Origin of the sequence: Caulobacter segnis (assembly GCF_019931575.1) — a bacterium.
GTDB classification, from domain to species: domain Bacteria; phylum Pseudomonadota; class Alphaproteobacteria; order Caulobacterales; family Caulobacteraceae; genus Caulobacter; species Caulobacter segnis_C.
The window spans coordinates 4,468,599-4,526,269 of the sequence record NZ_CP082923.1; the positions used below are offsets into that span (position 1 = coordinate 4,468,599).

General features: G+C 66.3%; 45 protein-coding genes and 1 tRNA gene (1 of these 46 only partly in view). 18 read left to right on the forward strand and 28 right to left on the reverse strand.

What is annotated here, in order from left to right:
* Nucleotides 1-51 precede the first annotated feature (51 nt).
* The 5 genes from K8940_RS20410 (at nucleotide 52) to K8940_RS20430 (ending at nucleotide 6,749) form a co-directional block, all read left to right on the forward strand.
* Nucleotides 52-420: a hypothetical protein gene (locus K8940_RS20410; RefSeq protein WP_223391876.1), complete on the forward strand. Its 369-nt coding sequence runs from the start codon at nucleotides 52-54 to the stop codon at nucleotides 418-420.
* Between the two features lie 136 nt (nucleotides 421-556).
* Nucleotides 557-814, forward strand: coding sequence for a hypothetical protein (locus K8940_RS20415; protein ID WP_223391877.1), 258 nt, complete (start codon nucleotides 557-559; stop codon nucleotides 812-814).
* A gap of 84 nt (nucleotides 815-898) precedes the next feature.
* Complete coding sequence (locus K8940_RS20420; RefSeq protein ID WP_223391878.1) at nucleotides 899-2,122, forward strand: TolC family protein; 1,224 nt, start codon at nucleotides 899-901, stop codon at nucleotides 2,120-2,122.
* Complete coding sequence (locus K8940_RS20425; RefSeq protein WP_223391879.1) at nucleotides 2,119-3,633, forward strand: efflux RND transporter periplasmic adaptor subunit; 1,515 nt, start codon at nucleotides 2,119-2,121, stop codon at nucleotides 3,631-3,633. The genes K8940_RS20420 and K8940_RS20425 overlap by 4 nt, the downstream gene beginning before the upstream one ends.
* Nucleotides 3,630-6,749 (forward strand): efflux RND transporter permease subunit, encoded by a 3,120-nt coding sequence (locus K8940_RS20430; RefSeq protein WP_223391880.1) that lies wholly within the window; start codon nucleotides 3,630-3,632, stop codon nucleotides 6,747-6,749. The genes K8940_RS20425 and K8940_RS20430 overlap by 4 nt, the downstream gene beginning before the upstream one ends.
* A gap of 236 nt (nucleotides 6,750-6,985) precedes the next feature.
* Here K8940_RS20430 and K8940_RS20435 read toward each other — a convergent pair whose 3' ends face one another.
* From K8940_RS20435 to K8940_RS20445, 3 genes are all read right to left on the reverse strand, one after another.
* Nucleotides 6,986-9,220, reverse strand: coding sequence for a CocE/NonD family hydrolase (locus K8940_RS20435; protein ID WP_223391881.1), 2,235 nt, complete (start codon nucleotides 9,218-9,220; stop codon nucleotides 6,986-6,988).
* Between the two features lie 100 nt (nucleotides 9,221-9,320).
* Nucleotides 9,321-10,118, reverse strand: a complete 798-nt coding sequence (locus K8940_RS20440; RefSeq protein WP_223391882.1) for a LytTR family DNA-binding domain-containing protein — start codon at nucleotides 10,116-10,118, stop codon at nucleotides 9,321-9,323.
* 319 nt (nucleotides 10,119-10,437) lie between these two features.
* The gene (locus tag K8940_RS20445) at nucleotides 10,438-11,373 is read right to left on the reverse strand and encodes a TraB/GumN family protein (protein ID WP_223391883.1); all 936 of its coding nucleotides are present in this window, start codon (nucleotides 11,371-11,373) and stop codon (nucleotides 10,438-10,440) included.
* Between the two features lie 480 nt (nucleotides 11,374-11,853).
* Between K8940_RS20445 and K8940_RS20450 the strand changes: the two genes are divergently transcribed.
* Nucleotides 11,854-12,618: a histidine phosphatase family protein gene (locus K8940_RS20450; protein WP_223391884.1), complete on the forward strand. Its 765-nt coding sequence runs from the start codon at nucleotides 11,854-11,856 to the stop codon at nucleotides 12,616-12,618.
* Nucleotides 12,615-13,499 (forward strand): NAD(P)H-hydrate dehydratase, encoded by an 885-nt coding sequence (locus tag K8940_RS20455; protein ID WP_223391885.1) that lies wholly within the window; start codon nucleotides 12,615-12,617, stop codon nucleotides 13,497-13,499. Before K8940_RS20450 ends, K8940_RS20455 begins: the two co-directional genes overlap by 4 nt.
* 34 nt (nucleotides 13,500-13,533) lie before the next feature.
* Here the strand turns inward: K8940_RS20455 and K8940_RS20460 are convergent, their stop codons facing one another.
* Complete coding sequence (locus K8940_RS20460; RefSeq protein ID WP_223391886.1) at nucleotides 13,534-13,956, reverse strand: hypothetical protein; 423 nt, start codon at nucleotides 13,954-13,956, stop codon at nucleotides 13,534-13,536.
* Nucleotides 13,957-14,227: 271 nt separating this feature from the next.
* Here K8940_RS20460 and K8940_RS20465 point away from each other — a divergent pair, with 271 nt between their 5' ends.
* Nucleotides 14,228-15,403 (forward strand): alpha/beta fold hydrolase, encoded by a 1,176-nt coding sequence (locus tag K8940_RS20465; RefSeq protein WP_223391887.1) that lies wholly within the window; start codon nucleotides 14,228-14,230, stop codon nucleotides 15,401-15,403.
* 22 nt (nucleotides 15,404-15,425) lie between these two features.
* Nucleotides 15,426-17,489 (forward strand): glycoside hydrolase family 65 protein, encoded by a 2,064-nt coding sequence (locus K8940_RS20470; RefSeq protein ID WP_223391888.1) that lies wholly within the window; start codon nucleotides 15,426-15,428, stop codon nucleotides 17,487-17,489.
* Nucleotides 17,490-17,535: 46 nt separating this feature from the next.
* Here the strand turns inward: K8940_RS20470 and K8940_RS20475 are convergent, their stop codons facing one another.
* The gene (locus K8940_RS20475) at nucleotides 17,536-18,726 is read right to left on the reverse strand and encodes a zinc-dependent alcohol dehydrogenase (RefSeq protein WP_223391889.1); all 1,191 of its coding nucleotides are present in this window, start codon (nucleotides 18,724-18,726) and stop codon (nucleotides 17,536-17,538) included.
* 41 nt (nucleotides 18,727-18,767) lie between these two features.
* Nucleotides 18,768-19,355, reverse strand: coding sequence for an SRPBCC family protein (locus tag K8940_RS20480; RefSeq protein WP_223391890.1), 588 nt, complete (start codon nucleotides 19,353-19,355; stop codon nucleotides 18,768-18,770).
* A 304-nt stretch (nucleotides 19,356-19,659) separates the two neighbouring features.
* Between K8940_RS20480 and K8940_RS20485 the strand changes: the two genes are divergently transcribed.
* From K8940_RS20485 to K8940_RS20500, 4 genes are read left to right on the forward strand one after another with little or no spacing between them, the layout of a single operon-like run.
* Nucleotides 19,660-20,592: an iron-containing redox enzyme family protein gene (locus tag K8940_RS20485; RefSeq protein WP_223391891.1), complete on the forward strand. Its 933-nt coding sequence runs from the start codon at nucleotides 19,660-19,662 to the stop codon at nucleotides 20,590-20,592.
* A gap of 9 nt (nucleotides 20,593-20,601) precedes the next feature.
* The gene (locus K8940_RS20490; protein WP_223391892.1) at nucleotides 20,602-20,844 is read left to right on the forward strand and encodes a hypothetical protein; all 243 of its coding nucleotides are present in this window, start codon (nucleotides 20,602-20,604) and stop codon (nucleotides 20,842-20,844) included.
* A 35-nt stretch (nucleotides 20,845-20,879) separates the two neighbouring features.
* Entirely contained in the window at nucleotides 20,880-21,092 is a 213-nt protein-coding gene (locus tag K8940_RS20495) for a hypothetical protein (protein WP_223391893.1), read from the forward strand.
* Nucleotides 21,093-21,758: a cyanophycin synthetase family protein gene (locus K8940_RS20500; protein WP_223391894.1), complete on the forward strand. Its 666-nt coding sequence runs from the start codon at nucleotides 21,093-21,095 to the stop codon at nucleotides 21,756-21,758. It abuts the gene before it with no gap.
* A 92-nt stretch (nucleotides 21,759-21,850) separates the two neighbouring features.
* Here the strand turns inward: K8940_RS20500 and K8940_RS20505 are convergent, their stop codons facing one another.
* From K8940_RS20505 to K8940_RS20520, 4 genes are read right to left on the reverse strand one after another with little or no spacing between them, the layout of a single operon-like run.
* Nucleotides 21,851-23,761 (reverse strand): hypothetical protein, encoded by a 1,911-nt coding sequence (locus K8940_RS20505; RefSeq protein WP_223391895.1) that lies wholly within the window; start codon nucleotides 23,759-23,761, stop codon nucleotides 21,851-21,853.
* A gap of 2 nt (nucleotides 23,762-23,763) precedes the next feature.
* Nucleotides 23,764-24,726 carry a TniB family NTP-binding protein gene (locus K8940_RS20510; protein WP_223391896.1) on the reverse strand — a complete coding sequence of 321 codons (963 nt, stop codon included), beginning with the start codon at nucleotides 24,724-24,726 and terminating at the stop codon, nucleotides 23,764-23,766.
* Entirely contained in the window at nucleotides 24,726-26,906 is a 2,181-nt protein-coding gene (locus tag K8940_RS20515) for a Mu transposase C-terminal domain-containing protein (protein ID WP_223391897.1), read from the reverse strand. The genes K8940_RS20510 and K8940_RS20515 overlap by 1 nt, the downstream gene beginning before the upstream one ends.
* The gene (locus K8940_RS20520) at nucleotides 26,903-27,472 is read right to left on the reverse strand and encodes a TnsA endonuclease N-terminal domain-containing protein (RefSeq protein WP_223391898.1); all 570 of its coding nucleotides are present in this window, start codon (nucleotides 27,470-27,472) and stop codon (nucleotides 26,903-26,905) included. The genes K8940_RS20515 and K8940_RS20520 overlap by 4 nt, the downstream gene beginning before the upstream one ends.
* 1,062 nt (nucleotides 27,473-28,534) lie before the next feature.
* Here K8940_RS20520 and K8940_RS20525 point away from each other — a divergent pair.
* Nucleotides 28,535-32,929 (forward strand): hypothetical protein, encoded by a 4,395-nt coding sequence (locus K8940_RS20525; protein ID WP_223391899.1) that lies wholly within the window; start codon nucleotides 28,535-28,537, stop codon nucleotides 32,927-32,929.
* A gap of 28 nt (nucleotides 32,930-32,957) precedes the next feature.
* Here the strand turns inward: K8940_RS20525 and K8940_RS20530 are convergent, their stop codons facing one another.
* From K8940_RS20530 to K8940_RS20545, 4 genes are all read right to left on the reverse strand, one after another.
* Nucleotides 32,958-34,250: a hypothetical protein gene (locus K8940_RS20530; protein ID WP_223391900.1), complete on the reverse strand. Its 1,293-nt coding sequence runs from the start codon at nucleotides 34,248-34,250 to the stop codon at nucleotides 32,958-32,960.
* Between the two features lie 62 nt (nucleotides 34,251-34,312).
* Complete coding sequence (locus K8940_RS20535) at nucleotides 34,313-35,155, reverse strand: hypothetical protein (protein ID WP_223391901.1); 843 nt, start codon at nucleotides 35,153-35,155, stop codon at nucleotides 34,313-34,315.
* Nucleotides 35,156-35,549: 394 nt separating this feature from the next.
* Nucleotides 35,550-36,092 carry a hypothetical protein gene (locus K8940_RS20540; protein ID WP_223391902.1) on the reverse strand — a complete coding sequence of 181 codons (543 nt, stop codon included), beginning with the start codon at nucleotides 36,090-36,092 and terminating at the stop codon, nucleotides 35,550-35,552.
* 88 nt (nucleotides 36,093-36,180) lie between these two features.
* Nucleotides 36,181-36,257, reverse strand: a tRNA-Arg gene (locus K8940_RS20545).
* Nucleotides 36,258-36,392: 135 nt separating this feature from the next.
* Here K8940_RS20545 and K8940_RS20550 point away from each other — a divergent pair.
* The 3 genes from K8940_RS20550 (at nucleotide 36,393) to K8940_RS20560 (ending at nucleotide 39,376) form a co-directional block, all read left to right on the forward strand.
* A complete protein-coding gene (locus tag K8940_RS20550) occupies nucleotides 36,393-37,661 on the forward strand; it encodes a dicarboxylate/amino acid:cation symporter (protein WP_223395929.1) in 1,269 nt (422 codons plus the stop codon).
* A gap of 264 nt (nucleotides 37,662-37,925) precedes the next feature.
* A complete protein-coding gene (locus K8940_RS20555; RefSeq protein WP_317847010.1) occupies nucleotides 37,926-39,020 on the forward strand; it encodes a sensor histidine kinase in 1,095 nt (364 codons plus the stop codon).
* A complete protein-coding gene (locus K8940_RS20560) occupies nucleotides 39,017-39,376 on the forward strand; it encodes a response regulator (protein ID WP_223391904.1) in 360 nt (119 codons plus the stop codon). Before K8940_RS20555 ends, K8940_RS20560 begins: the two co-directional genes overlap by 4 nt.
* 7 nt (nucleotides 39,377-39,383) lie before the next feature.
* Here K8940_RS20560 and K8940_RS20565 read toward each other — a convergent pair whose 3' ends face one another.
* Nucleotides 39,384-40,274: a LysR family transcriptional regulator gene (locus tag K8940_RS20565; protein ID WP_223391905.1), complete on the reverse strand. Its 891-nt coding sequence runs from the start codon at nucleotides 40,272-40,274 to the stop codon at nucleotides 39,384-39,386.
* A 122-nt stretch (nucleotides 40,275-40,396) separates the two neighbouring features.
* On the opposite strand from K8940_RS20565, the gene K8940_RS20570 reads away from it, so the two are divergent.
* On the forward strand, nucleotides 40,397-41,239 hold the full coding sequence (locus tag K8940_RS20570) for an oxidoreductase (protein ID WP_223391906.1): 843 nt from the start codon (nucleotides 40,397-40,399) through the stop codon (nucleotides 41,237-41,239).
* A 4-nt stretch (nucleotides 41,240-41,243) separates the two neighbouring features.
* Here the strand turns inward: K8940_RS20570 and K8940_RS20575 are convergent, their stop codons facing one another.
* The 13 genes from K8940_RS20575 to K8940_RS20635 all read right to left on the reverse strand — a co-directional run.
* A complete protein-coding gene (locus K8940_RS20575; protein ID WP_223391907.1) occupies nucleotides 41,244-42,326 on the reverse strand; it encodes an esterase-like activity of phytase family protein in 1,083 nt (360 codons plus the stop codon).
* Nucleotides 42,323-43,498, reverse strand: a complete 1,176-nt coding sequence (locus tag K8940_RS20580) for a glycosyltransferase family 61 protein (RefSeq protein ID WP_223391908.1) — start codon at nucleotides 43,496-43,498, stop codon at nucleotides 42,323-42,325. Before K8940_RS20580 ends, K8940_RS20575 begins: the two co-directional genes overlap by 4 nt.
* 10 nt (nucleotides 43,499-43,508) lie before the next feature.
* Entirely contained in the window at nucleotides 43,509-44,765 is a 1,257-nt protein-coding gene (locus tag K8940_RS20585) for a glycosyltransferase family 61 protein (RefSeq protein WP_223391909.1), read from the reverse strand.
* A complete protein-coding gene (locus K8940_RS20590; protein WP_223391910.1) occupies nucleotides 44,762-47,218 on the reverse strand; it encodes a glycoside hydrolase family 99-like domain-containing protein in 2,457 nt (818 codons plus the stop codon). The genes K8940_RS20585 and K8940_RS20590 overlap by 4 nt, the downstream gene beginning before the upstream one ends.
* The gene (locus K8940_RS20595; protein ID WP_223391911.1) at nucleotides 47,215-48,135 is read right to left on the reverse strand and encodes a class I SAM-dependent methyltransferase; all 921 of its coding nucleotides are present in this window, start codon (nucleotides 48,133-48,135) and stop codon (nucleotides 47,215-47,217) included. Before K8940_RS20595 ends, K8940_RS20590 begins: the two co-directional genes overlap by 4 nt.
* Nucleotides 48,132-48,884 (reverse strand): ABC transporter ATP-binding protein, encoded by a 753-nt coding sequence (locus K8940_RS20600; RefSeq protein WP_223391912.1) that lies wholly within the window; start codon nucleotides 48,882-48,884, stop codon nucleotides 48,132-48,134. The genes K8940_RS20595 and K8940_RS20600 overlap by 4 nt, the downstream gene beginning before the upstream one ends.
* Before the next feature lie 9 nt (nucleotides 48,885-48,893).
* The gene (locus tag K8940_RS20605) at nucleotides 48,894-49,685 is read right to left on the reverse strand and encodes an ABC transporter permease (protein ID WP_223391913.1); all 792 of its coding nucleotides are present in this window, start codon (nucleotides 49,683-49,685) and stop codon (nucleotides 48,894-48,896) included.
* Between the two features lie 148 nt (nucleotides 49,686-49,833).
* On the reverse strand, nucleotides 49,834-51,867 hold the full coding sequence (locus tag K8940_RS20610; protein ID WP_223391914.1) for a glycoside hydrolase family 97 protein: 2,034 nt from the start codon (nucleotides 51,865-51,867) through the stop codon (nucleotides 49,834-49,836).
* Between the two features lie 179 nt (nucleotides 51,868-52,046).
* Nucleotides 52,047-52,760, reverse strand: coding sequence for a DUF6445 family protein (locus tag K8940_RS20615; protein ID WP_223391915.1), 714 nt, complete (start codon nucleotides 52,758-52,760; stop codon nucleotides 52,047-52,049).
* A gap of 2 nt (nucleotides 52,761-52,762) precedes the next feature.
* Complete coding sequence (locus tag K8940_RS20620; protein WP_223391916.1) at nucleotides 52,763-53,803, reverse strand: cupin-like domain-containing protein; 1,041 nt, start codon at nucleotides 53,801-53,803, stop codon at nucleotides 52,763-52,765.
* Complete coding sequence (locus tag K8940_RS20625) at nucleotides 53,796-55,283, reverse strand: tryptophan 7-halogenase (protein ID WP_223391917.1); 1,488 nt, start codon at nucleotides 55,281-55,283, stop codon at nucleotides 53,796-53,798. The genes K8940_RS20620 and K8940_RS20625 overlap by 8 nt, the downstream gene beginning before the upstream one ends.
* Nucleotides 55,280-56,836, reverse strand: coding sequence for a tryptophan halogenase family protein (locus tag K8940_RS20630; RefSeq protein ID WP_223391918.1), 1,557 nt, complete (start codon nucleotides 56,834-56,836; stop codon nucleotides 55,280-55,282). The genes K8940_RS20625 and K8940_RS20630 overlap by 4 nt, the downstream gene beginning before the upstream one ends.
* Nucleotides 56,837-56,891: 55 nt before the next feature.
* Nucleotides 56,892-57,671, reverse strand: the 3' end of a protein-coding gene (locus K8940_RS20635; RefSeq protein ID WP_223391919.1) for a TonB-dependent receptor. The gene runs 2,589 nt beyond the window's last position; 780 of the gene's 3,369 nt are visible here — the last part of the coding sequence; its start codon lies off the right edge, out of view — the gene reads right to left on this strand; the stop codon is at nucleotides 56,892-56,894.

Here is a 57,671-nt window from a genome sequence, read left to right on the forward strand (position 1 = left end):
GCCGTCCTGGGGATCGACAAGGTCGGCCTCTCGACCTAACTACTAAGGCGCATGCGACACCTGTTCGCCCTTCTGGCCGTTCTGGCCCTGCTGATCAGCCCGATGAGTGTCGCGGCTGCGCAGGTCGAGTGCGCCAAGGCCGGACCGGAGGCCATGGCCAGCATGGATGCGCCGACGGCTAAGTCGATGGACGCCAAGGCCACCCATGACCCGTGCTGCGACGAAAACCAAAAGGCTCCGCATGACGGCAAGTCCTGCGCCCAGGTTTGCGCGGCCATGTGCGCGACTATCGCCCCGCTGCCGGTCTCGGACATCCAGCTGCCGGCCATCGAACCGATGCGCCTGACGGCGGCAGCCTCAAACCCGCTGCGCGCCCACGCGCCGCCGCGGGACGAACGACCACCCAAACTGATCGCCTGAACCTGACCTGCGTCTGACGCGGGTCTCTCCCGCGCCGTGTCGGCGCGGGCGCGCCTGCGCGCGTCCGCCTGTCGCCGCGTCCGGGACCCGAGCGCCGCCTTCGCGCGGCTCTTCGAACCCTTTCTGGACGATCAAAATGCAAATCTCCAAGACCCTGGCCGCCGCCTTCGCCGTGGCCGCTCTCACCACGATCGCCGGTTCGCCGGCCCTGGCCTCTGCGTCGGACGACGCGGGCTTTACCTATCGGGCCTCGGCGCCGCCGGCCAACCCGAAGGACGTCTTCCGTCACAACATCAAGGTCCCAGCCCCCGAGGCGAAGACCGACATGGCGATGAAGGACTGCGGTTACCCGATGAAGATGGCGCCCGCGTCCAAGTCGGGTCACGGCGGCTAAGGCGGCCGGAGCCTGGTGGGAACACCGCCCGCCAGGCTCCACGCCTGCCGTCCGCCCTCACTTTTCCTCGTGATCGGAACTCCGATGCGTATCGCCATCACCCTGGCCGCGACCCTGCTCGCCGGCGCGGCCCATGCCGCGCCCCTCACCTACGCCCAGGCCCTCGACACGGCCGCCGCCAACGCGCCGTCCTTGCGTGCCGCCGCCCTGCAGGTCGAAGCCGCCAAGGCCTCGGCCAAAGCCGCCGGCGCCCTGCCGGATCCCAAGCTCGCCCTCGGCCTCGACAACTTCCCGGTCTCGGGTCCGCCAGCCGGCCGGTTCGGAGCCGACGAGATGACCATGGGCCGGGTCGGCTTCAGCCAGGACGTGCCCAGCGCCGCCAAGCGCCAGGCGCGGATCGGCCGGGCCGAGGCCGACATCGTCACGGCCGGCGCCGAGGGCGCGGTCGAGGCCCGCCAGGTCCGTGTCGCCACGGCGCTCGCCTGGATCCAGTTGCTCTACGCCCAGCGCAAAGTCGCCGCCCTGGACGGGGTGGTCGCCCAGCTTGCTCCACTGTGGAGCGCCGCGCCGTCCGGCGTCGCTTCCGGACGCTCAAGACCCGCCCAGGCGCTGGAGGCAGCGCAGATGCGCGCCGCCCTGGAGGACCGCCGCAGCGAGGCGGTCTCCGAACTGGGCCGCGCCCGCGCCATGCTCGTTCGCTGGACGGGCGACGCTGATCCCCAGGCGGTCGGCGAGGCGCCTGACCTCGATCTCGCGCCCGCCAATCTCAGGGCGGCGATCGACCGCAATCCCGTCGTGCTGGCCAAGGACGCCGCCGCCCGCCAAGCCCAGGCCGACGTCGCCCTGGCCAAGGCCGACAAACGTCCCGACTGGAGTTGGGAGGTGGCCTATCAGCGCCGCGACCCGATGTTCGGCGACATGGTCTCGGCCGGGGTCAGCGTCAGCCTGCCGCTGTGGGGCAAGAGCCGCCAGGACCCGATGATCGCCGCCCGCGCCGCCAGCGCCGGCCGCGCCGACGCCCAGCGCGAGGACGCCCGCCGGGCGCTGGCCGCCCAGCTCGAAGCCGACCTCGCCGACCACGTCATGCACCACGACCAATGGCTGCGGGCGCGAGACACCCTGCTGCCGCTGGCCAAGCAAAGGGCCCAGCTGGAGACCGCCGCCTACGGCGCGGGGACCGCCGGCCTGCCCGATGTGCTGACCGCCTTCTCGGGCCTCGCCGACGCCCAGCTCACCACCCTCGATCGCGAGGCCGCCGTCGCCGTCGACGCCGCCCGCCTGACCCTGACCTACGGAAACGACCAATGACCCCGTCCTCCTCGATGAAGGCGCTGCTCGCGGGCGGCGCCGCCCTGGTCGTCCTGGCCGGAGCCGGCGGCTATGGCCTGGCCCGCTTGACCGCCAAGCCGGCGATGCCGGCGACCTCGGCCGACGACCGCAAGGTGCTCTACTGGTACGACCCGATGGTCCCGGCCCAGCATTTCGACAAGCCGGGCAAATCGCCGTTCATGGACATGCAGCTGGTCCCCAAATACGCCGGCGACGCCGAGACCGTCGGTTCGGGGGCGGGCGTCCGCATCGACCCGTCGGCCGCCCAGAACCTCGGCTTCCGGCTGGCGACCGTGGAGGAAGGCGCGCTCTCCGGCGGCCTGACCGCCACCGGGATCGTCGACTTCAACCAGCGTGACATCGCCGTGGTCCAGGCCCGTAGCGGCGGGTTCGTGCAGCGGGTCTACGGCCGCGCGCCGGGCGACGTGATCGCCGTCGGCGCGCCGCTGGCCGACTTGCTGGTTCCCGAGTGGGGTGGCGCCCAGGCCGAATATCTCGCCGTCCGGCGGACCGGCGACGTGGCCCTGACCGCCGCCGCCCGCCAGCGCCTGCGCCTGTTGGGCATCCCCGACGGCGTGGTCGCCAGCCTCGACCGCGACGGCCGGCCACGCACGACGATCACCGTCACCGCGCCGTCGGGCGGGGTGATCTCCAAGCTCGACGTGCGGGCCGGCATGACCGTGGCCATGGGCCAGACCCTGGCAGAGATCAACGGCCTCTCGAAGGTCTGGGTCACGGCCGCCGTGCCCGAGGCGCAGGCCGGCCAACTGCGTCCTGGCCAAGGCGTCGGCGTCACCCTGGCGGCCTATCCGGGCGAGACCTTGCGCGGGACGGTCCAGGCCGTGCTCCCGCAGGCCCAGGGCGACAGCCGCACCTTGCAGGCGCGGATCGAACTCCCCAACCGCGACGGCCGTCTCAAGCCCGGCATGTTCGCCACCATCGCCTTCGATGGGGCGGCCCGCACCGCTTTGCTGGTGCCGTCCGAGGCGGTGATCCGCACTGGGGCGCGCAACGTGGTGATGCTGGCCGCGGACGGCGGCCGCTACCAAGCTGTCGAGGTCCGGACGGGTCGCGAGGCCGGCGGCCGAACGGAGATCCTGGCGGGACTGTCTTCGGGTCAGCGGATCATCGCCTCAGGTCAGTTTCTAGTCGACTCCGAGGCCAGCCTGGCCGGCTTGCAGGTCCAGCCGCTTCCGGCGCCGAACGCGCCGACAGGGCGAAGCGACATGACCATGGCCAAGCCCATGGCGCCGGCCAAACCGGCCTTGGCCGAAGCGACCGGCCGCGTCGAGCAGGTGACCAACAATGGCGTCACCCTGTCCCACGGGCCCGTGCCGGCGATCGGCTGGCCGGCCATGACCATGGCCTTCCGCGCCGACCCCATGCTGCTGCGCGGCCTGAAGGTCGGCGACCAGGTCAGCTTCGCCTTCGATCCGCCGCCGGCCGCCCCGACGGTCCGGCGCATCGCCAAGATCGGCGGTGGCGCATGATCGCCGCCCTCATCCGCTGGTCGGTCGCCAACCGCTTCTTCGTGCTGCTCGGCACCCTGGCGCTGATCGTGGCTGGCGGGCTGGCCGTACGCTCGACCTCGATCGACGCCTTGCCCGATCTCTCCGACACCCAGGTGATCATCCGCACCAGTTATCCAGGCCAGGCCCCACAGTTGGTCGAGAACCAGGTCACCTATCCCCTGGCCACCACCATGCTGTCGGTGCCGGGAGCCAAGACCGTGCGCGCCTATTCATTCTTCGGCGACAGCTTCGTCTACGTGATCTTTGACGACAAGACCGACCTCTACTGGGCTCGCTCGCGCGTCCTGGAGTACCTCAACCAGGTCCAGAGCCGTCTTCCAGAGAGCGCTCGCCCCTCGCTCGGCCCGGACGCCACCGGGGTCGGCTGGGTCTACGAGTACGCCTTGGTCGACAAGACCGGCGGCCACGACCTCAGCCAGCTGCGATCGATCCAGGACTGGTTCCTGCGCTACGAGATGAAGACCCTGCCGGGCGTGGCCGAGGTCTCGGCGATCGGCGGCATGGTGCGCCAGTATCAGGTCGTGCTCGATCCGCAGAAGCTGGCCAGCTTCGGCGTCACCCACCAGCAGGTGGTCGCCGCGTTGAAAGGCGCCAACGCCGAGGCCGGCGGCTCGGTGCTGGAACTAGGCGAGGCCGAGTACATGGTCCGCGCCACCGGCTATCTGAAAACGATCGAGGACTTCCAGGCCGTGCCGCTGAAGACGGCGGCCGGCGGCGCCCCAGTGCGCCTCGGCGACGTGGCGACGATCCAGGTCGGCCCGGAGATGCGGCGCGGTATCGCCGAACTCAACGGCCAGGGCGAGGTGGCTGGCGGCGTGGTGATCCTGCGCTCCGGCGAAAACGCCCGCACGACGATCGCGGCGGTGAAGGCCAAGCTGGCCGAGCTGAAGAAGAGCCTGCCGCCCGGCGTCGAGGTGGTCACCACCTACGACCGCTCGGGCCTGATCGACCGCGCCGTCCATAACCTGACCGGCAAGCTCCTGGAGGAGTTCCTGGTCGTGGCCCTGGTCTGCGCACTGTTCCTGGGCCACCTGCGCTCGGCTCTGGTGGCGATCATCTCCCTGCCGCTGGGCGTCCTGGCCGCGTTCCTAGTGATGAAGAGCCAGGGCATGGACGCCAACATCATGTCGCTGGGCGGCATCGCCATCGCCATCGGGGCCATGGTCGACGCGGCCGTGGTGATGATCGAGAACGCCCACAAGAAGCTGGAGCGCTGGGCGCACGAGCATCCGGGCGAGACGTTGGACGGCGAGACCCGCTGGACGGTGATCACCGAGGCCGCCGCCGAGGTCGGTCCGGCGCTGTTCTTCAGCCTCCTGATCATCACCCTGTCGTTCATCCCGGTCTTCACCCTACAAGCGCAGGAAGGCCGGCTCTTCCGGCCCCTGGCCTTCACCAAGACCTACGCCATGGCGGCGGCGGCCATCCTGTCGGTGACCCTGATCCCGGTGTTGATGGGCTACCTGATCCGCGGCCGAATTCCCGACGAGGCGGCCAATCCCATCAACCGCGTGCTGACGGCGGTCTACCGCCCGCTCCTGGACCGGGTGATGCGTCGCCCCAGGACCACCCTGATCGTCGCCCTGCTGGCCTTCGCGACCACTGCCTGGCCGCTCGCCCATCTGGGCGGGGAGTTCATGCCCAACATGGACGAAGGCGACCTGCTGTACATGCCCTCTGCCTTACCGGGGTTGTCGGCGGCCAAGGCCGGACAGCTGCTCCAGCAAACCGACCGGATGATCAAGACCGTGCCGGAAGTCGAGAGCGTGTTCGGCAAGGCCGGCCGGGCGGAAAGCGCCACCGATCCGGCCCCGCTGGAGATGTTCGAGACCACCATCCGCTTCAAGCCGCGCGACCAATGGCGGCCGGGCATGACGCCCGACAAGCTGGTCGCCGAACTCGATCAGCGCGTCCGCGTGCCCGGCCTGACCAATGTCTGGGTCCCGCCGATCCGCAACCGCATCGACATGCTGGCCACCGGCATCAAGAGCCCGATCGGGGTCAAGGTGTCGGGGGCCAGTCTGGCGGAACTAGACCGCATCGCTCGCAAGGTCGAGGGCGTGGCCAAGGGCGTGCCCGGCGTCAGCTCGGCCCTAGCCGAGCGCCTGACCGGCGGACGTTATGTCGACGTCCGCATCGACCGCGCCGCCGCCGCTCGGTTCGGGCTCAATATCGACGACGTCCAGTCGATCGTCTCCGGGGCGATCGGCGGCGAGACCATCGGCCAGACGGTCGAGGGCCTGGCCCGCTATCCGATTAGTGTCCGCTATCCGCGCGAGCTGCGCGACAGCCTGGAAGGCCTGCGGGCCCTGCCGATCCTCACCCCCGGTGGCGCGCAGATCACCCTGGGCACGGTGGCGCAGGTCCAGATCGCCGACGGACCGCCGATGCTGAAGAGCGAGAACGGCCGGCCCACGACCTGGGTCTATGTCGACGTCCGGGACCGGGACCTGGCCTCGGTGGTCGGCGATCTGCGTGAAGCGGTGAGCCAGAAGGTGCGGCTCTCGTCCGGCGTCAGCGTCTCCTATTCGGGCCAGTTCGAATATCTGCAGCGTGCCGCCGACCGGCTGAAGATCGTGGTGCCGGCCACCCTGCTGATCATCTTCGTCCTGCTCTACGTGATCTTCCGCCGCTTCGACGAGGCGGGGCTGATCATGGCCACCCTGCCCTTCGCCCTGACCGGCGGGATCTGGACTCTCTACCTGGCGGGCTTCCACCAGTCGGTAGCCACCAGTGTCGGCTTCATCGCCCTGGCCGGGGTCTCGGCCGAGTTCGGGGTGGTGATGCTGATCTATCTCAAGCACGCCATGGACACGCTAGGACCGGACCCGACGCCCGATCAGGTCGAGGCCGCCGTGCGGGAAGGCGCCCTGCTGCGGGTACGGCCCAAGGCCATGACCGTGGCCGTGATCCTGGCCGGTTTGGCTCCGATCCTGTGGGGCCATGGCACCGGCTCCGAAGTGATGAGTCGCATCGCCGCCCCGATGATCGGCGGCATGCTGACCGCGCCCCTGCTGTCGATGTTCGTGATCCCGGCCGGCTATCTGCTGCTGCGCCGAAGGAAAGAATTGTAAGGATTGCGCTGCCCCGCTTAGCCGCGGGGCAGTCGCGCCAGTTGCAGCCGTTGGCATCCCTCCAGCTAGCGGACCTTCACCCGCCAGGCGCAAGGACGAGATCGACCCGCTACTAACCTTTACGATGTCAGCATCCTGATCAATGTCCGGCGTCAGGTAGGTTCAATGATTCTGGCCCTCCCCCGTACAGCTGCAGGAACGACGGCCACCTTCGGTCTCGCCGTCGACCGCTGGTCTCATCGGATCCCAAGATCGAAATAGCTCCCTAGCCGCCAGCGGATTTCGATGGGCTTGCCCGCATCGGTGATGGACTCGTCGCTGACCGCTCGCCCCGTGCCGTAGTTGATCTGGGTGTCGGGGCGTTTGGGAATGGCGATGACCGCCAAGATCCGGCTTCCCGGAGCGAGCAGACGGGCGGTGAGCGTCTGGCTCGTAAAAGCGAGCGTTTGCGGGTGCCCGGGGCGAAGAAGCTGGCGGCGGCTTCGATTCGCCATGTAGCTCGCGCGGCCCAGATAGGAGGCCAGCGGAAGCATGGTCCCGTCCGCGCGTCGCTCATAGAAATCGACGGAAAGATCGAAGTCGCGCTTGTTCGTCACGATGCGGAACCGCGCCTTGAACAGACCGTCCACCTCGATCGGCTTGGTCAGCGGCGCGGTCGCGAACACCAGCGCGTTGTTCCTATCCACACCGTCGGCCGACGGAGCGGCGTCGACATCGCTGCGGTCTGCAAGATCGACGCGCAGTTCTGGCTCACGCTCGGAGACCGGAGCCGTCTTGCTGAAGAGCAGGCGCGCGCCCTCCCGTTGGCCCGTCAGGTAGAGGCGTAACGGCTTGCTGGCCATCGTGGCCAAGCTGGAGGCGTGTCGCCATCGATCGGAGCCCATCACCTGGAAGTTGATCCGATCACGCAGAATGTTGGGCATCGGCGCGCCGTGAAAAACATGATCGAACCACTTCAGGCGAACGTCCTGCAGGTCAATCTTCGCCGCCTGGTCGACCTCATAACCGCGCACCGTGGGAAGCACGCCGGTCTGCATCGCGGTGTGATGATAGGGGCCGACCAGCAGGCGATGGTCCGCCGAAGGGCGGTAGCGATAGTGCTGCTCCAGATAGTAGAGCGCCCCGACCATGCCGCCGTCATAGTACCCCGTCTGGACGAAGACCGGGATATCGACCTTGGCGAACTCCTCGCCATACGGGATCAGTCTTTGCCAGTAGGCGTCATAGTCTGGATGATCCAGCCACCGGTTAAAGATCGGGTTCGGCGTCCCGTCGATCCGGTCGAGATCGCGATAATGCCGGCCGCTCACATACCAGTTGCGTTCGAGCGCCGCCCAGCGGGCGCTGTCGCCATAGGTCTTGTCGTCCAGGCCCTTGGTGTTGGTCGTGTAGAACGGCCAAGGATACATGAACGTCTGGAACACATTGCCTTGCATCGGCGCGTCGATGCCCGGCGCGTTGCTGGCGCTGGTCGCGATCGCCTTCAGGGCGGCCGGACGGTGTTTGACGGCCGCCCATTGCGTCGAAGCGTTGTAGCTGCCGCTGAACATGCCGACGCGCCCGTCGCTCCAGGGCTGGCGCGCCAGCCACTCGATCACCGTCGCCGCATCGGCGCCGTCGTGCTCGTAGGGGACGGCAGGCCCCGGGCTGCGGCCCTTGCCGCGCGTATAGGCCACGACGCCGGCATAGCCATGGGCGGCCATCTTGACCGCGTCGGCAAAGCTCCAGTCGTCCCTGGCGTAGATGGTGAAGTTCAGCAGCGCGACCTTCTTGGTGCTTGCGGACCCGCGCGGTCGCACGATCATCACCGCGATCCGCGCGCCGTCCGGCGTGGGGACCAGAACGCGGTCGTCGACGACGAAGCGCCGCTCCGCATCGGCGCGGATCAGCGCGGCGGAGGCAGGCCAAAGAGCGGTCCAGGCAAGGACCGCCTGGCGGGCCGCGATCACATCCGCCGCTGACGCGCAGTCACGCAAGACAGCGTCAGTGCAAGCCTTCGCCGTGACGGCATACTGATCGCGCACCCGTTCCAGGTCGCCGCGATAGTCTGGAAGCACCTCGGCCATCTGCGTGTCGGACAGAGCGCCGAAGATCTCGCCGAAAGCTGTTTTCAACGCCGCGTCGGCATCCATGCCACGCGCCTCATGACGCTTTGCGCGGACATAGATGCGCCAAGGAACGAGCCCGTTCGCCTGTCGGGGTTGATCGGGCCGGTACATCGCCTGCAACCGGTCGATGCTGGTCTCAGCGGCTTCGTAGCGGCCGGCGGCGATCTGCAGCCGATAGAGACGCTTCATCTCGTCCGGCGTGGTCGCCGCGCCGTAGCGCGCGAGAAGCGCTTCGGCGACCGAGGCTTCAGCCTCAGGCTTGGCGTCGACCGGGACGGTCGAGGCGCTGGCGGCCGGCAGAGCGGCGGCCAGAGACAGCGCCGCGCACAACACAGCAGCCTGGCGAAGAGAGCGTAGGTTCAAGTGTTTTCTCCGTTCGCCTCCAGGCTAGCGAAACGGAAAACCGGCCGACGGGAAATCGGCCAACCGACACCGGGTGAAGTCGAACGGTCTCTGGAGGCCGTTAAATGATCCGCGCACGCAGGAGTCGCGCCCCTGCTCGGCTCGACTGGATAGCCTGGCCATTGGCCATGTGCAGCAGCATCCGGCCCCCGCCTGCGGGTTCCGCACGCTCGATCAGATCGACATTGACGATCGAGGAGCGGTGGACGCGCACGAATATGGCGGCGTCGAGAGATTTTTCGAATTCGGCCAGTGTCATGCGGACGAGATGATTGCGATCGAGCGTCGCCACGTCGGAATAGTCGTCGGCGCCAGTGATGCAGACGACCCGGCTGACGTCCACCGGGAGGATGTCCTCGCCGCTACGAATGAAATGGCGTGACGCCTGCCGTTTGCGCGGGACTTCCCGATCCGAGGGCGGTGCGGGGAGCGTGACCTCCGCTTCACTGGCTGCCCACTTGGCGTTCGAAATAGGTCGCCAGGCCTGGAGATAGGACAAGGCGGCGATGACGGCATAGGTCGTCGCGTTTTCCAGCAACTGCCAGGCGCTTCCCTTCCCAAATGGCTTCACTTCGAAGGCGAAGGGAGAAGCGCCGTTCGCCATACCCAGCAGGATGATCAGAACCCAAAACGACAACACCGAAAACGCCGTGCACAGAACGGCGTGGCCTAGGGTTTGGCGGATCGCGCTGCGACCGACCAGCTTCTCGATGATGAAGCGCCGCACCAAGCCGCCGAAGAGGATAACGGGGATGGTGTTGGCGATGCCCCCCACAAACGCGGCGCCAAGATCAGTATCATCACGCGCAACGAAGATCGTCACCGTGTAGGCGCAGCCGATGACAGCGACCGCGAGCATGTCGAAGGCGCGTGTCCCCAACGCCAACCCAGAACGCGTGAAGGGCGAGCTCGGCGCATCCACAATGACAGTCCCCTCACGACACTCTTCAGGACGGAATAGGTAACCGGAATCTGTGTGCGCTTGCTATGCGCCCGACCATTACCAGCGCCCCTTAGCCGACGTACGTGACGTCTGGTTCGCGGTCGTTCTCTTCGATGCTCTGAGGTAGTCGTCGATGCGTCCGGCTTGTGCATCAGATCGCAGGCGGCCACTCACAGTTCTCCAGAGCATCCGTCTTTGCGCTCCGTTTCGCGGGAGTTCACCGACATTTCCGCTCTCAGTTGACCTCAAATCCGGCGCGCCGTAACTGGACCAGCATGCTTTCTGGGCCGACGAGGTGATAGAGGCCGACAACGACCAGCGCCGGCTTCGGACCGCTCAGCATCGTCTCGAAACGCGGAACCCAAGCGCGATTCCGTTCGACCGTGAGTTTGGCATAAAGCTCCGGATAATCGCGACGTTCGTGATCGACAAAATCCGCCGCCGCCGTCTGTCGGCCCGCGAGCCATTCTGTCGATATGCGCTCGGCCCCTTCGCGGCCCAGCAACGCGCCATCGACGGCGTAGCAAAGGAACTGCGCCTCCTGTTTCGGGGTCATGCCGGCGAACCAGGCAAAGACGTCGTCCTTCACCTCGAACTCGCTCGAGACTGGAACCCCGATTTCGGTGGCCCGTGCGCTGAGAACGGCGTTGGCCGATTTCCCGGTCAGACCTGCGGCTCGGTAACCAGCGTCCTCGATCGTCGCGCCGATCAGCCACGGCCGCGCGCCAGCCAGACCGTTCATGGATACGGCGGTCAGAGCCATTGCGGTCTTCAAGCGGGCCAACTGCTCCGGCGACAGCAGCTCCAGAGGCGACGGCGCCGTCGACATGCCAAACTGCTTGATGAGCTCCCCACCGGGACGCCGGTAGATTTGGTTCGTCTCGGTCCATAGACGGCCGCAACGCTCGAGCAACGCCAAGATCTCAGGGGCATGCCAATCCACGGGGCGGGGCAGGGTTTCGCCTAAAACATAGGTGAGCTTGCCGCCCTTCTTCACGGTCCAGAGCGGCGCCTTGGGCGCGGCAAGCACCGATCCTGGCGCTAAAGCAACGCAAGCTGCGGGGAGGCCATAGTTGAAGAACTGGCGTCGCGTGCGCTGAATTTCAGGCAACGGGGCATCGGCACTTGCCTGGAGAGCAAGCTCAGGCAGCGGCGTCCTCGGTCCCTTCATGCAGCCAGTCCTCCCGTTCCAATCCAGGAGGACGTTCGCACGCGCCGGTGCTCGCATCACCTTAAGTTTAGGTCATGTCGAAGGCGACCGAACGTCGCCATGCCACCGGCGGCGCCTGGCGCAGGGCGATCGCTCGGAAAGGCCAGTCTGAAGGACCGACTTCACCCCTCCACAGTCGGTCGCGGCGTCTCCTTCGGCGTGGTCGCGCCAGAAGCGGACTTCGCGTCACCTCCGGCAAGGCGACGTTCGGCGCGTGCTCAAGCCGAGCCGCGTCCTACGCCAGTGGGGAATTCATCGGGGCTGGGGATGAACGGTCCGAGCCCGGTGATCCGCCCACGGGCGCTGGGGGCGACAAGGATATCGGCAGAACATCTTTGTCTTCGGCGTCAGCGGCCACGCCATGAAAACGGCGTGTGGCAATCACTGGGCTTTGGAAAAAGGTCGGTCAGAACCAACGCCCGGATCGCGAGTTCCCAAGTCATGGAACAGCGCTGGCCAGACCGCCTCTGGATTGTCCGCCACGGCCAGAGCGCCGGCAATGTGGCTCGCGACGCGGCCGACGCGGCGGGCCTCGGCCGCATCGACATCGCCGACCGCGACATGGACGTGGCCCTTAGCCCCCTAGGGCGCGAGCAAGCCACGGCGTTGGGGCGATGGTTTTCGGCCCAGCCGGAAGAGGCGCGCCCGCGCACGATCATGGCCTCACCCTACCGGCGCGCGGTCCAGACCAGCCAGATCATTCGCGACCAGGGCGGTCTGGTGTCCAAGAGTCAGAAGTTCTGCGTCGACGAGCGTCTGCGCGAGAAGGAGTTCGGCGTTCTGGATCGCCTGACCCGCGTCGGCATCGAAGCGCAGTTTCCCGAGCAGGCCGAGTTTCGTCGCCTGCTGGGCAAATTCTATCATCGGCCGCCCGGCGGAGAGAGCTGGTGCGATGTGATCCTGCGGCTGCGCAGTCTGCTCGACACCATGAGCCTGCACTATGCCGGCGACCGGGTGATGATCGTCGCCCACCAGGTGGTCGTTCTTTGCCTGCGCTACCTGCTCGAGAGCCTCAGCGAAGAAGAGATCCTGACCATCGACCGCCAGGCCGACATCGCCAACTGCGGCGTGACCGAATACCGCTACGATCCCGACGCGGAGCCCGACGGGGGCCTGCGGCTCGTCCGCTACAATTTCACCGCGCCGCTGGAACAGCAGTCCGCCCCGGTCACCGCCGAACCCGACGCCAATGTCGCGGCGCGATGAGAAAGCTTTCGCGCCTGGGCCCGGCCCTGCTCAAGTCTATGCCGCTACCGGCCGTTGGCGACGGCGGCAAGGATGAGCGGGGCCGCGTGTTGGTGATCGGCGGGGGCCTCGAACTGGCCGGGGCCGTCGCCCTGGCGGGCGTGGCGGCGCTGCGGGCGGGGGCCGGCAAGCTGCAGTTGGCGACCGCCGCCAGCGTGGTCCCGACCCTGACCGTGGCCGTGCCCGAGGCGCGGGTCTTCGCCCTGCCCGAGACCAAGGCGGGTTTGCTCGCGGCGAGGGCCGCCGCGATCCTGTCCAAGCACCTGGAGGGCTGCGACGCCGTTCTGGTCGGGCCAGGGATGATGCACGACAACCAGAACCTGGCGGCCAAGGTGCTGGCCGTGGTTCAGGAGCAAGCCATCGTTCTGGACGCGGGCGCCATGGCCGCGGCCGAGTGTCGGAAGCCGAGCGCTGGTTCGCCTCTACGGGTTCTGACACCCCATGCCGGCGAAATGGCCCGCCTGCTCGACGTCGAGAAGGCGGCCATCGAGGCCGACCCGGTCGCCGCGGCGCATGAGGCGGCCCGCCGGTTTTCGGCGGTGATCGCGATGAAGGGCGCGGAGACCGTCGTGGTCTCTCCCGACGGTCAGGCGGCGCTTTATCCCGGCGGCGGGGCCGGCCTTGGCACCTCGGGATCGGGCGACGTCCTGGCGGGTCTGATCACCGGCCTGCTCGCGCGCGGGGCCGCGCCCTTTCAAGCCACGGCCTGGGGTGTCTGGCTGCACGGCGAGGCTGGCAAGCGCCTGGCGCGGCGCATTGGCCCGCTCGGCTTCCTGGCGCGGGAAATCGCCGATGAGGTTCCCGGCCTGTTGGCGTCCGTCCCACCCCGCCAGTCGGCATAGCGGCAGCGCGCCTACCTGCCGCACGTCGCGCGCGTCACGCCCTGGTCGGAGACATCCACACCTGGACCTTGTGAGCCGCGCCGGGCCCGTCTTCGTTCAGCTGCAGATCGACGCGCCAGGCCGCCACCCCGGGACGTCGCCCGAAGAACTCCTGGTCGTGGGCCGCATGCACGAGAAAGACGGCGTCGGCTGGGCGGGGTGGAGCCTCGCCGTTCGCGGGAACAATCGCCGGTCCCTGGCCTCGGTCGGTCTTGAGCCAAACGAGAACCGTCCACGCCTCATCGTCTGCCTGGCCCGTATGCACTTCCACCCGGTAGCGCTCGACGTCTGGATGGCCGTCCCAGAAACTCTGGTCATGCGGCGCGGCCTTGACCAGCAGATCGGCCCCCTCTGGGGACTCGGGCGCGGGGATCGGCGCGGCCACGGAAGGGTCGGATGAAACAGTGTCGAACGTCATGATGCCTCCCACGCGCCGCTATGGCGCCGCGCCGGCTTGATCGCCTGACGCCTTGTTGACCAACGCGCCACGGGTCGGATCGGCGCCGTCTTGGCGGCCTAGAACGCGGATCGCCCGCGCCGCCTTACCTGGCCCAAGGCGCCAGACGGGTTTGAGGCGATGTCGCCGCGCCGTCGCGAAGTCCGTTCGTGCAAATGATGGCGCGGCGGAACGCGCGCGGAGGCCAGAAGTTTAGGTGCTCCCCCTCCTCGGGTGAATCTGGAACGCCGCCATGCCCTTGATCGTCCTGGCGCGCCTTGCGCTTTCGCTCATCTCGCTCCTTGTCCTGGCCGCCGCAGGATACCTCCTGTGGTCCTGGCATCACGGCTATTGGCTGACCGACGGCCTGGGCCGCGCCCTCCATTTGCGTGAGGCCTGGCGCCTCTGGACGGCCGTGGCTCTGTTGAGCTGGTCCTTCCTAGGCCGTCTTGTCGTCACGCCGCTGCTGGCGCGGGCCGATACAGAACCGACCCGGGCGGAGCGCTCGGCGGGTCGAACCCTGCAAAGCCCCACCGGCTCGTTACTTTATGTCGAGGAGCACGGTCCGGCGGAGGCGCCGCCCGTCGTCCTGACGCACGGCTGGGGCCTGGACGGCACCATCTGGTTCTACCTGCGGCGTGCGCTTTCGCGGCGCTATCGGGTCATCGTCTGGGACCTGCCCGGCCTGGGCAAGTCGCGCGCCGAGAGCGGCGGCGCTGTCGACCTGTCGCATTTCGCGATTGACCTGAAGGCCGTGCTTGCCCTGGCCGGCGACAAGCCGGCTGTCCTGGTCGGCCACAGCATCGGCGGCATGATCATCCAAACCCTGATCCGCGACCATCCGAAGGTGGTGCGCGACCAAGTGGCCGGGATCGTGCTGGTCAACACCACCTACACCAATCCCTTGCGGACGATGATCTTCAGCCCCCTGGCCCAGGCCCTGCGATGGCCGCTGCTGGAGCCCGTCCTGCGACTGGCCATCTGGCTGCAACCGCTGGCCTGGCTGTCTGCCTGGCAGAGCTATCTGAGCGGCTCGGCGCATCTGGCCAACCGCATCGGCTTCGCCAGCCAGGTGACCCGGAGCCAGCTCGAGCACACGACGCTGCTGGCCACGCGCAATCCGCCGGGCGCCCTGGCGCGCGGCAATCTGGCGATGTTCCGCTGGGCCGCCGATGGCGTGCTCCAGGCCACCACCGCGCCCGCGCTGATCCTGGCCGGCGACGCGGACATCGTCACCAAGTGCGAAGCCAGCCGAACGCTCTCGCGGGCCGCGCCCGGCGGCCAGCTGGAGGTGATCACCGACGCCAACCACATGGGCTTCCTGGAGCGCGCGCCAGCTTACAGCGCCGAAATCCTCGCCTTCTGCGACCTGCATCTCCGCTCGCCGACGCCGCTGAACGCCATGACGCGACCGGTCGTTGACGCGTGACCATCATTGCGAGGCAAAAGCCATGAGCGCGCCGATCAATCCGCCTCCCGTCGCCGGCGCGGGGCGTCGTGAGCTTCCGGCCTACGTCTCCAACGGCGTCATCGGCCTACGGGTGCGGGACGTGCCCCTGACGACGGGCATGACCTTGCTGAGCGGCTACAGTGGCGAACACTACGAGCGCCAGATAGAAGCCGCCGCCGTGGCGCCCTACCCGATCGCCGGCGATCTGGCGCTGGACGGCGCCTGGCTCTCCGACGTTCCGCACCAGGTGTCGGATCTCGAGCAGGCCTACGACTTCTCCGCGGGAGAGCTAACCTCCCGCTTCGTCTTCAGGGCCGAGGGGCGAACGGCTGAGGTCGAGGTGCTGACGTTCTGCAGTCGCGCCGACCCGACCCTGGTCTGCCAGGAGATCGCCGTCACGGTCGACAAGGCCTGCAGCCTCGGCCTACGCGCCATTGTCGACGCCCGGGGCGCCGACGGCGACGCATTGAAGCACAGCCGCGAAACGCCGGGCGAGGATCCGCCGTCGACCGACGGGACCTTGCTCTGGCGCTCCGCTGGCGGCCTGTCGACCTGCGGCCTCGCGTTCATCACCACGCTGCTCGGCGCCGGGGAGCAGGATCCCTCGCGGCCGCCGTTGCGTGATCGCCAGCTGGTCAGCGAATACGGCTTCCGCGCCCGCGCCGGGCGCCCGGTGCGGCTGCGCCAGATCGCCAGCCTCGTTCCGCGGGCCCTGCACGACATGCCGGACCAGCAGGCCGCGCGCCTGGCGGCCAAGGCCGCCAGCGACGGCTTCGACAAGATCCGCGCCGAAAACCGCGCTGAATGGGACGAGCTCTGGAAGGCACGCATCCACCTCAAGGGCGCGAGCGCCCAGTGGCAAGGCTTGGCCGACGCGGCTTTCTTCTACCTCAACAGCTCGGTGCACGCCTCGTCGCCGGCCTCGACCTCGATCTTCGGCTTGGCCACCTGGCACGACTATCACTACTACTTCGGCCACGTGATGTGGGACATCGAGGCGTTCGCGGTTCCCGCCCTCTGCCTGGTCCAACCCCGAGCCGCCGAGGCCCTCCTCGACTACCGTTCCGCCATGCTGGAGGGGGCTCGGCGCAACGCCCGCCTGATGGGCCGGCGGGGTCTGCAGTTCCCCTGGGAGAGCGCTCCGGCGAGCGGCCAGGAAGCCGCACCGCTGCCCGGCACAGCCGCCTGGCACGAAGACCACGTGTCGCTCGATGTCGCCCGGGCGTTCACGCTCCATGCCGACGTCACCGGCGACCGCGAATTCCTGCGTACTTCGGCCTGGCCGGTGCTGGCCGGGGTCTGCGCGTGGATCACCTCGCGGGTCACAAGGACGCGGGGCGGCTACGCCATCCTGGAGTCGATGGGCATCGCCGAGCGCGAAGCGCCGGTCAGCAACGCCGCCTTCACCAACATGGGCGCCGTGGTCGTGCTGCGCGACGCGATCCGGGTCGCCGAAGACCTGGGATTCGAGGCCGATCCGGCCTGGGCCGAGATCGCCGACGGCATGGAAATCCCCATGCGCGGCAAGGCGGTGATCTCGCACGACGACTATCGCGTCGACGAGGAGAAGGGCGCGACGCCCGATCCCTTGATGGGGCTGTTCCCATTCAGCTATCGCCTAGAGCCCGACCAAGCCAAGGCCACGCTCGAGCTGTATCTCGGCGCCGCCGAGGCCTATGTCGGCAGCCCGATGCTTTCGGCCCTCTACGGCGTATGGGCCGCGTGGCTCGGCGACCGGGACTTGGCGCTGAAGCTGCTGGACGACGGTTATGGCCAGTTCTGTGTCGGCCGCTTCCTTCAGACCTTGGAGTACCGTCCCGACCGGTTCCCGGAACAGCCGCAGGCGGGCCCGTTCTTCGCCAACATCGGCGGGTTCCTGACCGGCCTGATCCTGGGCTTCACGGGGCTGCGCGTGGGTCCGGGCGGGCCCGAAACCTGGGCGGAGCGGACGGTGGTCCTGCCGACGGGGTGGACGTCGATCGAGATCGACCGTCTCTGGATCAAAGGCCGCCCCATGCGCCTGATCGCCCGGCACGGCGAGATGACGGAGCTGCAGCCGCTATGAGCGCCAGATCCCTCGCCTTGGGCTGGCGAGGGATCCCGCGTCCGTGTCAGGCGGCTTCCTTTTCCCAGTCGGGCTTGAGGACCACCTTGGTCACGGTGTTCTGGTCTTCCTTGAACATCTTGTAGCCGTCCGGGGCGCGCTCCAGCGGCAATCGGTGGCTGATCAGGAAGGTGGTGTCGATGACGCCCTCCCCGATCAGGTCCAGCAGCGGCCGCAGGTACTTGTGCACGTGGGTCTGACCTGTGCGGATCTGCAGCCCCTTCTCCATCAAGGCCCCGATCGGGATCTTGTCGCCTACGCCGCCATAGACGCCCGGGATCGAGACCCGCCCACCGGTGCGGCAGGCCATCAGCACCTCGCGCAACACGTGGGCGCGATCGGTGCCCAGGCGGGTGGCGACCTTGACGGCGTCAACGACGTTGTCGATCGAGAAGCCGTGGCTCTCCATGCCAACCGCGTCGATGCAGGCGTCGGGGCCGATGCCGCCGGTCATGGCCATCAGGGCCTCGCGGACCTTGACGTCATGGTAGTTGATGACCTGGGCGCCCAGCGACTTGGCCAGCTCCAGGCGGCGCGGATGGTGATCGATGGCGATCACCTTGTGCGCGCCCTGGATCAGGGCGCTCTGGATCGAAAACAGTCCGACCGGACCGCAACCCCAGACCGCGACGGTGTCGCCCGGCTCGATCTGGCAATTCTCGGCCGCCATCCAGCCCGTGGGCAGAATGTCGGACAGGAACAGCACCTGCTCGTCGTCCAGGCCGTCCGGAATGACGATCGGGCCAACGTCGCTATAGGGCACGCGGACATATTCGGCCTGGCCGCCGGCATAGCCGCCGGTCATGTGCGAATAGCCGAACAGCCCCGTCATGGCCGTTCCATAGGCGATCTCGCCCAGGTCTTGCGTCTCGGCCGGGTTGGAGTTCTCGCAGCCGGAGAACTGCTGCTTGCTGCAGTGGAAGCACTGGCCGCAGGCGATCACGAACGGGACGACGACCCGCTGTCCCTTTCGAAGCGTCGAGCCTGGACCCGTCTCGACGACCTCCCCCATGAACTCGTGGCCCAGGATGTCGCCCTTCTCCATCGAGGGGATCATGCTGTCATAGAGGTGCAGGTCCGAGCCGCAGATGGCGGTCGAGGTGATCTTGATGATCGCGTCGCGGGGATTGACGATCTTGGGATCGGGGACGGTCTCCATCCGGACGTCGTGTTTGCCGTGCCAGGTCAGGGCGCGCATGCGTTCTCCAGTTCTAGAAATTTGATGTCGGAATTCGAGGATCAGCCTTGCGGCGCGGCGTCCGAGGTCTTGGCGGTGGAGATCTCGCCCGTCTCGATCAGCTGCTTGAAGCGCCGCAGCTCGCGGCGCGCCTGGATCTTCGGCTCCTTTTGAAAGAGCTTGGCGACAAGCTTGCCAAGGTCGCCGCCCAGCGGCTCATAGACGATGGTGGCGGTGATCTGGGTCCCGCGCCCTGGCGGGGCGTCGCGAAACTCGATACGGCCCGCGTTCTTGATGTCGGCGCCCTCGGCCGACTCCCAGGCCAGCAGCTCGTTCTCGACCTCTTCGGTCAGGATGCTGTCCCACTCCACCGTCCTGCCGGCCGGCGCCCGGACGACCCAGTGCGAGCGCCGATCATCGCCAGGCGTGACGCGCTCGACGTTCTCCATAAACAGGGCGAGGTTCCGGAAATCGCGCCAGAAGGCGTATAGCTCGGCGCGAGGCCGGTTGATCGTGATGGTGCGGCCAACCAAGGCCGCTTCATGCCAGCCGCGCTCCTCCGCCACCGCGTTAGCGACGTCACGCTGGCGCACGGCGGCGGTTAGCGGGGCGTCGCTTTGCAGCGCGCGGGCGATCGACTCGTCGGACATCGTGATCTCCTGGGGTTCGGGAGACCAACCGCCCACCTGAAGCAATGTTCCGACGGTGACGATCCAGTCCGGTCCAACCATCAAATGACGGCGGAGCGATCGTGAGTCCGCCCACCCGGCGCTAGGGCTGGCGGGCTATTTTCGCGGGACCGGAGGTCGTGACCGATAGCCGACATTGGAACAGCCTAGAGCACGCTCCGTTTGCTCTGCTCGCCGCCCCCGTTTGGTGCGGCTTTCCATCAACGAGGAGACGACGTGCGGGCCCCGACCGCACCGCGTCCTCTCGCAAATGCCGGAGCACAGTATGTTTGGTGGCGATCGTCTTTCGCGCCTGGGCGCCTTTGGCCCGCAATTTCCTGACGCCGACGCCCTGCACAAGGGACTGGCCCATTGGAACCATCGACGCCTGACGCCGGAATCGCCGACGCAGGCCTGGCATGACGAGATCAATGAAGAGCGTCGGATGAAGCGCCTCGAGGGCGAGTTCATCGAGGGCTTCCGAAGCCATATCGCCCCGCTCGTCGACAAGGTCCCCGAGGACGCCGAGGCTTTCGTCGCCTGGTTCGAGGCGCTGAAAGATCACGGCCCTGGACAGTGGGACCCGCTTTTCGACTGGCTGGAAGGCTCGGCCTCGCTGGAAGACATCAAATGGTTCCTGACCCAGGAGGCCGCCGGCGAGGCGGGCTTCGACGACCTGGTGGCCATGACCCAGGTCAAGGTCCCCGACCGCGCCAAGCTCGAACTGGCCCGCAACTATTGGGACGAGATGGGCCGCGGCAATGCGCGTGGCATGCACGGCCCGATGCTGGAGTCGACGACCGCGACCCTGGGCCTGACGCCGACCATCGACACCACGCTGTGGCAGTCGCTTTGCCTGGCCAACACCATGACCGCCTTCGCCACCACCCGGCGCTACGCCTGGCACTCGATCGGCGCCCTGGGAGTCGTCGAGCTGACCGCTCCCACCCGCGTGGCCTGCGTCGACGCCGGCCTCAAGCGCGTCGGCGTCGCGCCCGAGGCGCGCAAGTATTTCGCGCTGCACGCCCACCTCGACGTGGAGCACTCCAAGGCCTGGAACGCCGAAGCGCTGATACCGCTGGTCTCGGAAGATCCGGGCCGAGCCCGCTTCATCGCCGAGGGCGCGATCATGCGCCTGATCTGCGGCGAACAGTGCTTCGAGACCTATCGCGCCCACCTGTGGGCCCACGCCCATCCGCTCGTCTACGCCGCCGAATAGGAGACGCCGATGTCCACCGTCTTCGATGTGGCCCCCTATGACGGCGGCTGGTGCGTGAAGATCGCCGCCACCGGCGAGGTGCTGTTCTTTTCCGCGCGGCGCCGGGCGATCGCCGAGGCCCGCGCGCTCTCCAGAGCCTGGCCGACGGCGGTCGAGGTGCGGGTTCGCGAGCGCGCGACGTCCTTCGAAACCTGGGCCCCGGACGACACCCGGCCCTCCGCTTTTCCCTACCCGCTCGGCGCTCCGGCATGAGCGCCGCCGCACACCCCTCCGACCCGGAGAATGAAATGGACGGGGACACGATGGTTCGATTCTCGATCGCGCCGACGGCCTGCGGTTCCTGGCTTTGGCGGACCATCGATCGCGAAGGTCGCCTTCGGGCGCACGGCTTGGCGCCGACCCGCAAGCTGGCGGCCGCCCTGGTGATCCGCGACATCATCCATGCCCGCGCAGATCAGGTCATGCGGCAGCCTCTCCACCTCACGGCCAAGGCGGCCTAGATGCGCGTCCTCGAAACCGCGACCTATCGCGGCCCGCATCTCTACGCCGCACGGCCCATGGTGCGGATCCAGCTCGACCTGGGCGCGCTCGAAGCCTGGCCGACCAACCGGATCGTCGGCTTCACGGATCGCTTGATGGTCGCCCTGCCGGGTCTGACGGCGCACGGCTGCTCCTACAAGACGCACGGCGGCCTCGTTCTGCGGATGCGCGAGGGCACCTGGCTGGGGCATGTGATCGAGCACGTCGCCCTGGAGCTGCAGAAGCTGGCCGGGGTCGAGGTGGGGCGAGGCAAGACGCGCTCGGTCAAGGGCCGCCCCGGCGTCTACAACATCCTCTATGTCTACGAAGGCGAAGACCTGGGTCGCGCCGCGGGGCGCGCCGCCGTCGAGCTCGTCAACAGCCTGTTGCCCCGCGACCTGGCGCCCCTTTTGCCAGCCGAGCCTTTCAATCACATCTGCGGGGATTTCATCACCAGGAACGGGCGGAACATCGGGCGCGGCGTCGAGAAATCGCGTCAGGTCCTCGCGCCTAGCGCCGGCCGCCCGGGTCTTGAAAAACTCCATCGTCTCGACGCGCCCGGCTACGGTCTCAACGATGAACTCCTCAACTGTCAGCCCCAAATCCGCGGCGAGCTCAACGACCTTCGCGTGCAAAGCTGGAGGTAGAAAATCCGTCATGGCGTCACCACGAGATCAGCGCTGTCGAGGCGCTATCAGTTGAACTTCCGGCCGATATTCCTCTGACGCAAGCGACGCCGCTACGCCGGCCGTCCTTGCGGAAACCGCTCATTGAAGAAATCGGCAACTTGCCGACGCGGCCAGAATGGGCCGGCCACACGGACAATGCCGTACTCCGGCAGAGCCTCCCGTAGGGTCGGCGATACACGCCAGCGCCAGGTTATCTCCCGTGAACTGATCAACTCGTGGCCCAACTGTACAACGTCGCCCCGCGGAACACTTCGCCTGGCGCCCTCCGGCCGGCCAAGCCGCCCATTCGCCATCAGCCACGACACATCGCGCGGGAAGCAGTTCAAATATCGCTCGACTTCCAGCCTGGTCATGTCGGGCTCGGGGCCGAGCACAGAGGCCCGCTCCGGAAGCGCCAGCAATTCAGGGTAAGCACCTTCGATAAAGGCCCGCCCGCTCGCCTGACCAACCACCAGCTCATCAAGTTTGAGCCCGACGGGGCTCATACCGACCTCTATGAGGCAGGAGCCATCGAGTAGAGCCTTCACAATCGCTCCCCACGGCTTTTCACTGTCTCCGATCGCACTGAAGACGTCAGCCAAGGACCACACGGGACCGGAGAGCAACCGGAGGCATCTGCATAGTCGCCCCACTAGGTCGTCCACTTCCCCGCGATGGAGTTGCAGGCCATCGTAGATCGCCGCCACCGCAGGATCGTTATTCACAGTCAGAAGACCGAGACTGACAAGCTGTTCGATGCCAGCGAGGGGCATCCCGTAGGACCTTGAGAAGTCGAGAGCGGACTGGCGATTGCCGAGCCGCGCCGCCATGGCATCAACGCTGACTTTTGAAAACCATTCCAGCTTGCGCCCAAACCCACGGGGCGGAGACACTTCGAACTGCCTCTGGTCCGCAAGCCGTCTCATCGTAGCCTTTGACAGGTGAAGCTGCTCAGCCGCGATCGAAAGCGAGAGATCTCCACGCCCCTCTCTTTGGGCCATCAAACGAATTGGGCCATGCAGGATGGGTTCATACTCGCGCAGCACATCGTCAACGATGGCCCGAACCGCGGGGAAGCTGTTCAGGTAGTCAGCGGCGGCGAGATTGCTGAAGAAGGGCGAGCGTTTTGCGTTCAAGCGGGTCGAGGTTGCGAACTTTCCGACGCTAGCGGGAAAGGCGAGGAGCAAATCAGCCCCCTCTGCCATTCCCCGCCACCTCCGACTCTCCGGTTGGGCAGTATCATAGCCTTCGGCCGCGAGTACAGCCCGCCCAAGGCCGAGCGCGAATTCAAGCAACTCAACATTTGTCAGACTACGGAGGACCCCAGGAACCCTTTTCAGCGCGTCTTCACGCGTCTGGTCGAAGGGGCTGACTAAATCGACCAACAATTTGAAGGCGTCTCGATAAGTTTCGGGCACCGCTTTGGCACGGGCACGGCGAAGATCGTATCCGCAATGCCGGCACCTAGCCGGTCCCAGCCGACCGTACCAATCAAGGGGGCGACCACACTCCGCAGGACAGGCGTCGAGCAGAAACTCCCACTCTTCAGTGCAATAGGGCAAAGATCCGATAGCCCAGGAGGATCGGTGGTAGGGCCCTTTCTTCAGTGCTTTCGGTGAAACCCTGCGCCGGTTGAACGTGAAATGCATGGATCGCATTGTCAGGCCGAAGAATTGGACTGAACCTCCCCTCACGATGTCTCCGCGCAGAATCCTTTTTTCTAGATCTGAGATCGGAATCCCTAAGCAAACACTGAGAACTTCGAGCGCCTCGCGCTTCGCAGTTGAAAGCATCGCGACGCTAGAGAGGCCGGCTACTCTGAGGATGTCATGAGGGCCGCTGAGAATGTTCTCCTCGGTGAGCCGCATCAGGAGGCTAGGCAGGCTCTCGTCAGCGAACGGTGACAGCTTTAGGGCCAGAGTAGGTAGGCCGACCTGGGACGTTCCCCAGGCTTCACCTGAACTCAAGTCGGATATCGACATGGCTACACCTCGCGCAGACGCGAAAGGAAAGGGTTCGCCTTGACGAAATTCTGAGGCACCGCCCAGCGATCGGTAGCCAACATCAAGTCATAGGGCTCGATACGCGAAGCGCCGCGCCGCAAAGCGATCTCGAGGGCCACTCGCACCAGCCGCACAATGCGCCCGATTACCCCATCACATACGTTATGGAGGCATCCGACGATCCAAGGATCTTCCCACCCCCCAAGCTCCTCCATTAGGCCGCGCTCCACGACAGCTTTGTCGAGAGCGACAATGAAGTCGGCGAGCAAGCTACGGTCGTCTGCAATCTCGGAGTCCAGCTGCCGGATGTCCGCAGGCGGTAACAGGCGTCCCGAAAGCTGCAGGTTGCGCGTGAACATGGGCAGCGCTTCCTCGACGCCCATGAACACCACAGAAACTACACCATCATCTAGGAGCCGTTTTAGGGAGTCCGTGACGTCCCCACCGGTGCCTCTCGAGGAGAGGTGTTGGACTTCGTCGATGATGAGTAGGAGGGTCTTAAAGCGCTGCAGGAGTTTGTAGACGCGTTCACGGAGCACATCTTCAGTGCCTCTGGCGTGAAATCCATCGCCCAGAGCATTCAATATGGAAGAAAATAGCCTCCTTGAGGTCGCTTGGCGCTCAAGGGCGACATAAACGATCGGCTTGGCGTTACAATCTTCTGGAAGTTTGGCCTCAATCAGCGCTTTTATTCTTAAAGCCGCTGTTGTTTTTCCCGAACCACTTGGCGCTATTACTCTTAACCCTCGCTGCGGCTGCCCCATGGACGCCGCGCTCGATTTGACCAGAAAGTCGAAGACACCATGCAGAACAATGTGTGGTGTGTAATAGATGTAGATCGTGTCGAACTCAGCTAGCTTCTCTACGATTTGGGCGTTGCGAGCAGTCGACCATTCTTCCTGCAGACTACCGGTACAGGGCTTCAACGGATCCAAAGCGCTCATCACTCGAACCCCTTCAGCGGGGTGGATCGGAGTGTGAAGGTATAGGAATCCGGCGTCTTCGACCTCGGTGGTGAGTTTCGCTTAGACTTCGATTGTTTAGGTTTGGGTTTGCTTCGAGCTGACCTTGTCGGCGGCGTGTCGCCGTCTTCACGGATGGCGGCTAGGGCCCGATGCTCGATGATCGGCGCCAACCCATCATGTCGCGCCGGCGCGAACGCCAGGCCAATCCCATGGCCTTCGAGAGTAGCCTCGACCGTCGGCGAGTGCAGAAGACGGGCAGCGGCCCTTCGTTCCTTGCCGCGGAGCTCGGGTGCGTAGTCGGAAATGAGCCGCTGTAGCTCTGCACGGGCGAGAAGACGGTCCTCTTCACTGCTAAACCTAAGACCGCACTCCTTGGTCCATGCTCTGAGCTGATTGTGGTGCCAGAACGATATTCCTGAGGCGTAACGATCGTCGGTGCAGGGCAGCGTCACATACAGGTTGCGACGCTGGTTCCAGACATTGATCTCGGCGATGTTGGCAGGGTTGTACTTGACCTTCACCTTGGCCGTCGCCGAGCCGCGCCGCTGCCCACGCCTTGGCTCCAGAGAGATAAGATCCTCAAGCAGAGCTCCGGTCAGGGACTCATCGTGAAACTGAAGCCCGAACAATTCGACGCCCGATTTGGTGAGCGTACGGGGGTACTTTATTTGCCCCAGCATTCGGTCAAGCTGCCGGTCATCGCCAATGACCGGGATGCCGAAGGCTTCCATGTCCCGACGCCACACATCGGCAGGAGGCCGGAGCAAGTCCGAGTGCTCCTCGATGTGGTAGTAGCAGATGGCCTCCCAGATAAGGTCTTCCAGTTGGCCGAGGGTGAGGATCGCATCCGTAAATGGGTCATAGCCCATCTGCCGCATCAGCTCAGGCTTAAGCGTCCCTCCGGGTAGCTTCTGAAGGAGAAGAGTATTCAGGATGCCGAAAAAGCGCTCTCCGATCGCCTTGTAGGTCGGGGACTTCACGGGCGCCCAACGCACCGCGGTGCTCATGTCCGCCATGCTGTCCTCAAAAGACTTGCCTGCGAATTCCCACCCGTTGTCGACCACAATCTCGTCGAAGCGCCCGAAAATGTCGGCAAGTACGGGGTATTTTGGCTTACGAGCCTTGAGGTGGAGCTTTGGCCTATTGGCGCGCTTGATGCACTCCATGGCCTGATAAAGCGATGGCGGCTCAAAGCTTAAAACAAAGGCCAGTATGCATCGCGTCTTCACATCGATGAGGACAGTCAGGTAAGGCCTGCCCAAAGGGAGCAGGTTCTCAGCGTCCAACACGGCGATACTATCGACCTGAGTATGGTCCATGCAGCCGATCTGCAGGAAGCGCGTGGCCGACAGGCCCTTGCCGTCAGCCTTGAAGCGAGCCTGCGCCAGCTTTTCGCCGAACTTTGCGGCGTAGGAGTCGTAGCACTCAAGCTTCCGGATTTCTTTGCGCAGGATTTCTTGGCTGGGTACCCGTAGAGGCTCTTCTCCAGCCCGAACGCGCCATCGGTTGAGCCGAACGAGGCGCTTGTGGGCCCATGCGTAGACATCACGTACGCCGTAGCGCGTGGTCCAGTAGCGAATAGCAGCTTTCTGCAGCAGCCTCACGCTTGTCGCTGGCAGCCGCCGGCGCCGAGGGACGCGGCCCGATAGCGACAGCATTTGCCGCATGGGCCGCTCACCAGGTACGCCGCGCTTTTCCAACCATCTCCGCACGGTCCGCACGCCCGGCTTCTTCAAGAAGACAGCATTGCCTACCGGAATGTAGGCCCAGATTGCGCAGAGCTGGAGCCTGATGGCGTGTTCGCCGAAGCTGCAAAAGCCAGCTTCATCGAACTTGCTCAGGACAAATCGACGGACCGCAGCCTGAGGATCGCGCTCAAGTACCTCGTCCGGCGCATATTCACGAACGGCGGCGAGACGCCGAGCGTCGGCCGACTCCGGGATCGTTGGGAGTTGGCGTAGGCGCCCCAGCCCGAACATCTCGATCGCCCAAGTGCGATCGGGGGCTCGCATACCGTCCGGCGTTTCGATCTGGAGCGGTCCGCCAGTCCTGTCGACACTGAAGTGCAGTAGGCCGTCACCCAGATCCCGGACGTAACGGATTTTCTGCCCGTCAACTTCCCAAACTTGTTGGGGCGTGAAGCGGATGGAAGCGCTCATCGAACCACCTCCAATAGGCTGGCTTTGGGGCAAACGGCGCGTACGGCGCTATCGCTTGAGAGCGGCGCGCTGAGATCGATGTGGATGATCCGCGCGACCATCATCGCCATGGCAATGGCCTCGCCGGCCCGGTGATCGCCCAAGGCTGCCGCCACGTCTCCAAGCGTGGCGCCTTCGCCGCACCGGTCGATGGCGGCTAGCACCTGATAGGTGTGCGAGCTCTCGAAGCGGACTGACTTGTTGCTCTGAACAAGATGGACGTTTTCTCGCCAAACCTTCGGCTGGATGAGTTCCTCTCGGAGAACCGTTCGGAATAGCCAGCCCATTTCCCTGCAAAGCTCGGCGACGGCTTGGAGCTTCCTGGCGTAGTCAGGATCGCGCAACGCTCGCCGGTCGGATTTAACCTCGACGACTTCGACTTGGCCGTTAGCTAGGAGTCGCGCGCAGTCGGCGATGTACCGATAGATCTGTCCATCGTCGACGAACTCGAAGCGGAAAGGCTGCGCCCTGTAGTCGAGGACGTCGGTGTCGACCTCGCAAAGGTGAAACAACGCCAGTTCATTCATGCTCTCGTGGGGCAGCGCACGGCCCGCCTTGCGGCTGGGATAGCTGCCCGTTACTTGCCGGCGGCGACCTGTGATGATGGTCCTTATTGGTCTTCCATCCGGCGTTACGACCAGGCGCCCCCGGACGGTAACCTGGGACCAATCTTCATGGCGCCTAACAAGCCCCGCCGATGCGAGCGCGTCGGTCAAATTGACTGGCCCCTTTGGCGTGTAGCCGACGGGGGCTCGGTCATAGAGACTTGCCTTTTGGCCATAGGTCAGGGTGTGGAGCGCAGTGGGCGCTCCATTGGGATTGGGCATAGGCCACTCCTCTGGATTGGTTTTCAGGAAGGAGCGGAAATCGAGCCGCACGTATCCAGCGCCGCCTGCGACACAGACAGTTGACTTTGGAACGATGCGGGGGGAAAGTTGGACATCGATGACCAATCGAAGTCGGGGTTTCCCCGAGAAAAGCCCGGGCCGGCAAGCCCGGGCTTTTCTCGTTTCCGCTGTATTTGTTGATCTATCGCTGCATCAACACCTCGCGTTAGGTCGCGGATAGAGCGCAACATGCATGCACGCAGCGCGAAGCATGATGATCACGACAAAATCTGAGATACACAAGGCTGACCCGTTAAATATATTCATCCACACCCTATAGGGTATGGCGATAAATATCTCGCGCTCATTATGCGATCGCACGAAAATATAGATCGTCTTTTATTCGCATTACTTATAATAAATTTTGAAATCTGGCCAATAACATTAAAGAGCGGGCAGAAATGGACTTAGCGTGAAATGCGCACAACTCCGTTACACGACACGCTCTCCGGCGCGAGCAGTGGCACTTCCCCCTCGTCGCCTCACGCTCATTCCGCAAGAAACTCTTCTTGCAGCTCGCTCCGGCCGCTCGCCACTAATCCGGACCGGTCCCAGACCTCGACTACCTCGCATCGTGAGCAGGCCAGCGAGGAGCGACAAGTGACTCGTTGGCGACGTTGGGAAGGTCCGCACTCGGGCAGGTTATACGACGTCGAACCGTCGCCACTTGCGTAGATTTCGTGGTCACCTAGATTTGAGCTAATGCCTTACGTTCAGCTCAATCGCAGATTTTCTCCGTGGAGAGACGAGGACACACAACGCGATGACTTCGCACTATTCGAGCGTGAATTCTATGGCGACGTGCAATGGGACGAAATCCTCAAGAGACAGCGCGTCATCGTCCTCTCGGAAGCGGGGAGCGGGAAATCCAGAGAGCTAGAAGAACAGGCCGCCAAGCTCATAACGGCCGGCGAATTCGCTTTCCACACGACCGTTCAGAAGGTGGCGAGTGATGGCCTCGACGCAGCGCTTGATAATGACGGGCGCGAAAGGCTGGCAAGATGGCGGGATTCGGATGCGGTTGGCTGGTTCTTCATCGACAGCATCGACGAAGCAAAGCTCGATCATATTCGATTTGCCGACGCCCTTAGCAAACTGGCTGATGGGTTGGGAAACAACAAATCGCGCGCCCGCGTCATCATTTCAGGGCGCTACAGCCGATGGGAGTTTCGGGCCGACCTCAAGAAGCTGAACGAGCTGCTTCCTACTGCAAAAGTCGATGAGGGAGTCCCCCTAGATCCCGAGCAAATTCTCGCGAGCATTCTGCGCAACACCCACAAGGGCCGCGAGAAGGGCAAGCCAGAGAAGCCGCTAGTGGTGCTCATGGCTCCGCTCGACAAGAAGCAGGTCCGTCAATTTGCCGAAGGGCAAGGCGTTCACCAGCTAGACGAATTCATGGCCGCGTTGGAGCGCGAGAACCTCTGGCACTTCGCGAAGCGACCGTTGGATTTGGGCTGGTTGGTAGACTACTGGCAGCGCCATGCTCGCTTCGGGCGCCTGTCCGAAATGCTGGAAGCGAGCATCCGTGCTCGGCTGCAAGAGGAAAACCCCGAACACGGGGCGCGCGACGAGATCGATCCCGACGAGGGACTGAAAGCTCTTGAACGGATAGCAGCGACGTTGGTCTTCGGCCGCGGCGACAAGATCGAAATTCCCGACACCGAAATCAGCCTGGAGCCGTCAGGCGCCTTCAAGCTTCGTGACATCCTGCCTGATTGGGCAACAGAGAAGCTCCCGAAGCTACTGTCGCGCCCCGTCTTTGATCCTGCAGCGGTGGGCCAGGTCCGCCTTCACAACGATAACGAGGGTGTCGTGCGCGGGTATCTTGCGGCCCGCTGGCTCAACGCCCGGCTCGACGGAAACGCCCCGAAATCTCGCGTGCGCGCTTTGCTCTTTGGCGACGCCGATGGCGTGCCTGTAGTTCTGCCTTCGGTGCGAGAGACGGCAGCGTGGCTAGCGATCTGGAGCGACGAGTTCGCGCAAGAGATCATCGCACGTGATCCAGCGCTCCTGCTTACGGCGGGAGATCCTGCGAGCCTGCTGCTCGACGTGCGGCTTGGCGCACTCGAAGCGACCTTTGCGCAGTATGCGGCAGGCATTGAACGTTACCGTTTCCTCGACCGCGATACGCTGCGCCGTTTTGCGACCCCGGACATCCTGCCCGCGCTCCGAGCCGCTTGGACGCAGCACAATGGTGTGGAAGAGGTTCGTCGCCTGATCCTCACCATGATCGAAGCGGGCAAGCTGCAGGACGGCATCGACATCGCGAGAGAGGCGGTCGCGGCAGCTTACTCAGACAAGATCACACCCATTCTGGCCGTCCGGGCGCTAGGGTCGGTTGGCACTGACGACGATCTAAAAGCGCTGGCGCAGAAAGTAGCTGCCGAGTTCAAGACTCTGGATACAGGTGTCGTTTGGGAGGCGTTGGACGCCGTGTTCCCGAAACATCTCAACATCGATGCGCTCGTTCAAATTCTTGATGGTCTGGAGAAGGCGGGCGACACCGCGCACCACTTCGACTGGCGGGGCACACAGCTCGTTGATCGCCTTAGGACGCGCGAGCAATTCAAGCAATTCACCAAGGCGGTTTTGCCTCTAGTCGAAGAGCACGATGAAGAGGAGGAGGATCAGCCGAAGCGGCGGGGTCGTGGCGACAACAAGTTCAAGCCGCTCCTTCAATCAGCCGCGTCCGGCTTGTTGAAGCTTCTGCCGGCGCGGAGCATCGACATCGACGTGGTGGACGCCGCCGTCCGATTGGCAAGCGACCAGTACGGGGGACGCCGCTTCGACGACGAAGCGTTTGGCGCCGCCCTTCAAGCTTCCCCTGAACGTCGGCGGATCGGGCTCTGGCGCGCAGTCGAACTGCTCAAGGATCATAAGCGAGTCCATAACGGGCTGACCAACCTCTGGCAGCTCGAGTTTGCTGGATGGTCAGCGGGCCTGCGCGAGGAAGATATTCCGTGGCTTCTGGAAGACGCGCGCGATGGCGATACGCCGATCAAGCGTCAGTTGGCTCTCACGGGCCTGCTCCCGCTGTGGCGGGACCACGGAAAATCGGACGAGTTGCTGAAGAAGATCAAAGACGCTGCCGAAAAATCCCAAGTGTCAAAGGATTTCCTGAAGGCATGGCTCGAACCGCCGAAGCCTGAACCATGGGAAATCGAGCACCATGAAAAGATGGCGAAGCTCAAGAAGCAGCATGATCTGGAGCGCGCGAAGCGCGATAAATCGTGGCGCGATTTCTTGGACGGCCTCAAAGCGAACCCAACTCAGCTAAGGACGCCGCCGGCCGACTTGAAGCCGGGGCATACCGACGGGCGTATCTTCTACATCTGGGAACTGCTGTACTCGGCAAGCGAGGAGCGCACCGGCTACTCCATCGACGGTCTTGGTATCCTCGCAGAAGTCCTCGGTCCGGAGCTGTCGGAGGAAGTCACTTCTGCCTTGATCCGGTTCTGGCGAAGCCACAAGCCGACATTGACCAGCTCACGAAAGCCCGACGCCCGCAATCAGACAAACAAGCTGGACTCCATGAGCATCTCAGCCATTTCAATGGAAGCGAAGCGCGATCCGAATTGGTTGAACGGGTTATCGTCGAGTGAAGCGACGACGTCGGCGCAGCTTTCAACGCAGGAGCTAAATGGCTTCCCGCGATGGCTGTTCCCGCTGGCCGAAGTCTGGCCAGATGAAGTTCGCGACGTGTTTGTCGGTGAGGTTGCGGACCATCTGGCCGTAGCGCCGGACCAGCATGGGTTTCTCGATACCGTTGGGTACTCCGAGCCCGCGCTCGCAAAGCTCGTAGCGCCTGTCCTCTTAAAGTACGTCGAGGAGCATCCCGACCTGGCGAAGCTTCCGCTTTCAAAGGTCTTCCGGATTATTCGGAAGGCTATACCGGATGTCGCCGTTCCGCGGTCCTTCATCGATCTCGCATTGGAGCGTTTCAAAAGCTTCGAGACGTTCGGCGAAGCTGCGACGTACCTTGGCTTTGTAATGCTTGTCGTGCCGGCCGAGGGCGTGGTCGCGCTGTCGGAAAAGCTCGATACGTTGTCGGCCGACAAGCAAAAGTCTCTCGCTGAAAACGTCCTCCCGGCCGTGTTCGGTGACGGGTGGCTGAGCGGTGGCATTAGCCCGAAAGTCCTTCCATTCGACGTTTTGGAACGGCTGGTCGTCATCGCCTTTCGCACGATCCGACATGAGGAGGACGTGCACCATGATGGAGTCTATTCACCGGGCCTTCGCGATCATGCCGAGGGCGCGCGTTCCAACTTGTTCAAGCAGCTCTGCGCGACGCCGGGACGCGAGACGCTAGAGGCGCTTCGCCGACTGTCCGCCGAACCGGGCGAGGTCATTCCTCTTCTGCGCATCGACAGGCTTATCTATGACCGGGCGTGCGAGGATGCCGAGCATGCCAAATGGCCCGCAGCCGAAGCACGCGAGCTTGAGAAGCAATTCGATATAGCGCCGCGCACGCCGCGCGACTTGCAGTTGCTGGCGCTATCGCGCCTCGAAGACATCAACCACGATCTGCATCATCACCGCTTTGGACAAGGTCAGTCCTTCAAACGGCACCCGAACGAGCGCGAGGTGCAAAAGGCTTTGGCTTGGGAACTCGAGCACGAGGCTGGTCGTGCTTACACCATGGAACGCGAACCACATGTCGCCGACGAGAAGGAGCCAGACATCAGGCTCCAGGCGCGCGCGACAACGGCAAGTCTGCCTTTGGAAATCAAGGTCGCGGAAAGCTGGACCATCCAACAGCTAGAAGACGCGATCACGGTCCAGCTAGCGGGCCGCTATTTGCGCGAGCGCGATGAACGGCACGGCGTCTTGGTGCTGGTGCACCAACATGCTCGGGCTCAGGGCTGGGAGGCGGAGGACGGGACGTTCCTCACGTTCAGCGAAGTCGTGGAACGTCTCAAAGCGTTCGCCTATCGCCTAGGCGCAGGCGGCACAGATGCCGCGCGTGTGGAGATCGCTGTCGTCGACATTTCGGACATTGAACAAGCGGTGAAGGCAAAACCGAAGCGCCGTAGCGCTGCCGTTAGAAAATCACCGGCGAAGAGAGATCCGCGCGAAACGTCGCCTTCCCCGCGGTGACCTAAGGTCCGTTACTGGCGCAGCTCGTTCACCTAGGGAGGGGCTTGCGGCGCTCGAACAAGAGCTTGATGACGCTCTTGTTTTTGCTGTGTTTGACATGGGCGCCGATCGGGTCGGCGAAAAGGCCCAGGATGTGCCAGCTGTTCCAGTCATAGACATTGACGACCTGCGCGCCCGTGATCTCGGGCACTTCGTAGGTGAGAGCGTCGTTGGGGTCGTTGAACGCGATGATCTGTCGAATGTGCTGTGCACCGCCTGAGCCGCGGGGCGGAGAGGCCCATTCCCTCAGGGCGGAAAACGGGGAGACCGCTGGGATCGACGCGCTATCCGCGTCGTTGACCGGCGAGACGACGGTCACAGCGTCAGGCGAATGACTGGCCTTGATGGGAAGGGGAACGGCACCGGAATCCAGTCCCTCGATACGAGCCAATTCGAGAAGCGCAAACTGGTTGGCGAAGAAATAGAGATCATAGGTGCGTTGCATGACGTCGCGCACGCTTGAGGTCGGCTTGGAGCTGGCAAAAGCATCCATCACCACGAAGCTGCCCAGGCTCTCGGAGACGATGACGAACGTCTCTCCTTTGGAACCGGACCTTCCCGCATAGGCAAAAGCCTGCTCCATGGTCTGGTGGAAATACGCGCGCATCGGCCCAAGCGTGATAACGGCGTCGGCGAGTCCCCAGTTCATGATCTGCGCCTTGAGCATCCTGTTGGCCCAAGCGCCCTTTGCATGGCGCGGCGCATTGGCGATCCGCGCTTCGACATCCGCCTTGGTTGTCCAAGGGTGGAAAGGAGGAGCGGCGCGCGCGCAGCGCTCAAGGTGTTCTTCGTCGGGCCCCGAAAGCTCGATCTCCGGCAGGAGGAGATAGCGACACTTGAGCGGAAACAGCAACGGCCACCAGTTTACCTCGTCGACAATCACTTCGACGCCGTCGTGGCGCTTAAAGTGGTAACGATCGACAAAGGGGCGGCTGCCAATCCACTGCGCGTCAGTCCAGATGCGCTTGCCGTAAAGCGAAGCGGCGGGCGCCGCACTTCCAAGATCGGCAACATACTGGTCGTCGGGAGCTTTGTCGCCCGATCTACATGAGAAGTCGGGCTGCTGGCAGATCGCTTTGCGTAGCTCCACCGAAGCGCCAGGACCTTCCGCGCGCATTCCATGAACGAAGATGACATGGACCGGTCGACCAGCCGTGGCCTGCTCGATGAGATCGCCCAGTGAGCGCGTACCCTTGAGGGACTGATGTGGCTTCACCTCCGCAGCAGCCGGAAATCCAAGCCCTAGGCACATCGTGGCAAAATAGCAGGCCACCAGGCGCAACCAGAATCCATCGGCTAGCGAGAGAACCATACCGCGAAAGGGAGCGTTCAAGGCGGTCGCTCTCACTGGTACGCTGGTGGAAGTTGGTAGAACACGTAGTCCGCCGCTACCTTAATCGGAATGGGTACGATCCGGCCGAAACGTTCCGGTCCGAGAACATCCTTGAGATCCTCCAGCGACGCGGTGAAGCCGCTGTTCATCCGGGCGACGAAGCGCGCTTTGTCGATCGTCCCTCGGCTATAGGCCGCGAACAGCGCCTCACGGTGGTGGTAGAGGCCAAGGTAGACGTGCTCGATGTCGCCCTTGAAAGTTTCGTACTCGTCCTTGAGGGCTGGCTTGAGGTATTGCTCGAAGTCCTCGTTGACGATTTCCCACTCGTCCTTGAGGCCGCCGCTCACTCGCTTGACCACGGCGGCGACCGCCGCGTCCGAGATCCGTCGAGGATGCGCGGCGTTCACCCGTTTGGCGGCGTCTTTGATCCTTTGGACCAGCGCCGGCCGGCCCAAGCCAAAGCGGCCAAAGATTGGAGTGGCGATCTCGTTACCCGGCGACCTGCGCGCGTCGATGTTCGCCGGCGCGGTAATGCGGTTGGCGCAGTGATGGCAAATGCCCGTTACGCCAAACTCGATACCGGAGTGTCCGTCGGGCCCGGCAATCTCCGCAGCCCACATTGCGTCGCCGGCACCTTGTGCGATAGCCTTGGAGTTGGCCGGTTCTTCGGCTTGCGTGCGGCCGAAACAGCCCCATTGTGTCCCGCTCGACGCGGTGACAGCCACGTGGTCGAGCGGCCAGTCGCCAATATCCGGTATCGGGTGCCATGCGGTCTTCATCGAGTAGACCGTCAGGGTGGTGGCGGCGGCGAGCTTAGCCTCTTGGCAACCTCCGACCAAAGCCGTGCCGGCCAAAACAGCGTGAAACTTCCGCCTCGTTAGCATGGTCGCCCCCCGGCTCCTTTTAAATACCAACGTTATTCACGATGCTCGTAATGGTCGGGTTTGTAAACGGAGAACACCTGAGGGTGATTTTCCAGCCTAGCTGGCGTTTTCGATCAAACTTTTGCGGCCTCTCAGACGACAACGGCCCCTTGCGAAGCGACCAACACTCGCTACGCGCCTCTCATAGAAGCTTACAGCGCTGCCTGTTGGGCGCTGGCGAGCGTTCGTAATGGGGCGAACGGTGCCATTGATGTCGGCGGTCAAATGTCTGAATCGCGCGTAGGCCTAACGGCAGCTCGTGGCGCTGCCCCGCCGGTGATGCAGGCATACGGTTCGGCCGGGGAGGGTGAGAAGGAAAGATTAGTCAGGACGTCGAGGCTTGTGTCCATTTATTTAATAGATGGTTGGTGAAAGCCTTGTCCTTGGATACCTTGTCCTGGCCGCCCTGCGCGTTAAATTCGTTGAACACCCACGTCGACACCTTGTTGAGTGCGGCAGCATTCACTTTGCTGGGCTTCAGCTGGCTGATACGGATCGGAGGCAAGGTCGAGTTCTTGTTGAGCGTCCAGGCCAGCACCATCAGGACATGGAAGCGCATGTTGTTGAGCAGGTTCTGGTCGACGATGCCCTTTAGTGTTCGGAAATGCTCCTCGACCTGGAGGTTGAGCTCAGCCAGAACGCCGTACATAGCCAATGGGAAGCCGTTTGCGCCGTCAGGGAAGATCTTCTTGTAGTCGCTATCCTTCTTGATCGCAGAGGTCGGTCGCGCCCGGGCAGTGTGCGGTTCCTGCAGTAAGACGGTCAGAACGACTTGGGCCAAGCGGTCGATGCTCAGGATGCGATCCGCTGGTTTGCCCTCACGCTTGTAGCTGTTCTTTCGCCGACCTCCGAGGCGATCACGCTTCAAACTCGTCCGCATCCACAATGAGAACGATTATCATATTGGACAGTGTTAGGTTGCTTTCGGGCCACTCTTAAGTTGCCCCGACAAGCCCTGGCGGCCCGGGAGGGACTCGAACCCCCGACCTTCGCTTTAGGAAAGCGCTGCTCTATCCTGCTGAGCTACCGGGCCGCGGCGCGCGCGGCGCAGGGTCAATAGCGCAAGATGCGGGGCGTGCGAACCCCGCTGTCGCGACTCGGGCGCCACGGGCCGCGCAGCCGGGCGCGGGGTCGGTAGAGAAGCGGGGATATGAACGTCGTGCGACATCTGAAGTCGATCTATGTCCAGGTCCTGATCGCCATCGCCCTGGGGATCCTGGTGGGCGCGCTGTGGCCCAAGGTCGGGGTGGCGGTGAAGCCGCTGGGCGACGGCTTCATCAAGCTGATCAAGCTGGTCATCGCGCCGGTCATCTTCTGCACTGTCGCCGGCGGCATCGCCCGGATGGGCGACATCAAGGCGTTCGGCCGGGTGGGCGTGAAGGCGCTGCTCTATTTCGAGGTGGTCTCGACCCTGGCCCTGATCCTGGGCCTGGTGGTCGGGCGCACCCTGCGGCCGGGCGACGGCTTCAACATCGATCCCCGGACGCTGGATCCAGCGATCGCCGCCGGCTACGTCGAGAAGGCCAAGCATGGCGAGGGTCTGGTTCCCTACCTGCTGCACCTGATCCCCGACACCTTCGTGGGGGCGTTCGCCGAGGGCAACCTGCTGCAGGTGCTGGTGGTCGCCATCCTGACGGGCTTCGCCTGCGTGCGGCTGGGCGACTTCGGCGACAAGATCGCGGGCGTGCTGGAGGACACCGCCAAGCTGTTCTTCGGCGTCATCCACGTGGTGGTGCGCCTGGCGCCGCTGGGCGCGTTCGGGGCCATGGGCTTCACGATCGGCAAGTACGGCGTCGGCGCCCTGATCCAGCTGGGCGCGCTGGTGGCGACCTTCTACGTCACCTCGATCCTGTTCGTGCTGGTGGTGCTGGGCGCGATCGCCTGGGCCAGCGGCTTCTCGATCCTGCGGTTCCTGGCCTACATCCGCGAGGAACTGCTGATCGTGCTGGGCACCAGCTCGTCGGAGTCGGTGCTGCCGCAGATCATGGAGAAGCTGGAGAACGCCGGCGCGCGGCGGTCGGTCGTGGGCCTGGTCGTCCCGACCGGCTACAGCTTCAACCTGGACGGCACCAACATCTACATGACCCTGGCCACCCTGTTCCTGGCCCAGGCCACCAACACCCACGTCTCGCTGGGCCAGGAGCTGGCCCTGCTGGGGATCGCCATGCTGACCTCGAAAGGCGCCTCGGGCGTCACCGGGGCGGGCTTCATCACCCTGGCCGCGACCCTGGCGGTCGTCCCCGACATCCCGATCGCCGCCCTGGCCGTGCTGGTCGGGGTGGACCGCTTCATGAGCGAGTGCCGGGCCCTGACCAACCTGGTCGGCAACGGTGTGGCCACCCTGGTGATCGCCCGCTGGGAAGGCGCCCTGGACCGCGACCGTTTGTCGCGTGTCCTGCGCGGCGAGACGGCGCCGACCGAGCCCGTCGCGACCTGAACGAGCCGAACGGGAAAATCGTTGTAGGCATTGAGATAACGGCATTCTCGCAGCGCCCGGGTCGCCCCCGGCGAAGACCCAACCGGAAGGCGGCCGAAGCTCAACCTCGGCGAATGTGCAAACGATCACACCCGGTTGTGGCGGCTCGCCTTGCCCGGCGCCGTCTGCATGTTAGGGTTCCGGATACAACCGCGGTGCGATGCTAGAGTAATGCTGGATTTGGCCTCACGAGACGACGTCGCCGCCCCCGATACGGGTGGTCTGGTGACGCTCATCGAAACCATCGAGGCCCTTTCGGCGACCCGCACCATCAGCGAAGTGGCCGACGTCATCCGCAAGGCCGCGCGGCGCATCTCCGGCGCCGACGGCGTCGCCTTCGTCCTGCGCGACAATGACAAGTGCTGGTACTTCGACGAGGACGCGATCGGCCCGCTGTGGAAGGGCAAGCGCTTCCCGCTGACCGCCTGCATCTCCGGTTGGGCCATGCTGAACCGCCAGACGGTGGTGATCCCCGACATCTATCTGGACGATCGCATCCCGCACGACGCCTACCGGCCGACCTTCGTGAAGAGCCTGGTCATGACGCCGGTGCGCATGGAGGACCCGGTCGCCGCGATCGGCGCCTACTGGGCGGAGTCGCACACCCCCTCGCCCGAGGTCGTGCAGAAGCTGCAGGTCATGGCCCGCGCCACGGCCTCGGCCCTCGAAAGCGGCCGCCTGCACGACAGTCTGGTCGACGCCCGCCACCACGGCACCTTCCTGCTGCAGGAGCTGGACCACCGGGTGAAGAACACCCTGGCCATCGTCCAGTCGATATCGCGCCAGACGTTGCGGGCCAGTCCTTCGCCCGAGACCTTCGCCGAGGTGTTCGAGAACCGGCTCCTGGCCCTGTCGCAGGCGCATGAGCTGCTGACGCGGCGGTCCTGGGGTCGCGCCGCGCTGCACGAGATCCTGGAAAAGGCGCTGGCTCCGTTCAGCCCAGAGTTGGCCGAGCGCTTCGACATCATCGGTCCGGCCCTGACCTTCAGCGCCGAGACCTCGGTCTCGGTGCACATGACCCTGCACGAGCTGGCCGTGAACGCGGCCAAGCACGGCGCGCTGACGACGCCGGAGGGCCGTGTGGTCATCCGCTGGACGGTCGACGAGGGGGCCGCGCCGCCGATGCTGACCCTGACCTGGCGCGAAGTCGGAGGCCCCGCCGTGAGCGGCCCGCCCGAGCGTCGCGGCTTCGGGATCCAGATGATCGAGCGCGGTCTGGCCCGCGACCTGGGGGGCAAGGCCACGCTCGACTTCACGCCGCAAGGCGTGGTCTACACCCTGCGCGCTCCGCTGTCGCAGAGGATGAGTCTCGCCGCATGAAGTCCAGCAAGGTGATGATCGTCGAGGACGAGGCGCTGGTGGCCATGATGGTCGAGGACATGCTCGGGGACCTCGGATGCGAGGTCGCCGGCTCGTTCGGCGCGGTGACCGACGCCCTGGCCTGGCTGGGCAGCGGCGAACCCACGCCGGACGGCGCGGTGCTGGACGTCAATATCGGCGGCGAGATGGTGTTCCCGGTCGCCGAGGCGCTGCGCGAGCAGGGCGTGCCGTTCGTGTTCGCCACCGGCTATGGCGACCTGCCGCGCAAGGGCTTCGAAAGCATCGAGGTGCTGGCCAAGCCGATCAATGTCGGCGCGCTGCGCAAGGCCGTCGACAAGTTCCAGCCCGACGAATAGCGGCGGGTCAGCCGCCTTCCCGGATGAAGTCGATGAAGGCCCGCAGCGGCGCGGGCGCGCGGCGACGGCTGGGATAGTAGAGATAGAAGCCGCCATAGTAGGGGCACCAGTCCTCCAGCACGCGCACCAGCTTGCCGGCCGCGATCAGGTCGGCGACCTGGTCCTCGAAGGCGAACGCCACCCCCACCCCGTCCAGGGCCGCCTGGATCATCAGCCCCTGGTCGCCCAGGGTCAGCGGGCCGTCGACCTCGATGTTCAGCTCGACGCCGCCGCGCTCGAACTCCCAGTGATAGAAGCGCCCGCTGGCGAAGCGGAAGCGGATGCAGGGCAGGTCCTTCAGCTGTTCGGGCGTGACCGGCTTGGGATGGCGCGCGAAGAACGACGGGGCGGCGACGATGGCGGTGCGCTGGCGCGGGCCGATCGGCACGGCGACCATGTCCTGGGCGATCGTCTCGCCGAAACGCACGCCCGCGTCGCAGCCCTCGGCCACCATGTCGACCAGGGCGCCGTCGACCATGATCTCGACCCTGACCCCCGGTTGCGCCGCCATGAACCGTGTCACGACGGGCAGCAGCACCAGCTCGGCCGCCCCGCGCGAGGCGTTGAAGCGCAGCGCGCCCATCGGCTGGCCTCGGAAGTTGTTGAGGTCGTCCAGGGCGTCGTCGATGTCGCGGAAGGCCGGAGACACGCGGGCGAACAACCGCTCGCCGGCCTCGGTCAGGGCGACGCTGCGGGTCGTGCGGTTGACCAGGCGCAGGTCCAGCCGCTCCTCGATCCCCCGCAGGGCGTGGCTCAGCGCCGAGGGCGTGCAGCCCAGCTCGTCGGCGGCGCGGCGGAAGCTCTTGTGGCGGGCGATGGCCAGGAAGCTGGCCAGGTCGGCGGGCGCGACGGGACGCATTGCTGAGAATGACTCAATAGCTTGACGAGAACTGGCATGATTATCTCATCGAAGGCCGAGGTCTAGATGTTCCTCCGTCGCCGCGACGCTCCCCGACGCGGCCCAACGGAAGGAAACGAGACATGCGTACCTGGTTCATCACCGGCGCCTCGCGCGGCTTCGGCGCCCTGATCGCCCAGAAGGCCCTGGCCGCCGGCGACGCCGTCGTCGCCACGGCTCGCGACCCGCAAGCCGTCATCGACCGGATCGGCCAGCATCCGAACCTGCTGGCCGTGGCCCTGGACGTCACCGACGAGGCCCAGGCCCACCAGGCGGCCAAGACGGCCGTCGAGCGCTTCGGCCGCATCGACATCCTGGTCAACAACGCCGGCTACGGCCTCTTGGGCGCGGTCGAGGAAGCCACGGGCTCCGAGATCGAGGCCCTGTACCGCACCAACGTCTTCGGCCTGCTGGCCGTGACCCGGGCCGTGCTGCCCCACATGCGCCGCCAGCGCTCGGGCCGGATCCTGAACCTGTCGTCGGTGGGCGGGCTGCGCTCGGGGCCCGGCTTCGGCGTCTACTGCTCGACCAAGTTCGCGGTCGAGGGCCTGACCGAGGCCCTGGCCGCCGAGCTGGCGCCGCTGGGGATCTTCGCCACGGCGGTCGAACCCGGCTATTTCCGCACCGACTTCCTGGACGCGACCTCGCTCAGCGTCAGCCCCGCCAGCATCGCCGACTATCACGAGACGGCCGGCGCCACGCGGACCCATGCGGCCGAGGTCAGCCACGCTCAGCCCGGCGATCCCGAGCGCCTGGCCAAGGTGCTGGTCGCGTTCGTGGACGCGCCGAACCCGCCCGTTCGTCTGCCCCTGGGCAGCGACACGGCGGCCGCGACCGAGGCCAAGGCCGCCCAGCTGCTGGAGGTCGTCAACGCCTGGCGCGGCGTAGCGGTCTCGACCGATTTCCCGGCGGAGGAGGCGGCCTGAGGCCCTAGGGCGCGAACCGCAGGACCAGGATCTGGTTGACCTGGTTGGCGTCGTAGTTGTCGTCCGAGGCCAGAACCAGCGTGCGGGCCCCGTCCTCAAGGCGGGGCCCCCAGGCCATGGCCTCAAGATTGTCGATCCGGATCCCCAGGCGATCGAAGTTCAGCAACAGCCGCTTCTCGACCGCCCGCACCGGCGTGACCCCCAGGCTCTCGATCTTGGAGATGTCCTGGGCCTTGGCCAGGTCCGCCAGATAGAGGCGGATGTGATAGCTGTAGCGCCCGTCCGCCTGCTTCACGCCCGAGCGCTCCAGCACCAGCAGGCGATGATCGTCCAGGGCCAGGATCTCGCTGATCCCGTTGTCGTTCACCCCCACCGGCGAGGCGACCTGCACCGGGTCGACGCGATAGGCGTACTGGCCCCGCGCCTTGCCGGCGCGATCCAGCCGGGTCAGCCGGGTCAGGCCGGTCTCGGACACGGACGGGATCGGGCCGTCCTGGACCAGCGGCCACTCCATCGACAGCCACAGGAACCTTCCGTCGACGGACCAGCTCAGTCCCTCGACCGTGGCGTTCTTTCGCGCGCCGGTCGCTCCGCCCGCGTGGAAGGTCAGGGCGTCGGGGACCACCACGCGCTGGACCGGCGTTCCGTCGGCCTTGATCCGCCGCACCGACGGCGGATCGCTGTGCTCGAAGTCGCCCTCGGTGGCCCAGACGAGATCGTGGCTCAGCGGATCGAACCGGATCGCCTCGCCGTCTGCGGCCTCGGTCCCGGCCTTGCGGTCGGGGAAGGTCGCGCCATCCTCACGGCGCAGCGGGACCATCGCTTCCTGCGTCGGACCGCACGGCTTGTCCGGACGGACGTCGAGCCGGCCCAGGAAGAAGTGCGACGGCCCGCGCTCGGACTTGTCGTCGCTGATGAACGCCCAGAGGCCGGTTCGCGGGTCGTGGTCGATGCCCGAGATCCCACCGTAGCCGCCGCCCTGGAATTCGATTCCCTTCGGCGTCTCGCAAGCCTTGATCAGCGACAGGCGCGGCTGTGCGATCGCCGGCGTCGCCACCAGCAGGGCGGCCAGGACCAGCGCCCTCACAGCCGCAGCTCCGGCGCGGCCAGCGGGCCGTCGTCCCAGCCAGCCATGGCCGCCTTAGCCTCGGCGCGTTCGACGGCCAGGCCCAACTTGGCGCGAAACTCGGCGGGATCGATCGTGAAGGGCTGGCTCTGCGGCTCGACCGTGTGCAGCCGAGGCCGGCCGTCACTGGGCAGGATGTAGCCGACGTCGTGGCGACGGAAGTTGCCGATCCGCGACTGCACCTCGACCAGCCAGTTCAGCGACACCACCTGGCAGCCCGCCGGCGACAGCAGGGCGTTGTGCAGGCCCGAGCCGAACTCGCCCGCCACCACGCGGGCGCGCGAGAAGATGCGAGCCTGCTCCTCCCAGGGGATGGTCTCAGGCCGCAGCAGGGTCAGGCCCAGATCCTGGGCGATCATCTCGATCTCGGCCTCGTTGGTCATCTCGCGGAAGACGCCCGGCGCGCGCAGGCCCGCGCGACTGACGAACACCTTGTCGAAGCCCCCGCCGCGCGGCCAGGCCAGGGCCTGCTCCTCCAGCTTCCAGCGCAGGAAGTCGTGGAAGATGTAGTCGGCGTGCAGCATGTGCGGCAGCAGGGCGGCATCGATCCGCAGCGCCTCGCGCGCCGGATCGTAGGTGACGATCTCGTGCGTCGGCAGCAGCTGGCGCACGATCCGCGCCACATAGGCCGGCGCGGTCGCCGGCAGCACGATCGGCGCGGCGATCCCCGCCTCGGCCAGCGCCTGGATCAGGAACAGCTTGGGGTACATCTCGGTCAGCCAGTGACCCCAGACGAAGTTGAAGTGGGCGATGACGAACGCCCGCTCCAGCCGCCGCCCGGCGGGCGCGCTGAACGCCCAGTTCTCGGGCGCGATGGCGTTGTCGTACCAGTACTTGATATAGCCCGGATAAGGCCCCCGCGCCTGCAACGGCTGGCCATCCAGGGTCAGGTGGCTTCCCCGGCCGCCGCAGAGCACGTCGCGCACGACGTAGAGGTCGATGTCCGGCGCGGGCCAATCCATCGTGTGGTCGGCGTTCATCTGCTCGCCCGCGCACGGCCACAGCATCGGCCGGGCCAGGACGATGCCGCCGCGGTCCATCAGCTTGGCGCGAACGGCGCGGCCGCCGGCGCCCGCGAGGGCCGAAGCCAGGGAGACCCGGTCGCAGTCGGTGATGTCGACGCAGGCGACCATCGACCGCCCCCTAGAGCGCGGCGTCGAGGAAGGCGAGGAAAGCCGGCAGGTCCAGCCGCCAGCTGAACTCGGCGTTCGGACGATGGTGGCCTTCCAGATAGACCTCGGTCTCGCTCAGCGGCGAGGGCACGAAGAACGCCCGCCAGTCGACCCCGACCAGCAGGGCGATGTTGCGCACCCAGACGCCGATGAAGTTGCTGGGCTGCAGCTCGATGACCTTGGCGCTGGGCCGGCAGAACAGGACGTTGGCCAGGGCCGCGCCAGCCGGGGCGACGATCAGGTCCGCCTGATGGAACAGGGCGATCTGGTCGCGGACCGACAGTTCCTCGGGCCGGACGATCGTGAAATCGCGCGCCGCCAGGGCCGTTTCCAGGTCCAGCTCATTGACCAGCACCCGCTTCTGCGAGCCCCGGCGGGTGACGTAGATGCGCTTGGCGCCGGCGGCCGGATCGATGGCGGCGGCGGCCAGGATCCGCTCGCGCACCACGTCCAGCGGCGCGTTGGGCGCGTGCAGGAAGTGGTCCATGGCCGTGGCGAAGACCGCGTCCTCGATCCGCACCAGCGGGGCCTCGACCAGGCGCGGCTGGGGCTGGTCGCCCAGCATCAGGGACAGGAGTTCGCGGTGCCAGGGCAGCAGGGGCGGCGTGATCGCCGGAAAGCGCTCGGCCGCGCCCGCGCCGATCGCCGTCATCAGGGCCGGCAGGCAGTCGATCAGGAAGTGGCCATAGTTGTGCAGACCGCCCCAGGCCATGAACACCGTCGCCCGGTCGATCACCGGGACCTCGCCCGGAACTCGGAACAACGGCCCCTCCGCCTCGACCTTGACGCCGGGCAGCAGGCCCAGGGTCGGGGTCAGGTACAGCGCCTCGTGGATGGCCTTGTGGAACACCTGGCCCTGGTCGTTGAACAGCGCGCCATAGGCCGGCGCGTGCCAGACGCCCGACAGGCGGACAAGGTCCACGCGCGAGCGCAATACGCCGTTGGCGCCGTGCGCCCAGGGCGGCACGTCGGTCCCGCCGCTGCGGCCGCCCAGGATCTCGCGGGTCTCGGGCTCGTCCAGGATCATCTGGGGGATCGCCTGGGCCATGGCGCCCGGCGCGGCGGGCCCAGGCTCGCCCAGCACGTCGTCGACGCGCGGCAGGACGTTCTCCTCGAACACCACCTCCAGCGGCGTACCGGGCCCTTCCGGACGCTCGGGAACCATCGCCTTCAACCGGCCGGCCGCCTGCCTGGCGATCCGGCGCGCGACGCGCAGCACCCGCTTCACAGCTCGAAGCTCGCGCGGTAGCCGGCGCGAGCGACGATGGCGGCGGTCAGCCGCTCGATCGCGTGGGCCGTGGTCCCGTCGACGCGGCCCAACTCGGGCCCGAAGTCGATCTCGGCGTCGGTCAGGTCCGACAGCGGGGCGAAGGCCTCCGTCCGACCCCAGAACATCGAGCCGGCCGCGAAGGGCGTCTCGGGCTCCAGCTTCAGGCCCATGCGGGCCTTCAGGCGCTCGACCGCCGCTCCGTTGTTGGCCATCACGTCTGGATCGCCGATGCGCATGCGCGCTTCGGACGAGGCCAGCAGGCCCAGCTTCGGATCCTGGGCGAAGGCGCGCAGAGCCAGACTGGCCGCCTCGCCGCCCAGCAGGCCGTCGAACAGCTCGGCCCGCCATTCGTCGCCCTTGGCGCGGTGAGGCGAGCGCTTGGAGTGCAGCTTGCAGAACACCGAATAGCCCAGGGCGCGCGCCCGGCGCAGGGTCTCGACGAACGGGCGAATGTCGCGCCCGCGGTTCTCAGCGATGGCCAGGTGGGCGTTGGGGAACGCCGCGCGGGCCCGGGCGAGGTCGGCCTCGCTCCAGCTTTCCGGCACGGTGATCATCAGGTCGAGGCCGCTGGCCGTGGCCGCCAGGCGCTGGGCGAACCAGTCGATCAGCTCCGGGTAGAAGAGGTGCAGCAGCACGACGGCGTCAGCGCGCTTCTCGAACCCAGCCTGAGCGTCGGCCACCAGCGGATGGGCGTCCGTCAGCCGCGGCACATAGGCGCCCAGGGCCGCGCGGGTGGCGTGCAGATAGCCGTGGCCGAACCAGCGGTCGGGCTCGAGATAAGCCCCCTCGCCCCACTCGTTCCAGGCGTTGACGAACACCAGCCCCTGGCCCTGGGGATGCCTGGTCTCGACATGCTTCAGCGCGCCCGACAGCCAGGTCAGGTAGCTTTCCGGGTCGGCGTTGTGAAAGGCGTGGCCGGCCCAGGGCTTGCGGGCCTGGTTGTCCCAGCCCGGCATGACGCCCGGCACGAAGGCGGCGTCGACGTTCGACAGCTCGGAGAGCTTGTGCCGGACGACTGCCGGATAGTCGTAGACCTTGCCGGTGAAGTTCTCGTGCAGCGGCGTCACCGACTTGGTGATCTCGCCCTCGACGATGGCGTGGGGCGGGAAGTCGATGATCCCGTCGAAGCCGTGGCTGGCATAGTCCTGAAAGCCAAAGGCCGTGGTGCACAGCAGATGCAGCTCGCCCAGCCCCATGGCCCGCGCCTGGGCGCGCCAGCGGTTGGTGGTCGCCTTGGCGTCCGGCAGGATTTCGGGCCGGTACAGCACCAGCACCGGCTTGCCGCCCACCCGCAGGTAGCGAGGGTCGCGCATGTAGCGGGCCATGTCCTCGAACACGGCCTGGTCGTCCTCCGGCGAGTGTTTCTGGGCCATCAGGACGTCGGTCTCGTCGCCGTCCCAGCGGCGGGTCCAGTTCTCGTTGGCCCAGCACAGGGCGAACGGCAGGTCCAGGGTCGGGTCGGCCAGATAGAGCTCGATCGGCTTTTCCAGCAGGCGCTTGCCGGCGAACCAGTAGTAGTGGAAGCAGAAGGCGTGGACGCCCGCGCCCTTGGCCAGGTCGACCTGCTGGGCCAGCACCTCGCGCTGGCGCAGGTCGTAGAAGCCGAGATCCCCCGGCAAGCGCGGCTGGTAGTGGCCCAGGAACTGCGGCTGGGCCTTGGAGACATTGGTCCACTCGGTAAAGCCCTTGCCCCACCAGGCGTCGTTCTCCGGGAACGGATGGAACTGCGGCAGGTAGAAGGCCACGACCTTCGGCGCGTCGGCCGGCAGCGAGATCGGCGCGGCGATCGGCGCGGCGAAATGCGGGCTGCGCAGGTTCTTCGAGACCTGGATCGCGTGGGTGTAGGCCGCGCGGACCGGACCGGCGTCGCCGGCCTTGGCCTGGCTGGCGCGGACCTGCTCGGCGACGGCGCGCCCCTTGCGCCAGATCGCGCCCACCGGCTTGCGCAGCGGTCCCAGGGCCGGCTTGATCGCCTGGATCGCCACGCCCTTCCAGCCGCGCGGATCGCTGCCCAGGTGACCGGCCGGCTTGACCGCCAGCTGGCTGACGGTGAAGCGGCAGGGGCCTTCGGACGGATCCAGGCGAACCCGCACCAGCTGTCGGCTGCGGGCCGGCAGCGAGGCGAACCAGCCGTCGGGCCCGGCCTTCAGCCGCGCATAGGAATCCTCGGAAAAGCCGTCGCCCCAGTCGGCGAACAGGGCCGGCCCGACGAGCTCGCCGTCCAGCGCTTCGAGCTTGATGTCGATGCGGACGGTGCGGGCCGCTCGCAGCGCCGCGCGCTCGGCCTTCGGCGGCGTCCAGATCATCTGCGGGTCGTCGCCGGTTCCGACCAGCACGACCCGCCCCTGGGCGTCGACGCCCTCGATCGCGACGTCGCGTCCGGGCTTGAGACCGGGCGGCAGCATGGTCACGCCTTGCCCGTCAGGCGGTCCAGCAGGCGCGCCACCAGGCCCTGTCGTCCCCGCGGCTCACGCTTGCGGATGACCACCGCCGCCTGCCAGAAGCGGGCAGGATCGTCGATATAACGCACGACCTCGCCGCCATGCGGGGCGGCTTCCTTGGCCACGAACTTGGCCGTGACCGTGGTGTCGCCGTAGATCTCGGCCTCGCGGTGAGCGCCGCCGCCCGAGGGCAGGTAGGCGACGCCCTCGCGGGCCAGCTCGTCGCGCATGCGCGGCAGCTGGTCCTTGTAGGCCGACAAAGCCACGTGCCAGGCGTTATCGGAATTGGGGTCGGTGGATTCCAGGAAGTCCAGGAAGCGCGGCGGCTCGACCGTGAACACCAGCAGGCCGCCCGGCGAGAGCACGCGCAGCAGTTCGGCCAGCCAGGCGCGGAACAGGTGCGGCGGCAGGTGGGTGAAGACCGAATAGGCGGTCACCAGGCGGAACTGGCCGTCGGCGAACGGCAGCGGCTGACCGTTGACGATCGTCCCGAACTGGCCCGGCAGGTTCGCGCCGGCGCAGAAGGCGACCATGTCCGGATCGATATCGACCCCGGCCATGTGCTCGGCCTGGAAGTCGCGCAGGAAAAAGCGGCCGATGCGTCCCCAGCCGCAGCCGAAGTCCAGATAGCCCTGGCCGGCCGACCGCTTGTAGGCGCGGTCGTTCATGCTCTCCTGGGCGAAACGGTAGAACCGGCCGGCCTCGTCCAGGGCGTCCTCGTAGGCCGAGCCGACGAACTGGCGCTGGATCTCGGCCGAGGGGAACTCCGGATACAGCGCGCCGTCCTGCACGCGCTCGGCGACCGAACGCTTCAGCCGCGCGATCCAGGCGTCGGCGCCGATCCCCTTGAGGTCCTCGTGAGCGAGACGGCGGGCGGTGTCGGTCATGCGGCGTGGGATTCCCGGTAGACGAGCCAGTCCTCGGTGCTGCCGAGGAAGGCGATACGGCCGCCCTGCAGTTCGCAGACGCGATTGCAGACGCGGCGGACGAGGTCGTGGTCGTGCGTGGCCATGACCACGATCTTGGCGTCCTCGACCATCTGATGCATGCGCTGGCCGGCCTTCTGCACGAAGGCGGCGTCGCCGGCGCTAAGCCACTCGTCCAGCACCAGGATGTCGGCCTCGAACTCGGTGGCGACCGTGAACATCAGGCGCGCCAGCATGCCGGCCGAATAGGTGCGCACAGGCAGGTGCAGGAAGTCGCCCAGGCCCGAGAACTCGGCGATGGCGTCGACACGGCTGTCGATCACCTTGCGCGGCAGTCGCCGCATCAGGCCCAGCTTGTGGATGTTGCGGAGGCCCGTGGCCTCCATGTCCAGGCCGGCGCCGATGGCGATCATCGAGGTGATGTCGCCGTCGATCGTGAGTTCGCCGCGCGTGGGCGAGTAGATGCCGGCGATCACCTTGAGCAGGGTGGTCTTGCCCGAGCCGTTGTGGCCCACCAGGGCGATGCGATCGCCCTCTTTGATCTCGAGATTGATGTCGTGCAGCGCCTTGACCGCCGCGACGTCGCCGGCGGCCTTGTACATCTTGCCGCCGACCGCGAGGTTGAACACGGCGCTGCGCAGCGACTGCGAGCGCAGGCTGTAGACGAAGTAGTCGAGGTCGACGTTCTTCAGCGTGATCTGGTGCGTCATGGTCCGCTCCTACAGCCAGAAGACCACGCGCTTGCGGAACATGGCCAGCAAGACGAAGGCGATCACGGCCAGGATCCCGGCCGTTCCCAATGTCCAGAACCAGTCGATCGCGGCGGGAGCATGGCCGGTCAGGGGCGCGCGAAGCAGCTCGACCTGGTGCGTCAGGGGATTGAGCTCGACCACCCAGCGGCGCTTGGCGCTGACATTGTCGGCCATCCAGAACACCGGCGTCACGTAGAATGCCAGCTGCACCACGTAGCTCATCATGTAGGCCACGTCGCGAAAGCGCGTCGACGGGATGGCGACGATGAAGCCCTGGACACAGACGATCACCAGCATCAGGGCCAGCGCCGGGACCAGCGTCCAGTGCGGGATGGCGAACTTGCGCAGCACCAGCATCGTCACCCAGAAGGCGATCAGCTGGAACAGGAAGTTCGTCGCCGCCTTCTGGGCGTGCAGGAAGACATAGAAGCTGAGCGGCAGGCGCTGACTCTGCATCAGGCCAGCGTTGTAGAGGAAAATGGCCTGGGCCTCGGCGATCGTGGTGCCGACCAGCGACCAGGCCAGAAGCCCCGCCACCACCTGCGGATAGCTCTTGGACATGTCCACGCCCATCATGGCGCTGACGAGGAAGGCCAGGGCGAAGGCGACGACCAGCAGGTTGCAGGCCATCCAGAACGGACCCAGGATCGAGCGCTGGAAGCGCGAGGCCGTCTGGTCAAGGCCCACCCGCCACCACAGGGGCGCGAGACGGATTCCGTCTCCAATGTCCTTGAGCGCCGCCATCACGGGACTCGGCATTCGCAACCTTCCTTAGCGCCCTGAGGCGACCGGCAAGGCGCCTGCTTACAGAGCCCCGGGCCGCCCGACAATGCTTTGGAAGGTGACCGAGCGCGGGTCTTTCAACTCGCGCCCGGAGTGTTGCGTAAAAACTTTAGTCCGAGGCCCTTCAATCCAGAATCTTGAAGCGCACCGCCGCGCCGCCCCCGGCGGCCATGTCCAGGTCCAGGCTGTCCTTGGCGGTGACGATCTTCTTCTCGACCGTCAGCGCGCCGGGATTGGTTCGGAAGTCCGCCCAGGGCCCATCGCGATAGATCTGGGCCTCGTAGCGCTTGCCCGTCGCCAGGAAGTCCAGCTTCTGGTTCAGCTTGCGCGGCTGCTCGTCGGTCAGGGCGCCCAGGAACCAGTCCTTGCCGCCGCGCGGCTGGCGGGCGACGACGATGTAGTCGCCGACCTGGCCTTGCAGGGTCTTGGAGGTCTCCCAGTCGGTCGGCACGTCGCGGATGAACTGGAAGGCGTCCGGACGGGCCTCATAGTTCTCCGGCAGGTCGGCGGCCATGTGGATCGGGCTGTAGAGCACGACATAGAGCGCCAGCTGCACGGCGATGGTCGACTGGCCGCGGCGGGTCAGCTCGGTCTTGCCGTGGACCACGTCCATGATCCCCGGGGTGAAGTCCATCGGTCCGGCCAGCATGCGGGTGAAGGGCAGGATCACCGTGTGCTCGGGCGGGTTGGTCGGGTCGCCCCAGGCGTTGAACTCCTGCCCGCGCGCGCCCTCGCGGCTCAGCATGTTGGGCCAGGTGCGGCGCAGGCCGGTGTCCTTGACCGGCTCGTGGGCGTCGATCGAGATGTGATGACGGGCCGCGACCTCGGCGACATGCAGGTTGTGGCGGACCATGTACTGGCCGGCGAACCACTGCGGCTGGCCGTCCTGGTCCAGGATCGTGCCGCTGTGGCGGACATAGCCGGTCTTGACCTGCGAGACGCCGACGCTCTCATAGAGTTTCATGGCGTCTTCCAGCTGGGCCTCGTAGTTGGGCACGGCCCCGGCCGTCTCATTGTGGCCGATCAGCTTGACGCCCTTGGCCTTGCCGTAGTCGGTGATCGCCTTGATGTCGAAGTCCGGATAGGCCTCCGTGAAGCTGAACTTGTCGCCGTTGGCGATCCAGTCGCCGTCCCAGCCCCTGTTCCAGCCCTCGACCAGCACGCCGTCGAAGCCGTACTTGGCCGCGAAGTCGATATAGCGCTTGGTGTTCTGCGTCGTCGCGCCGTGGATCGGACCGCTGCCCCAGGTCGACTTCTGCAGGTGCATCTCCCACCAGATGCCGACGTACTTGCCCGGCTTGATCCAGGAGGTGTCGGCGATCTTGCTGGGTTCGTTGAGGTTCAGCTCGATGCGGCTGTCGGCCAGGGCGCCGGCGCTGTCGCCGATCAGCACGGTGCGCCAGGGAGTGGCGAAGGCGCCGGTCTTCCTGGCCAGGGTCCCGTCGGCCCACGGCATCAGCCTGGCCTTGTAGGTCCCCGCGCCGTCGCCCGCGAGCAGCATCGAGGGAAAGTCGACCAGGGCCGCCTCGTGGATGGAGAGGTGCAGGCCGCCCGTCTCGCGCCCATTGTTCTGACGAAGAGTCAGCGGCGTCTCGGCCAGGGTGATCCGGTGGGCGTCGGTCTGCTTGTAGAGGTACTCGTCGCGCTCCTGTCCCAGGGCCTCGTACCACCAGGCGTCATAAGCGCCGACGGGCTTGAACTCGGTGCGGTCGTCCGTGACCGCCACGGCCTGGTCGGCCGGAATGGCGGCATAGGCGTAGCGGAAGCCCAGGCCGTCATCGAACAGCCGGAAGACGACGTCGACGCTCCTATTCAGCGGCGTGTCGCCGGCCAGCGAGACCGTCAACTCCGAATGGTTGTCGCGGATGAGCCGCTGCTCGCCCCAGGGCTGCTCCCAGGTGGTGTCCGATGCCGAGCGCTTGGCGGCCGTGATCCCGGTGTAGCGCGCCTGCGCCTCGCCGGCGAAGGTCAGGCCCATCGGCGCGGCCGCCAGCACCGGCTTGCCGCCCTTGCTCACCGCGTAGAGGGCCTGCCCGTCCCGGGTGAAGACGCACACCTCGATGACCTTGCCCGGCGACTGGGCGCACTCGCGTTCCGCGGCCTGGGCGATCGTCGGCAAGGCCAGGACGGTCAGCAGGGCGAGGGTTCGGAAGCTCATCGAACAGTCTCTTTCGAAAAGGGCGCCTCGGCTCCGCAGGACTGGAGCCGAGGACGCAGGGGGGAGGACTAGGGCCAAGCCGGAACTCTGGCCAGCCGAACGCAAGAGCGCCTTCAGGACGCGCGCCGCGTGGTCGCGCCGGACGAAGAGCGAAGGAAGGGTTGAACGAGGGGCGGCCGCTATCCGGACTCCACCGCCTCGATGAAGCCGTTGGCCGTCAGCCGCCCCGTGGCGGGATCGGCCGATCCGCCGCCCCGGCCCAGCAGACCGGAATGCAGGACGTGGCCGCGATAGACGATCAACCGGTTGAACATCGGCTCGACCGCCTCGATCAGGTCGTAGCCCGGCGTTTCCTCGCCCGCGAAGCGCTTTCGCCTTCCCTGGGCCAGCTCGCTCTCGACGGCGGCGGCGTAGATGTCGGCCCGCGTGGCGTCGACCGACTCGAAACCCGTGGCCGCGTGGCGGAAGAAGCCCGTGCCGCCGAAGTCGCCCCGAAAGAGATAGTGGACCATGGCCAGGCGGCTCGGGTCCGGCCCGTCCAGGTGCGGCAACGTCTGCACCGGGCTGGCGGCCTCGACCGGCGTGGTCGCCAGGGCGAAGAAGCCGAAGAACTTCAGCACGGCCTTGGCCGAAACCCCGAACGCCGCTTCGATCGGGCCACGCAGGGCGGTGACCACGGTGCGATAGTAGGCCTCGGGCAGGTTGGCGTTCAGCCCCGGATAGTTCGTGTGCGGCGGACGGTAGAAGTCGGTAGCGCGGGCCGCGGCGATCATCGCCCCCGGATCGGCCAGCACGTCGTCGACGATCAGCAGCGGTTGCCGCTCCGCGCCGACCTTGCGCAGGCGGAGGTTGATGTTCGCCCCCAGCGGCAGGGGTTTGACAACGGTCGTCACGCTCATGTCGGCGACCTCAGCACGGCCATCTTCAGCTGCTGCTTGAGGGCCGCGCGCTGGGCGGGGCTCAAGGTCCCCAGCACGCCGCGCAGGCTTTCGGGGATGTGGGCGGTCGCCTCGCCCCGGTCGCCGAAGACGTAGGTCGCGAACATCTCGCGCCAGTAGCCCCTCTCGCCCTCGGGCAGGTCCTTCAGCGCCAGCAGGGCGATCTGGAAGATGTCGACCGGCCGCTCCAGGCCCACGGCCGTGTCGCCCCACCAGTAGTTGACCATGGCGTTGTAGGGCTCGAGCGAGGTGACGTGGTGCCACCAGTGCTTGGGCATGAACAGCCCGTCGCCCGGCTCCAGCCACGCGACCCGCGCGGCGGCGTAGGCGTCGCGGTAGCGCGGGAAACGGGCCAGATCCGGCGCCTCCGGGTCGACCAGCGACAGCGGCGGCGGGTTCTCCAGCGGGCCGACATAGAGGTTGCTCACCTGCTCGGGCGGATAGAGCACGAAGCGCCTGCGGCCCGAGAGCACGATGGCCAGGTTGTGGTCGCGGTCGTTGTGGGTCTGGGTCCGTAGCGGCCCGCCGACCCACAGGCGGGGCGTCACCTTGGCCGCGACCAGCGGCATCGGGTTCTGGCGCACGAACTCGGGCATGTGCGTGGCCAGGGGCAGCATCTGGATGGCCACGAACGGCGCGTCCTTCTGGCCCAGCAGGCCCTCGATGCGGTCCAGGGTCTGGCTGATGCCGGCGTTGCGCTTGGAGAAGCTGAACTCCCGCAGGTCCGGACCATAGGCGTACCAGCCGTTGCTGCTGGCGGGCGCCTCCATGACCGGCCCCGGCAGGCCGGTGTCCATGGCCTTGAGATAGGCGTTCATCGTCCCCGGCGCGCGCCCCGCGGCCAGGGCCGGCCAGGCGTCGGCCAGGCCCTTGATCACCACCGGCGTCTCGGCCGCGACGAGACGTTCGAACCCCTCCGGCGACGGCGCGGCGACGGCGGTCACGCGCGGCAGGGCTTCGAGACTCAAGGTCGGGTCGATGGAGAGGCCGCTATCCATGGACAGGGTCCCGACCGCAGAAGCTTTCCAAGTAGAGGTCGTGGGTCGGCTGGCGTTCGACCTGGTCCTTGATGAAGGACAGGATGCGCCGGAACTCGTGCTTCATCAGCGCGGGCGCGGTCGCGTCGATGATCGGCGCGTGGCTGTCGGGCGTGACGCCATGGCCGACGAACACCGCCCGCCAGCTGTCGTTCGAGAAGCTGTCGTGCTCGAACGGCGCGATCTCGCCTCGGGCCTGGAACAGGGCGATGCGCTGGGCCAGTTCCGGCGACACCGGCGCCTGGCGGGCGCGGGACCAGAAGTCCGAGGCGCCGTAGCCGTTGATGGCGTAGTGCAGCTGCTGGAAGTCGCGCACGCGCTCGAACTGCTCGGCCATCGCCCTATTGTAGGCCCCGCGCTCATGGGCCCAGTCGCCGGACACCAGAAACAGGGCCAGCAGCTGGACCAGGCCCATCTGGACGCCGTGCAGGTCGACGCCGTGCAGCGGATCGAAGACGCAGGCGGCCTCGCCGATGGCGACGACGTTGCGATCCCAGGCCGACAGACGGCGACCGGGCGCGACAGGGCGCGCCGAGGCGTTCTGGATTGGCAGGCCGGAGGCGGCGCTGGCGGCCCGCAGCGCCTCTTCATCCGTACACAGATCAGATGCATGGACCTGGACGATATGGACACCGTTCTGAGCGGGATGCAGGGCCGTCCAGCCCCGCGCCCAGGCGCGGGTTTCGGCATAGGCCGGGATCGACGGGAAGGCGGGGGCCAGGGCGGTCAGCACGCGGTCGGCCGGGAAGGCCCAGGCCTCGCGCGCGCCGCCGATCAGCAGCCCCTCGGAACCTGTGGCGTCGAGGAAGAAGTCTCCGGTCACGCGGCGGCCGTCGCCCAGGTCGAGAGCGACGACATCACCGGCCTCGCCGCGCTCGATCGCGACGCCCAGCGCCTGATGCGCCTCGACGCCGCGCCGGATCGCCAGGCTCTTCAGGGCGCCGGCATAGGCCAGGCCCGGCAGGTGGTAGCCGTAGTCGGCGCGGCCGAAGACCTCGGTCTCCTCGTCGGGCATGACGAAGCGACCGTGCCTGGCGGCGGCGGCCGTCAGCGAGAAGTCGGCGAACTCGGCGTCGAGGCCCAGGCCGCGCGCCTTCAGCCAGTTGGGGAAGAAGTCGCGCCCATCGATCGGCGCGCCGTGGGTCCCGTGGGCGTGGAAGAAGGTGGGCGCCTGGCCGGTCAGGTCGGTGAAATTGCCGCCCAGCGAGAACGTCCCGCCGACCGTCCGCAGCAGGGCGGACTCATCAAGGCCGAGCTGGTTGTGCAGGGCCTCCAGCGCGGGCAGGGTCGCGTGGACGCTGGCGGCGGTCAGGCGGCTGGGCAGCTCCACCGCCGTGACCGTCACGCCGGCCGGCTCCAGCGCGGCGCGCAGAACGGCGGCGGACAGCCAAAGCGGGGCGTCGCGGCCCACGACCACGACATGGTTCGGCGCGGCGCTCATTGGGCGACCGCCTTGGCCATCGGCGCCCCGACGCCGCCGGGCGCGTACCGGGCGATGAAGTCCGCGTGCGAGCTCATCGCCGCGACATTGGTGTCGATGCGCGTCTTGAGGTCGGCCAGCTTGGCCCCCAGCACGTCCAGCGGGACCGCTTCGGCCAGGCGGTCATAGGCGCGTGGCGTCAGCCCCTGCCCTTCCAGCACCGACAGCCAGCTGTCGCGCGAGAACAGACCGTACTTGTAGTCCGGCAGGCCCGCGCGGCCTTCGAACAGGGCGAGCTTTTCCTCCAGGCTGGCCGGGATTTCCATGGTCCGCACATGGTCCCACAGCGGCTGGCCCACACGCTGGTTCAGCCGGTAGTGCAGGATCAGGAAGTCACGGATCCGGTCGTACTGGATCTCGAACAGACGGTTGAACTCGGCCGCCAGGCGCGGGTCCATGCCGGTCCGCCGGGTCGGCATCAGGTTGATCAGGTCGACCACGGCGGCCTGGATCAGGAAGATGCTGGTGCTTTCCAGCGGCTCCAGGAAGCCCGACGCCAGGCCCATGGCCACGACGTTGCGGGTCCAGCCCGACTTGCGGCGACCAGCGGCGAAGCGCAGCAGCTTGGGCTCCGCCTGCGCGGGGGCGTCCAGCTGGGCCAACAGGGTCTCGCGCGCCCGGTCCGCGTCCATGAAGGCGCTGGAGAACACGTAGCCGTTGCCGGTGCGATGCTGCAGCGGGATGCGCCAGATCCAGCCGCCCTCCTGGGCCGTCGAGCGCGTGTAGGGCGAGAAGGCGTCGGCGCGCGCGCACGGGACCGCCAGGGCCCGGTCGCATGGCAGCCATTTCGTCCAGTCTTCCCACTCTGCCTTCATCAGTCCGCCCAGCAGCAGCGAGCGGAAGCCCGAGCAGTCGACGAAGAGATCGCCGTCGATCCGCTTGCCCGACTTCAGGGTGATGGCGGTGACGTCGCCGCGCTCGCCGTCCTGGGCGATGTCGGTGACCAGGCCCTCGATCCGGGTCACGCCCCTGGCGGTCGACCATCGCCGCAGGTAGGCGGCGTAGAGGCCGGCGTCGAAATGGTAGGCGTAGGCATAGGTCGAACGGATGGACTTCTGATCCTCGTTCGGAAACTCGAAGGCGTTCGCGCGGGCCGCGGCCACGGCGTACGAATAGTCCTGCAGCGGCGCGGGGTTCAGGCCGTGCAGCCGGGCGCGCGCCCAGTGGTGCTGGAAGTCGACGCCCGCCCACGGCTCGCCGAACGTGCCGAACGGGTGGATGTAGCGATCGCCCGCCCTGCCCCAGTTCCTGAACTCGATGCCGAGCTTGAAGGTCCCCTGCGTCTCGCGCAGGAACTGGACCTCGTCGACGCTCAGCATGTCGTTGAAGGTCTTGATATGCGGCAGGGTGGCCTCGCCGACCCCCACCGTCGCGATCTCGTCGGACTCGACCAGGGTGATGGCGTAGTCGCGCGGGTCCAGAAGCCGCGACATGCCCGCCGCGCACATCCAGCCGGCCGTGCCTCCGCCGACGATGACGACCCTGAAGGCCGCTTCCGGATTGACTGCCCGCATGTTCGGACCTCGAAGGGGTCCGGCGCCGCGACCGTCGATCGCGGCGCCGTTCCGACTAGTACTTCACACGGACGCCGAACTGGACGCGGCGGTCGTTGCGGATCCAGCCGGTGTCCTTCTTCACGACGGCGGCGTTGGGCGTCAGGCCCGTGTCGCCGAACACCTGCTGCTGGAACACCGAGGTGGTGTTGAGCAGGTTCGAGCCTTCCAGCGAGACTTCGACCTTGCTGTTCACCGACCAGCGGATCGAGCCGTCCAGATAGCCGGCGGCCTTCTGGTAGATCGGCATGCCGATGCAGCAGTCGAGGTTGTTGGTCAGGAAGGACGAGCGCCAGTTGTAGGCCAGGCGCATGGCCAGCGGGCCTTTCTCGTACAGGCCCACGATGTTGTAGGCGTTGTCCGAGATGCCGGCCAAGCGATGGCTGTCCATGACCTGGCCGTTGACCTGCAGGCCGCCGCCGAAGGCGACGGTGCCGCCGGCCGCGTAGCCGGGCTGGTTGGCGAGGTTGGAGTTGCTGATCCCCGATTGCTTGGTGTGGGTCCAGTTGGCCTGGAAGCCCAGACCGCTCCAGATCCCCGGCAGGAAATCGAAGAACGTCTGGTAGGCCAGCTCGAAGCCCTTCAGCTCGCCGCCGCCATTGCCGTTGCGCGGGCCACGGACCAGCACGTTCTGGGTGGAACCGTTGTTGGTGAACGAGCGCAGGAACTCGCCGTAGGCGATGGAGCCATTCAGCTTCTTGTAGAACAGCGCCGCCGTGAACGAGCTCGAAGGCGTGAAGTAGTTCTCGTAGGTCAAGTCGAACTGGTCGGCCGTGATCGGCTTCAGCGCCGCGTA

Bases quoted from the DNA above. Each gene is read 5' to 3' on its own strand.
- K8940_RS20410 (WP_223391876.1), top strand. From the start codon at position 52: ATGCGACACCTGTTCGCCCTTCTGGCCGTTCTGGCCCTGCTGATCAGC.
- K8940_RS20415 (WP_223391877.1), top strand. From the start codon at position 557: ATGCAAATCTCCAAGACCCTGGCCGCCGCCTTCGCCGTGGCCGCTCTC.
- K8940_RS20420 (WP_223391878.1), top strand. From the start codon at position 899: ATGCGTATCGCCATCACCCTGGCCGCGACCCTGCTCGCCGGCGCGGCC.
- K8940_RS20425 (WP_223391879.1), top strand. From the start codon at position 2,119: ATGACCCCGTCCTCCTCGATGAAGGCGCTGCTCGCGGGCGGCGCCGCC.
- K8940_RS20430 (WP_223391880.1), top strand. From the start codon at position 3,630: ATGATCGCCGCCCTCATCCGCTGGTCGGTCGCCAACCGCTTCTTCGTG.
- K8940_RS20440 (WP_223391882.1), bottom strand. From the start codon at position 10,118: ATGCTCGCGGTCGCTGTCATCGGCTGCGCCTACACGGTGACGATCTTC.
- K8940_RS20445 (WP_223391883.1), bottom strand. From the start codon at position 11,373: ATGAAGGGACCGAGGACGCCGCTGCCTGAGCTTGCTCTCCAGGCAAGT.
- K8940_RS20450 (WP_223391884.1), top strand. From the start codon at position 11,854: ATGGAACAGCGCTGGCCAGACCGCCTCTGGATTGTCCGCCACGGCCAG.
- K8940_RS20455 (WP_223391885.1), top strand. From the start codon at position 12,615: ATGAGAAAGCTTTCGCGCCTGGGCCCGGCCCTGCTCAAGTCTATGCCG.
- K8940_RS20460 (WP_223391886.1), bottom strand. From the start codon at position 13,956: ATGACGTTCGACACTGTTTCATCCGACCCTTCCGTGGCCGCGCCGATC.
- K8940_RS20465 (WP_223391887.1), top strand. From the start codon at position 14,228: ATGCCCTTGATCGTCCTGGCGCGCCTTGCGCTTTCGCTCATCTCGCTC.
- K8940_RS20470 (WP_223391888.1), top strand. From the start codon at position 15,426: ATGAGCGCGCCGATCAATCCGCCTCCCGTCGCCGGCGCGGGGCGTCGT.
- K8940_RS20475 (WP_223391889.1), bottom strand. From the start codon at position 18,726: ATGCGCGCCCTGACCTGGCACGGCAAACACGACGTCCGGATGGAGACC.
- K8940_RS20480 (WP_223391890.1), bottom strand. From the start codon at position 19,355: ATGTCCGACGAGTCGATCGCCCGCGCGCTGCAAAGCGACGCCCCGCTA.
- K8940_RS20485 (WP_223391891.1), top strand. From the start codon at position 19,660: ATGTTTGGTGGCGATCGTCTTTCGCGCCTGGGCGCCTTTGGCCCGCAA.
- K8940_RS20490 (WP_223391892.1), top strand. From the start codon at position 20,602: ATGTCCACCGTCTTCGATGTGGCCCCCTATGACGGCGGCTGGTGCGTG.
- K8940_RS20495 (WP_223391893.1), top strand. From the start codon at position 20,880: ATGGACGGGGACACGATGGTTCGATTCTCGATCGCGCCGACGGCCTGC.
- K8940_RS20500 (WP_223391894.1), top strand. From the start codon at position 21,093: ATGCGCGTCCTCGAAACCGCGACCTATCGCGGCCCGCATCTCTACGCC.
- K8940_RS20505 (WP_223391895.1), bottom strand. From the start codon at position 23,761: ATGTCGATATCCGACTTGAGTTCAGGTGAAGCCTGGGGAACGTCCCAG.
- K8940_RS20510 (WP_223391896.1), bottom strand. From the start codon at position 24,726: ATGAGCGCTTTGGATCCGTTGAAGCCCTGTACCGGTAGTCTGCAGGAA.
- K8940_RS20515 (WP_223391897.1), bottom strand. From the start codon at position 26,906: ATGAGCGCTTCCATCCGCTTCACGCCCCAACAAGTTTGGGAAGTTGAC.
- K8940_RS20520 (WP_223391898.1), bottom strand. From the start codon at position 27,472: ATGAATGAACTGGCGTTGTTTCACCTTTGCGAGGTCGACACCGACGTC.
- K8940_RS20525 (WP_223391899.1), top strand. From the start codon at position 28,535: ATGCCTTACGTTCAGCTCAATCGCAGATTTTCTCCGTGGAGAGACGAG.
- K8940_RS20560 (WP_223391904.1), top strand. From the start codon at position 39,017: ATGAAGTCCAGCAAGGTGATGATCGTCGAGGACGAGGCGCTGGTGGCC.
- K8940_RS20565 (WP_223391905.1), bottom strand. From the start codon at position 40,274: ATGCGTCCCGTCGCGCCCGCCGACCTGGCCAGCTTCCTGGCCATCGCC.
- K8940_RS20570 (WP_223391906.1), top strand. From the start codon at position 40,397: ATGCGTACCTGGTTCATCACCGGCGCCTCGCGCGGCTTCGGCGCCCTG.
- K8940_RS20580 (WP_223391908.1), bottom strand. From the start codon at position 43,498: ATGGTCGCCTGCGTCGACATCACCGACTGCGACCGGGTCTCCCTGGCT.
- K8940_RS20595 (WP_223391911.1), bottom strand. From the start codon at position 48,135: ATGACCGACACCGCCCGCCGTCTCGCTCACGAGGACCTCAAGGGGATC.
- K8940_RS20600 (WP_223391912.1), bottom strand. From the start codon at position 48,884: ATGACGCACCAGATCACGCTGAAGAACGTCGACCTCGACTACTTCGTC.
- K8940_RS20605 (WP_223391913.1), bottom strand. From the start codon at position 49,685: ATGCCGAGTCCCGTGATGGCGGCGCTCAAGGACATTGGAGACGGAATC.
- K8940_RS20610 (WP_223391914.1), bottom strand. From the start codon at position 51,867: ATGAGCTTCCGAACCCTCGCCCTGCTGACCGTCCTGGCCTTGCCGACG.
- K8940_RS20620 (WP_223391916.1), bottom strand. From the start codon at position 53,803: ATGGATAGCGGCCTCTCCATCGACCCGACCTTGAGTCTCGAAGCCCTG.
- K8940_RS20625 (WP_223391917.1), bottom strand. From the start codon at position 55,283: ATGAGCGCCGCGCCGAACCATGTCGTGGTCGTGGGCCGCGACGCCCCG.
- K8940_RS20630 (WP_223391918.1), bottom strand. From the start codon at position 56,836: ATGCGGGCAGTCAATCCGGAAGCGGCCTTCAGGGTCGTCATCGTCGGC.